Below are 51,185 nucleotides of genomic sequence, written 5' to 3'. Positions count from 1 at the left end.
GGTGGGCGGGGGTGTGCCGGACCGCCGCCGGGTCGTCTCCCTGGTGGGCGGGGGTGTGCCGGACCGCCGCCGGGTCGTCTCCCTGGTGGGCGAGGGTGTGCCGGACCGCCGCCTGGCCACCTCCCCGGTCTGCGATGGTGTGCTGAACTGCCGCCCCACCACCTCCCCGGTCTGCGAGGCCGGTCCCTCCGGCCGCAGCCCCCACGCCCAGATCGCCAGCAGGGCGGCCAGCCCCGCCGCCGCCCACCAGGCGACCTGCCACTGGCTCAGCACCAGCACCACCAGCCCGGACAGCGCGATCCCCGCCCCGACACCGCTCATGCCCCACCCCGGCCGGGCGTTCACCGCCGCCACGAACACCAGCGCGCTCGCCACCCCGGCCAGCAGCCGCAGCACGAACCACGCGGCCATGCCGTGCGTCAGCGGCATCCCGGCGAGGGTGGCCACGAGCAGCACGAGCGCGACACGGTTCGTGGTCCGTGACGGCGCGCGGACGATCGTGGCGAGCGCCCCGACGAAGTAGCCCAGGTAGTTGGCGGTGGCCAGCGACGCGGCCGACGCCGCTGACAGACCCGCCTGTGCGGTCATCAGCGGCAGGATCGGCGTGTAGACGAACCGTCCGATGCCCATGGCCGCCGCCAGTGCCGCGGCGGCCTGACGGGCGCTCACAGCCGGCCGGGGTCGTTCGGGTGTGGTTGCACGGCCGTGACGGTGAACGCCATCCACGGGCTCAGCGGCAGCGTGCCGAGCACATGAGCGTGGAGGTCGGCCTCGTCCTCGGCCCGCCACAGGCCGATGCTGCGCATCTCGCCGATCGGCCGCCACAGCCGGACGAGGTTGCCGCTCGTGGTGAGTTCCTTGGCCCGCACCGCTTCGGCCGCGCGGCGCGAGTCCACTTCGGACTGGGGTGTGCCGTCCGGGGTGGTGGTGGTGATCTCGACGATGAACTCTCTCATGACCTCATCGTGCGACCGGGGCGCGCGAGACGCCACGACCGGCTTTCTCCTGCGTGAGAGCCTGAGCCTCCTAGGATGCGGGGTGTGGAACTGCGTCAACTCCGGTACTTCCTCGCGGTCGCCGAAGAGCTGCACTTCGGCCGGGCGGCGGCACGGCTGCTGATCGCCGGGCCGTCGTTGTCGCAGCAGATCAAGGCGCTCGAACGGGACCTCGGCGTGCCGCTGTTCGCCCGCGACCGCCGCACCGTCGCGCTGACGTCCGCCGGTGCCGCGCTGGTCCCGGAGGTGCGGGCGCTGCTCGAACGGGCCGATGAGCTGCAACGGCACGCGCGGCAGCTGTCCGGGTCGCGGCCGGTGCGGATCGGGTACGTGAACTGGCTGCCGCCGGACCTCACCGCCCGCACGGCCGGGGTCGCGCAGCTCTACGTGGACGCGTGGGTCGTGCCGTCGCACCAGCAGGCGGCGCGGGTGGCGGACGGCAGCCTCGACCTGGCCGTGTGCTGGATCCGCAGGTCCGAGGCGGCCCAACTGGGCCTCCAAGCACAACTGCTCGGCGCGGACAGGCTCTACGCGGTGGCCGTGGGCACGGACACGAGTCCCGTGCAGGCCAAGGACATCGCGGTGCTGGTGGACGACGACGTGACGTCGTGGCAGTCCTGGAACGACTACGCCGAGGAGTTCGCGCGCGACACCGGCTGTGCCGTCCGGCGCATCCACAACGGCGCCATCACCGGGCCGGCGTTCTTCGACCACGTGCGGGTGTGCACGACGCCGGTGCTCAACTCGCCGAAGGGGCAGACCACGCCGTTGCCGCCGGATCTCGTGCAACGGCCCGTCGTCGATCCCGAGGTCGTGTGGACCTGGTCGCTGGTGCGCCGCGAGGACGAGGAGCGCGCGGACGTGATCGCCGCCGCCGACGCCATCGTGCGGAACGTGGGTGACCTCGGCCTGGACCGCGTCTGGCTGCCCTCGGACGACCCCTATCGTGCGTTGAGAGGCTGAGCCTCTCACGAAGGAGGAAACGGGTCGCAATTCGGCGAAATGAAGCCGGTGTGCGAGCCGTTGTGGCTGTCAGATCCGCTACTTCTCCTCCTTCGAAAGCGAGCAGGACAATGACCAGCAAGGTGGCAATCGTCACGGGAGCGTCGCAGGGAATTGGCGCGGCACTCGTTCCCGCCTATCGCAAGCTCGGCTATTCGGTTGTCGCGGTCTCGCGTTCCATCGACGCTTCCGACGACCCCGAGGTGCTCGCGATTCGCGCCGACCTCAGCCAGACCGGGGAGGGTGCGCGGGTCGTTCAGGAGACGCTCGCGCGGTTCGGCCGCGTCGACTCGCTCGTGAACAACGCCGGCATCTTCGTCGCCAAGCCGTTCACCGAGTACACCGACGAGGACTTCGCGGCCGTCACCGGCACCAACCTCGTCGGGTTCTTCGACATCACGCGTGCCGCTGTGGCGGCGATCGGCGACAACGGCGGCCACGTCGTGAACGTGTCCACGGCCCTGGTCGACCACGCGCTGTCCGCGGTCCCGTCCGCGCTCGCGTCGCTGACCAAGGGCGGTCTGAACGCCGTCACGAAGTCGCTCGCCATCGAGTACGCCGCGCGGAACATCCGCTTCAACACGGTCGCGCTCGGCATCATCAGCACGCCGATGCACGCCCCGGAGACCCACGAGGCGCTCGCCGGGTTGCACCCCGTCGGCAGGATCGGTGAGATCTCCGAGGTGGTCGAGGCGATCACCTTCCTGGAACAGGCCGGCTTCGTCACGGGCGAGATCCTGCACGTCGACGGCGGCCAGAGCGCGGGGCACTGACATGGTTCTCGAAGACGTCATGGACCGGTGGAAGGACGCCGTGGACGCGCACGATCCCGAGCGCGTGGCCGCGAACTTCACCGAGGACGCCATTTTCCAGGGGCTGCACCCCTACGGAGTCGGCCGGCGGGCAGTCGCGGCCTACTACGATTCGCAGCCCATCGGTCTCCAGGCCGACTACAAGATTCTGGAAACGCGAAGGCTGGCCGATGATCTGGTTCTCGGCTATTTGAGCGTCGATTTCTCGTTCGTCGACCGGCCGACCATCACCGTCAACCTGAGCGTGCTGGTGAGAGGAGACCTGATCGCGCATTACCAGGTCTCCAAGCTCGCCTAGTGCCTGCGAGGCTCCCGGCCGAACGGCGACGGAGGTCGCTCGAGGTCGGGAGCCTTCGGGATCGGCATGGTCACCGGGGCGTCCGCGGTGATCGTGATCAGCTCGCCGTGGTGCTTCGTGGTCAGCGATGTGCCGTCCACGATCCGGTACGTGGCCTCGCCCGCGCACACGTCCACGGAGATCCTCGTGCCCTGGAAGGACATCCGGAACGAGAAGCGGGTCAGCTCGTCCGGCATCCGCGGCGCGAACGTCAGCTCGCCGCCGTGGTCGCGCATGCCGCCGAACCCGGCCACCAGCGCCGTCCACGCACCCGCTAGCGACGCCATGTGCAGGCCGTTGGTGACGTTGCTGTGCAGGTCGTGCAGATCGGTGAACGCGGCCTCGACGAGGTAGTCGAACGCCAGCCCGAGGTGCCCGACCTCGGCCGCCAGCACCGCCTGCGTGCCCGCCGACAACGACGAGTCGCGCACCGTGCGGGCCTCGTAGTAGGCGAAGTTGCGGGCCTTCTCGTCGTCGGTGAACGCGTCACCGCGCACATGCATCGCGAGCACCAGGTCCGCCTGCTTCACCACCTGACGGCGGTACAGGTCGAAGTACGGGAAGTGCAGCAGCAGCGGGTACTTCTCCTCCGGGGTGTTCTCGAAGTCCCACTCGGCGTGCTTGGTGAAGTTGTCCGCCTGCGGATGCACCTCGAGCATCTCGTCGTACGGGATCGCCATCGCGTCCGCGGCCCTGCGCCAGGCCGCGATCTCCTCTTCCGTCGCGTCACAGGGGTTCCGCTCGGCGGCGTCGGCGGCCGCGCGCAGGTTCTGCTGGGCGATCAGGTTCGTGTAGACGTTGTTGTCGACGATCGCCGAGTACTCGTCCGGGCCCGTCACGCCGTCGATGCGGAACCCGTCGTGCCGGTCGTGGTGGCCCAACGAGGACCACAACCGTGCGGTCTCCACGAGGATCTCAGTGGCCTCGTCGCGATCGAAGTCCTTGTCACCAGTGGCGTTCAGGTACTGCTGGGTGGCGTAGGCGACGTCACCGGAGACGTGGAACGCGGCCGTGCCCGCAGGCCAGTACGCGGAACACTCGGCGCCGTTGATCGAACGCCACGGGAACGCGGCACCCTTGAGCCCCAGCACCTTCGCGCGGTCGCGGGCTTTGTCCAAAGTGGCGTGACGCCACCGCAGCGCGTCGCGGGCGGCGTCGGGCAGCGTGTAGGTGAGCACCGGGAGCACGAACATCTCGGTGTCCCAGAACGCGTGGCCGTCGTAGCCCGGTCCGGTGAGACCTTTTCCAGGAATGGCACGGGACTCACCGCGCGCCCCGGCCTGGAGGATGTGGAACAACGCGAACCTGATCGCCTGCTGCAACTGGTCGTCGCCGTCGATCTCGATGTCGGCGACCTCCCAGAAGTCGTCCAGGAACTCCTTCTGCTCCCCGACGAGCCCGTCCCAGCCGGTCTGGCACGCACCGGCCAAAGCCGCCTCGACCTGCGCTCGCAACGCCGGTGTCGACCGCTGCCCCGACCAGCCGTAGGCCAGGTACTTGGTCAGCTTCAGGCACCCGCCCGCCGGCACGTCGACGGCCGCGGTGAACCTGGCCAGGTCGTCCTCGGCGCGGATCTCGGTGCGGACGTCGACGCCGTCGACCTCGACCTCGTGGTCCATCGCGGCGGCCATGCGCAGACCGGACACCTTGGTGTGGTGGCACAGCACGGCCCGCGTCTTCTCCGCCATCTTGAAGTCGTTGACCAGCGGGGAGTCCAGCGCGGCGGCGACGCGGGGATCGTTGCTGCGGCTCACGGTCGGCTCGTTGGCCAGCAGGTCGGACTGGACGACGAGCTGAAGGTCGTCCATCGGCTCGATCTCGTAGCGGATGGCGACGACCGCGCGCTGCGTGAACGACACGAGCCGTTCGCTGCGCACGGTCACACGCCTGCCCGTCGGTGACTCCCAGACCGTGCGGCGGCGCAAAGTGCCGGAGCGGAAGTCGAGCGTGCGTTCGTGCTCGACGGCGTTGCCGTAGCGCATGTCCAGCGGCTCGTCCTCGACCAGCAGCCGGATGATCTTGCCGTCGGTGACGTTGACGACGGTCTGGCCCGCCTCCGGGTAGCCGTAGCCGCCCTCTCCGTACGGGAGCTGGTGCTCTTCGTAGAAGCCGTTGAGGTACGTGCCGGGCAGACCGCGCGGCTCGCCCTCGTCGAGCGTGCCGCGCAGGCCGATGTGGCCGTTGGCCAGCGCGAACGTCGACTCGGTCTGGTGCAGGTCGTCCACGGACAGGCCCTGCCAGCGCAGCTGCCACGGTTCGACGGCGTAGCTCATGAGAGCAGCTCGTCGAGCTCGTCGACGACCACGTCGGCGCCGTGGGACTTCAGCGCGTCACGCTGGTGGCCGCGGTCGACGCCCACGACGAACCCGAAGCCGCCGTCGTGCCCCGCCTGCACGCCCGCGAGCGCGTCCTCGAAGACCGCGGCGTTCTCCGGTGTCGTCTTCAGTCTTCTGGCGCCCTCGACGAACGAGTCCGGCGCCGGTTTGCCCCGCAGGTTCGACGCGGTGATCACGTTGCCGTCCACCAGCGCGTCGACGTAGTCGAGCAGGTTGCCGGAACGCAGCACGCGCATGGCGTTGGCCGAGGACGTGACGACACCGATGGGCAGGCCGGTCTCGCGCGCGGCCTTGAGATAGTTGACCGACGCGGGGTACGGCGTGATGCCCTGCTCGTCGATGATCGCGTTGACCAGGTCGTTCTTCTGGTCGCCGATGCGGCGGATCTCGTCCTCCGACGGCGTGAGGCCGCGCGAGGTCAGGAAGCTGCGGACGCCGTCGTAGCGCGGCTTTCCGTCCACGTAGGCGAGGTAGTCCTGCTCGCTGAACGACTGGCCCATGGCTTCGAACGTCTGCCGCCACGCCTGCCGGTGCAGCACGGCGGTGCTCGTGAGCACGCCGTCGAGGTCGAACAGCAGCGCTGTGATCTTCTCCGGGAGGCCGAGGCTCATGCTTCGATCATGCACCCGTCTCGCCGACATCGCCGCGCTCTTCTTTGAGGCGTTCGTCAAGCGGGCGCGGGTGCGCCTGTTCGTATTCGGTCGTCCCGTACCTGTCGGACTCGGCCCAGCCTTCCTCCGGATCTGTCTCCAGCGGGTCGTGACCGAGGTTGTCCTCGTCGAGGCCCTCGTCGTCGCTCTCCTGGATGTACGTGCCGCGTTCTTCGCTCATGTCCACGCAATACCCAGTTCGGCGTCATCCAATGCTCTGGCCCACCAGCGAACCGATCGCATAGGTGACGCTCATGGCGATCAGGCCGCCCACGACGTTGCGGACGACGGCTCGCCGCTTGTCGGCGCCGCTGAGCCTGGCGCTGACGAAGCCGGTGAGGGCCAGGGCGAGGATCGCGGCGACGATCGTGACCGGCACGCGCAGGGTGGTGCTCGTGAACGCGATCGCGGCGAGGGGCAGCAGGGCACCGATGGTGAACGCGATGAAGCTCGCGATGGCGGCGCCCCACGGGTTCGTCAGCTCGTCCGGGTCGATGTGCAGCTCGGCCTCGGCGTGGGCGCCCAGGGCGTCGTGCTTGGTGAGCTGCTTGGCGACCTCCTCGGCGGTGTCCGAGTCGAGGCCCTTGCTCTCGTAGATCTCCTTGAGCTCTTCGAGCTCCTGCTCCGGCATGTCCCGCAGTTCCGCGCGTTCCTGGGCGAGGAGGGCGCGTTCGGCGTCGCGCTGGCTGCTGACGGACACGTACTCGCCGCTGGCCATCGACATCGCGCCCGCGAAGAGGCCGGCGAGGCCCGCGACGAGGATCTGGGCGCGGTCCGTGGTGGCTCCGGCGACGCCCACCACGAGGCTGGCGGTCGAGACGATGCCGTCGTTCGCGCCGAGGACGCCCGCGCGCAGCCAGTTCATCCGGTCGCCGGTGACCTCGTCGTGGGGCTCGTGGTGGGTCATTTCCGCAGGTTAGCGCTGGGATCGCGCGGTGCCCGGCGACCACGCCGTCACCCCGGTCGGGCTCTGCTGAACGGGTGAGTTCTCCCAGGTCAGAGGCTGGAGGTTCATTTTTTGTCAGACCCCCGTGGCATCCTGTCGAACAGGTGTTCGTAAGGCGTGCTAGAGGAGGTCAGATTCCGATGCAGATCGAACCCCGTCGCTGGCCAGGCCGCGTGGTGCCGTCCACCGATGCCGACGTGGACGTCGCCGTCGAGTCCCTGTGCGTGCGCGCCTCGTGGCCGGACGCCGACCGCCGCTGGGTCCGGCGCCTGCTCGAACCGTGGTTCACGGCGGGCTGGAGCGTCGACGCCCTTCTCGTGGCCATCGACAAGAAGCCGGACGGCACCCGCCAGGGCCGCCCTCGTTCGCGGGCCCAGGTGGCCCACGAGTTCCTGCGCGCCCGCCTGCGCACCTGGACGGCGGACGGCGCGGGCCTCGCCAAGCCGCCGCTGTCCGGCGTCTCGCTCGGCGAGTGGTACCGCGTGAACCGCCGCAACACCGCCCTGCACGCCCCACGGCGCGCCACCGGCCTCACCTCGGACGGCGAGCGCGCACGGGCGGAGTCGCGCGCCCTGGCCCACCGCCGCGACCCGGTGGAGCGCAGCCGCGAGAAGGGGCGACGGCGCCAGGAGGTGCTCGACAGCCTGCTCACGCCAGGGCAGGAGGTGCCGTCGTTCGCCGACTCGTGGAAGCTCGTCGCCGAGCTCGTGCCGGTGCCGCGGGTGTGCTCGGCCTGCGGGCACGTGCGGAACGAGGTGCCGAGGCAGGCGCACCGCGTCGCGTGACGGGGTGCAACTGCCGGGGAGAAGTCTCGCGCCAGGCCTCGGTGGTGCCGGCGGCTTGGGTCGGGCGTCGGGAGCGGCACGGGTGACGGCGGCGGGGGCAGGCCGGGTGCCTTGGGCGGTGGCACTGCCAGTGCTCGCCGTGAGTGTCGGCGGCTCGGGCCGGGCGTCGGGAGCGGCAGCGGGGTCGGCCTGGTGCCCTGGGGGCGGCGCTGTCGGTGTTCGCCGCGAGCGCTCGGTTGGCGCGTCCCACCGACCGGCGGTGACGCCGTGCTCGCGGCGGGCCACGTCCCGTAGAACCGGCCTTTTACCTGGGACTTCCGTGAGCGGTGATTGAGAACGGCTCAGGTCGGGAACACGGAACGAGTTTCTTGTTTCCGATGTTAGGGGCCGACATGCTCGAAGTGACGCCGATGGCTGCCGAGGTCATCAACGAGCTGACCTCACAGTCCGATGGCACCACCGACGACACCGGCCTGCGCTTCGCCCTGGCCACCGAACAGAACAGCCAGGCCGCGCTCGAACTGTCGCTGAGCCAGCCCGTCGACGGGGACGAGGTGGTGGCGGCGCCCGCGGGAGCCAAGGTCATCATGGAGCCGGCCGCCGCCCAGTACCTGGAGGACAAGGTCCTCGACGTGCGCCAGGACGACGAGGGCAACCCGGCCTTCGCCATCGCGCGCCAGGACCAGCCAGGCTGATCCGGCAGAATTCTTGGTCAGGTGGAATCAGCGTGGATCCCGCCTGACATGCGAAACGGGCCGGATCCCTCGAGTGACGAGGGGTCCGGCCCGCTTCGTGACAGCCCCGGGCTCAGGGAATGGTCAGCACCTGACCGGGGTGGATGAGGTCCGGGTTCGAGATCCCGTTGGCGGACGCGATCTCGCCGTAGCGGTTGCCGTCACCGTAGAAGCGCTCGGCGATCGCCCACAGCGAGTCGCCGCCCTCGACGGTGTAGGTCTGCACGGCCGGAGCGGCGGGGGCGGCCGGGGCCTCCTCGACCGGGGCCGGAGCCGGAGCGGCCGCCTGCGGGGTGGGCTGCGGCGTGTTGGTGTTGGTGTTGGTGGCCCACTTCGCGCTGCCGTCGCCGGCGAACACGACCAGGTTCCTGTCGTCCTGGAGGACCAGGCGCGAGCCCTCGTTGCCCTGGGTGCCGGTGGACCACACGGCGTTCTCGTCGCTCGTGTAGAGCACGAAGTTGCCGTCGTCCTGGAGCGTGGCCCGGACGGCGCCCTTGCCGTCGGTGCCGCTGGCCCACACCGTGCCGGAGTCCTCCGAGAGCACCAGGTTCCCGTCGGACTGCAGGGTCAGCATGTACCCGTTGACGCTCGTCAACTGCTGGCCGCGGGTGATTTCCTGCCCGGCTTGCAAGGTGTCCACTACAACGCTCCACTTCGGACGACGACGGCCGCCCGAAACGGCGGCGCCCGAAGCGGAACCTAGTCAAGGCGCACCCGGTCCGCAGGGTCACGAAAGCCAGTGCACCCGAGGGAGTGAAAAACGCCCCCTGCCCGAAGGCAGGGGGCGTTCGACAAGAACTGGAGGTCAGCCCTCGACTCGGCGGATGACCGAGATCGGGCCGATCGAGTCGATGTCGGCGATCTTCACCGGCACACCCTCGGTCGACGCGTGCACGGCGCGAATGCCGTCCACCGCCATCGCCACGTGGGACTGGCTCGAGTAGTAGACGATGATGTCGCCGGCCTTGACCTCGCCACGGCCGACCGAGCGACCGGCGGCCGCCTGCGCGTAGCTGGTGCGGCCGATCGACACGCCCGCCGAGGCGTACGCCTTCTGGATCAGCGACGAGCAGTCCCACGAGTTCGGGCCGTTGGAGCCGTAGACGTAGGGCTTGCCGCGCTGGTCGAGTGCGAACTGCAGAGCCCGGCCCGCGGCACCGGCCGGGACCGAGATGTTCGACATGTCGCCGTTCTGCAGCATCTGGTTCTTGACGGTGGAGCTCAGGCCGTCGTAGACCTTCTTGGCGTCCGCGAGCTGCTTGTCGAGGTCAGCCTTCTTCTGGTCCATTTCGGCCAGCAGCTTCTTCGACGTCTCGGTCGCCTCGGTCGCCGTCTTCGTCGCGTTGTCGGCGGCGTTGACGGCGTCGGTCAGCTTCTGCAGCGCCTCGGCGTTGTCGGCCGCGAGGATGTTGATGGCCGACATGCGGTTGAGGAAGTCCTGCTGCGAGTCGCTCACCAGCAGCGCGGAGATCTGGCTGAAGTTCGCGCCGGAGTTGGTGGCCTCCGTGAGGAGGTCGACCTGACCGCGGAGAGTCTCCTCGGCCTTCTGGGCGTTGGCCAGGTCGCCCTTGGCCTTGTCCAGCTCACCCTGCTTGGCCTTGAGGTCGTCCTGGACCTTCAGGTGGTCCTGGTTGAGCTTGGACGCCTGCTCCTGCAGCTCGTTGTACTTCTTGAGCGCGTCCGCGGCGTTGGGCTGTGCGGTGGCCGGCGCCGTGGGGAGTGCCGCCGCGACGACTGCTGCCGTCGCTACGAGAGCTCCACGCACGATGCGGCGTGAGGGTTGCGACACCACGTCGCGGTTCCTCCTTTTTCCTGGCAGCCGCCCCGCGAGAACTACTCCGCGTAAGGCGACAACCTTGGCGTGTGCCCCGAGTGGGTTAACTGCTGGGCCGAAGGTCTCGGACAGGTTACGGAATGACCTTGCCCTCGTCTAGCACCGGATCCTCAGCAGTTCACCTGGAGGCACGCTCTCACAGTCGTCCACGTGGGTTTATCGCGGGGTGGGAGAGAAGCGTCACCCGACAACCCGGCGAATCACCGAAATGGGTCCGATCGAGTCGATGTTCGCGATCTTCACCGGCACGCCCTCGGTGGACGCGTGCACCGCGCGGGTGCCGTCCACGGCCATGGCCACATGCGACTGACCTGCGTAGTAGATGATGAGGTCGCCGGGCGCGACCTCGCCGCGACCCACGCCGCGGCCGACCTTCGCCTGGTCGTAGGTGACGCGCGGAATGGACACTCCCGCGGCGCGGTAGGCGGCCTGCATCAGCGACGAGCAGTCCCACGAGTTCGGTCCGTTCGAGCCGAACACGTACGGCTTGCCCTGCTCGCCCAGCGCGAAGTTCAGGGCGACCCCGGCCGCGCCCGCCGGCACGTTCACGGAGCCCACGGGCACCTTGGGACCGGGATTGGCCAGCGTCTGCCGCTGCGGCGCGGTCAGCGACTGGAGCTTGTTCCGCGCGACCGTCACCTGCTGGTCCATGGCGACCTTGCGGGTGGACACCTCGCCGGCGAGCTTGTCCGCCGCGGCGGCGGCGGTGGCGGCGTCGGTACGCGCCTTCGTGGCCGCGGCCAGCGTGGCGTTCATCCGCGACACCGCCTCGTTCTGGTCGGCGGCGATGATGTTCATCGCCTGCATGCGTTCCAGGAAGTCCTGCTGGGACGTCGAGGTCAGGAACGCCGACAGGTCGTTGAGCCGGGCGCCCTCGAACGTCGACTCGGTCAGCGTGTCGACCTGGCCGCGGAACTGCTCCGACTCGGCCAGCGCCTTCTTCTCCGCCTCGGTGGCGGCGACCACGATCCCGTTCGCCCTCGACAGGTCGCTCTGCGCCTTGAGGTGGTCCTGGCTGAGCGTCTCGGCCTCTCGCGTCAGGTCGTTGTAGACCTTCAGCGCGTCGTCGGCGGGTTGCGCGTGCGCCGAAGGCATCGACACCACCGTCGCGGCGATCACGGCGGCCAAAGCGGTAGTCCTTGCAGCACGGCCGGGCACGCGGCCTCCTCAGGAGTCGGAATCGGCTACTGAGGAGGCGTACGGCCGAACGGGCGCAGGGGTTCAGTCGAGGTCGACGAGCGGTCCGTCGACGACGAGCACGGGACCCTCGAACTCGACGTCCACGAACTCGCCGGCGAGCGCGGGAGACGCGGTCACGAGGGCTACCCCCGCGGTGGCGGCCAGAACGGTTGCGATGCGTGAAGAAATAGACACGAAGCGCAACATATTGGACTAAAGCGGCAATTCGGGCGGCATCACCCGATCAGGCGGCCCGGTGTGCCTCGATCGAGGCACGGCACGCGGCGAGCAGACGGGCGGTGGCGGCGCTGCCCCCGCGCCCACAGCGGGGGCAGCGCATCGCCACGGCGCCGGCGAGCTCGTCGACCACGACGCCCAGCGGCGAGTCGCAGCCACGGCACCAGCGGTGCCGCGTGACCGGGTTGACGTGCACGGGCGACGAGACGCACTGGTGGATCCACCTCCCGTGCACGTGGCAGGTCAGGCGGTCGTCGGGCGCCAGGACGCCGTCGTCCTCCGCGTGGTCTTCCTCGACCAGTGTTGCGATGAGCGTGGCGATCATGGCGACCCTCCGATCCGGAACCTTCCTTCTGCTAGGACGTCGAACCGGCGACCCGGGAATCGACACGCGCCGCCAAGTTCTTCAACGCCCACGCGCACCCGAGCCCCAGAGACGTGAGGACGAGCCACGGTACCCACGGCACACCGGCGCGCGCGGCGGCGTCGAACCCGACACCGGTGAGCAGGTTGCCCAGCAGGATCCCGACGCCGACGACCGTGTTGTAGAGGCCGTAGTGCGTCGCCACGAGGCGGTCGCCCGACAACGAGACGATCTTGTCCATCTCGAACGGGAACACCACCATCGTCCCCAGTGCGAGCAACGCCGCGCACAGCACCAGCCCGGTCCAGCCGCCCTGGATCGCGGGCAGGAACGCCAGGCCCAGCACCGCCATCCCGGCGACCAGCGACCGGTCAGGTCCGAGACGGGCGCGCGCCCACGCCGTCACCCGCAGCTGGCCTGCCACCGCCAGCACGCCCGACACCGCGAACAACACGGCCGTCAGCACCGCCGACCCCGAGGCCAGCGGCAGCGCCAGGTAGACCTGGAACGAGAGCACGTACGACCCGGTCATCGCCAGCGCGAACAGCACGAACCGCCGGTTCGAGAAGATCAGCCGCCAGTCCGCGAGCACCGAGTCCCCGGACGGCGAACCGGCCCGTGCGGGCAGCGACCGCCACTGCAACACCGTCAGCACGAGGAACACGAAGGCCGCGACCAGGCATGTCAGCCGGAAGTCCACGGCCGTCAACGCCAGCCCGATCAACGGTCCCACCAGGATTCCGGTCTGGTAGAAGACGTTGAACAGCGCGAACGCCTCCACGCGCCGTGGCCCGGCATCAGCGGCCACGTACGCCCGCACGGCAGGGTTGAACAACGCCCCCGCGAACCCGGTGGCCGCCGAGGCGATCACCAGCGCCGGCACCCCGTCCACGAGCCCGAGCAACGCGAACCCGCCGGTCCGCAACGCACAACCCGCCACGATCAACGGCTTGTACCCCAGGCGATCCGCCAGCGTCCCGCCGATCAGGAACATCCCCTGCTGCGCGAAGTTCCGCACCCCCAGGACGAGTCCAACGGCCCACCCGGCCAGCGCCAGCGTCACCGACAGGTGCGAGGCGAGGTACGGCATCAACATGTAGAAGCCCACGTTGATGCTGAACTGGTTGAGCAGCAACAACTGCACGCTGCGGTCGAACGAGCGGAACTGCGCGATCACACCGTCACCGCCAGAGGGTCCACAACGGACCGGCACATGCTCCACGACAGCACTTCGCGTTCTCCCAACGAGGAGATCTCGATCGGATCCGCGGCGGGAACCACGTCCATCAGACCGTGGGCAGCGCAGTACTCGTCGCTGAACACAGTGTCGAAGTAGCGCTGTGGCCCGTCCGGGAACACGGCGGCGATCCGCGTGCCGGGCGGGGAGGTCCGTGCCAGCCAGGACGCCACCAGGGCGACCGCGCCGACGCTCCAGCCGCCGCTCGCGTAGTGCCGCGAGGCCAGCGTCCGGCACGCCCACACCGCTTCGCCGGGGTTCACCCAGTGCACCTGGTCGAACGCGGGGTAGTCGACGTTGCGCGGGAAGATGCTCGACCCGAGCCCGCGCATCAGCCGGGTCCGCGCGGGCTGCCCGAAGATCGTCGAGCCGATCGTGTCGACGCCGACCAGCCGCAACGCCGGAAAGTGCTGACGCAGCACCGAGGCGACCCCGGCGGAGTGGCCGCCGGTGCCCACCGCGCACACCAGCACGTCGACGTGCTCCAGTTGCCCGGCGAGTTCGTGTGCGAGCGGCGCGTACCCGGCCACGTTGTCCGGGTTGTTGTACTGGTCGGGGCAGTAGGCGCCGGGCAGGTCCGAGAGCAACGCCGCCACGCGTTCGCGCCGTGCCTCCTGCCAGCCGCCGGTCGGATGCGGACTCTCCACGACGTCCACGGTCGCCCCGTAGGCGCGCAGCATCCGCCGGATGATCGGTTCCAGGCCGGGGTCGGTCACGAGCGTCACGGGAAGGCCGTGCACGACCCCGGCGAGTGCCAGGCCGAGACCGAGCGTGCCGCTGGTCGACTCCACGACGTGGCCGCCGGGCAGGAGATCACCGCGGTCCAGCGCGCGTCCGATCATGTGCAGGGCGGCGCGGTCCTTCATCCCTCCGCCGGGGTTGGCGCTCTCCAGCTTCGCCCAGAAGCCGGCGGCGGAGGTGCGGGAGAGTTCGTCGATCCAGAGCACCGGAGTGTTGCCGACGATGCCCGCCGGCGAGTTTTCGCGCAGCACGGGAACAGACATGGGGGTTCCTCGAAAGAGTGTGGTGACAGGCCGATGTCGGGGGCGGGAACCGGCCTAGGTTCGAGAGATCCCGAGGTCCAGCAACAAGGTGCGCCCCGAGCTCACGTGCTCGGAGCGCCGCGGACACGACCGCGCTCTGACGGCGGGACGCGCGGCGGGTTCGGCGTCCACGACCGGTACGACGGAGAAGAAGGGGCTCGCCTGGACGGCGGCCTGCGCGGGAGCGGCGGCCGACAGGTGGTGGGTGTCGCCGTGGTGGCAGAACTCCCCGGAGATGCCGGGAGTGAACGCGCCGTGGTGCGTGGGCTCCGGCGGGCAGGCCGGGTGGAGCACGAACACCGCGATCAACATCAGTGCGATGACGACGGCGAAACGACGCCCTGTCGTCAGTTGGTTCCGCACGGTGACCAACCTACCGCAAATTCCTGGTTCGCGAACTCTCTTGATAGGTTAGGCAAGCCTAATTCAGGAGGTGGACAGGTGCGCAGGACAGTCGCCGCGGTTCTGCTGCTCGGCCTAGTGGCCGGGTGCGGTGGAAACGCTCCCACGGAGCAGGGAAGTGGCCAGTGGTCCTTCAAGGACGATCGCGGTAAGGAGGCCACCGCGCCGAAACGACCGGAGCGCGTCGTCGCGCAGGTGTCCGCCGCGGGCGCCCTCAAGGACTACGGCATCAACGTCGTCGGCACGTTCGGCCCGCTCAAGCGCGCGGACGGCACGACCGACCCGGAGGCCGGCAGCATCGACCCGAGCCAGGTCACCGACATCACCGGCCCCGGCTACGGCGAGATCGACTTCGAGAAGTTCGCCGCGCTGAACGCCGACCTGGTCGTCGCCGGCTACTACCCCGAGGTCACCGGGCTCTGGCACCTCACCGCCGAGTTCGAGGAGAAGGTCTCCAAGATCGCCCCGACCGTCGGCATCGGCCAGTCGAAGATCCAGCTGCCCGACGGCGTGAAGCGCTTCAAGGAGCTCGCGAAGTCGCTCGGCGCCGACGTCGACTCGGCGAAGGTGAAGGCCGACGAGGAGGCGTTCACCAAGGCCGCCGACAGGCTCAAGGCCATCGGCACGAAGATGACGGCGGCGAAGCAGAGGATCCAGGTCATCGGCGCGGACCCGAAGCTCTTCTACGTCGCCGTGCCCGCCCGCAACCCGGACCTCGACTGGTACGTCAAGGAACTGGGCCTGCCGCTGCTCACGCCGGACAAGCCCGACACCGAGGGCGGCGGCTACTTCCAGTCGCTGTCGTGGGAGAACTCCGGCACGTACAAAGAGCACGTGATCATGTGGGACACCCGCCAGCACGTGCTCAACCCGGAGCAGATGAAGGAGGGCCACCCGGTCTTCCAGGGTCTGCCCGCCGTGCAGGCCGGCCGGTTCGTGGAGTGGAACGCGGTCGCCCCGCTGAGCTACTCCTCCTACGCCGGGATCATGAACAAATTGGCTGACCAGCTCGACCAGGTGTTGGCAAAGTAGCCATGTGCTGACGCTTCTTAAGGAGAACGGCCCGTTGCGCGTGCTCAGCACCGCACGGGTCGTTTCTGTTGTGGGGGACGCGCTCAGCCTCGTCACGCTGATGGTGCACGTGCAGTCCGTGCTGGGGAAAGCGATCGCGGTGGCGGCGCTGCTGCTCGTCGGCGACTTCGCGCCGTCACTGCTCAGTCCACTCACTGGGGTCATCAGCGACAGGTTCGACCGGCGCACCGTCATGATCGTCTGCGAGGTCGCGCAGGGCGTGCTGCTGGCGGTCATCGCGTTCACGCTGCCGCCGTTGCCGATCCTGCTCGCCCTGGTGGGGGTGCGCGCCGTGATCGGGCAGATCTTCGTCCCGGCGTCGCGGGCGGCGGTGCCGAGCCTGGTCGCGGAGAAGGACCTCGCGCAGGCGAACACCGCGCTGGGCCTGGGATCCAACAGCGCCGACGTCATCGGGCCGTTCCTCGCGGCCGTGCTGTTGCAGTTCATGGACACCCGTGGCGTGCTGCTCGTGGACGCGGTCTCGTTCGGGCTGTCGGCGTTGTTGTTGCTGCGCCTGCCGAAACTCGTCGTGCCGTCGGAACCGGGGGAGACGGTGTTCACCGACGTGAAGGCCGGGGTGAGCGAGATCTGGCGCAACCGGGCGTTGCGGATCGTCTTCCTGGGCTTCTGCGGTGTCGTCGCGTGCACCGCCATCGACGACGTGGCGGTGTTGCAGCTGACGATGGGGGTGTTCGGCGAGTCGGAGAGCGTGGCCGGTGTCGTCCTCGGCGCGGTCGGCATTGGTCTGCTGCTCGGCTATGCGTTGCTGGCCAGGGGATCCGCGCGGTGGAGCATGGTCACCCTGCTCGTCACCGGGTTCCTGATCAGCAGCGCCGGCAACCTGTTCACCGGTCTGGCGTGGGGCGTCGCGTCGGCGTTCGCGCTGCAAGCCGTGCGGGGACTGGGAATCGCGGCGATGGACGTCGCGCACAGCACGCTGATCCAGCGGCTCGTGCCCGGTGATCGAACGGGCAGGGTGTTCGGCAACTTCTACGGCGGAATCGGTGTGGCCGCGGCGGTTTCGTACGTCGCCGGTGGTCTGCTCATCGACGTTCTCGGCCCGCAGCTGATTCTCGTTCTGGCGGGTGGTGCCGGGGTTTTGGTGACGTTGTGGGTGGTTGCCGCTTCACGGGCAAGAGGTGTTGAGTGGGAATCAGCCTCTTGAGGGGAGAAGGCGATGTGGGGGAAACGCATTGTTGTTCTTGCTGTTTCGTTGCTGTTGACCGGATTGACCGCTTCCGTCGCACAGGCGGGCACCGGGGTCGTGCCCGCGTCGACGTCGTGGCCCGCCGCTGACCGCGGCTGGGTGCTGGGCCTCGACACCCTGTGCCAGACCGCGAACTGCCCGCAGCTCGTCCGCACGCTCGACGGCGGGGCGTCGTGGACGCGGGTGAAGACCCCGGCGCTGTCCGTGCCGGAGACCGACCGCCTGCGGGTGCTCTTCGCGAACGACGCGGCGGGCATGGTGACCGACGGCGAGCAGCTGTTCGTCACCAGCAACGGCGGCACGCGCTGGGAGCCGTCCGGCGTCAAGGGAACCGTTGGCGCGCTGGGCTTCGACAGCTCCGGGTTCCTCGCGGTGATCTACGACGGCACGTCGTCGCGGCTGTTCCACCGCGAGCTGTGGTTCGGCTCGTGGCAGCCGGTGCCGGGCGTCGAGGTCAAGGGCCAGGCGCGCGGGGAGATCGCCGCCGGCCAGGTCTCGCTGTCGACGATCGGCGTGGAGAGCCGGTACTGGACGCGGTCACCGGCGGGCTGGCTGGAGGAACCGGCGCCCTGCACGGAGTTCTCCGCCACCCGGCTCGGCACGGTCGGCGCCGACCGCTATGCGTTGTGCAGCTTCGATCCCGGCTTCGGGAACATGACGAAGGAACTGCGCCAGGCCACGGGTGGCGGGCCGTTCAAGACCGTCAGCGCCCCGCCGCGCGAGGGCATCACGACGGGCTTCGCGGTGTCACCGGAGGCGGCGCTCGTGGCCGCGACCGGACGCGACTGGTCGTTCGTGCATCGCGGTCTTGGCGCCAAGTGGGACACGCCGCTCACGCTGGGCGGACCGTCGTTCGAGGACCTGGCGTTCTCGGACTCGCGGCACGCCACGCTGGTGCGGGGCGGTCCCGGCCAGGAGTTCGCCGAGGTCTACCGGTCGGATGACGCCGGCCTGACCTGGAAGGCACTGTCGGTGTAGATCGGTACGCTCGAGGTCATGGAGCCCTACGAACACGGCATGCTCGACGTCGGTGCCGGCAACCAGGTCTACTGGGAGACCGTCGGCAATCCGGAAGGCAAGCCTGCCGTGTTCCTCCACGGCGGCCCCGGCGCTCCGTCGAAGGGCGCCAGGAAGTCCATGGATCCCGAGAAGTTCCGCATCGTGATCTTCCACCAGCGCGGGTGCGGCCAGAGCACGCCGCACGCCGCTGATCCGGCCGCGGACATGGGCGTCAACACCACGGACCACCTGATCGCGGACATGGAGAAGCTCCGCGAGCTCCTGGGCATCGAGAAGTGGCTGGTGTACGGCGGTTCCTGGGGCACGACGCTCGCGGTCGCCTACGCGCAACGGCATCCTGAGCGGGTCTCCGAGATGATCCTCATCGCGGTGACGATGTCGTCCGACCGTGAGCTGGAATGGCTGTACAAGGGCGTTTCGCGGTTCTTCCCCGAGGCGTGGGCCCGGTACAGCGCGCACGTCGGCGATCCGGAGGACGTCGTGCGGGCGTACGCCGGTCTGATGGAGAGCCCCGATCGCGAGGTGCGGGAGAAGGCGGCGATCGCGTGGTCGGAGTGGGAGGACACCGTGCTCTCGCTGGAGAGCTTCGGGACTCCGAACCTGTTCCTGGACAAGGCATCCGACGACATGATCGCGTTCGTGCGGATCTGCGCGCACTACTGCGCGAACCGCGGTTTCGTCGGCGACCTGCTGGGAGACGCCGGCAAGCTGGCCGGCATTCCGGCGGCGTTGATCCACGGACGCCGTGACATGAGCTGTCCGGCGGACACGGCCTACGCGCTGGCGCGCGCGTGGCCGGACGCCGAACTGACCCTCGTGGACGACAGTGGCCACAAGGGCAGCCCCGCCTTCCGAGAGGCGATCGGGACCGCGGTCAGGAGGTTCTCCCCATGACACAACGGAAACCGCCCGGGATGGGCTTCGAGTCGTGGATCGACAAGCAGATCCGCGAGGCCCAGGAACGCGGTGAGTTCGACGACCTGCCGAGCGCCGGCAAACCGTTGCCCGGCATGGGAGAGGCGCTCGAAGAGGACTGGTGGATCAAGAAGAAGGTCCGGGAGGAAGAGGGCACTGCAGGGTTGCCCCCTTCCCTCGTGCTGCGCAAGCAGGCCGAGACCGCCAGGGCCCGCGCCCTGGCGGCCACGACCGACGAGGAAGCGCGCTCGATCATCGAGCAGATGAACGCGGAGATCCTCGACGCGCTGCGGAAACCGTTGTCCGGTCCGCCGTTGAACCTGATGCCGTTCGACGTCGACGCACTGCTGCGTGAGAGGAAGGGGACCTCACGCGGTCAGTGATCAGCTCGCGTTGATGTCGATGCAGGAGTAGAACGCCATCGCGGTGTCGCCGATGTTCCAGACAGCGAGGACCTTGTGGCGGCCGGCCGAGCCGACGTTGACGGTGTGCTGCACGGTCGCGGGCGGCTGCTGGTTGTTGCCGCTGAACGTCGCGACCTTGCGGCCGTCGACGAAGTAGTCGTAGTCGCGCGTGCGGTGGCGGGCGGTGAACGTCCAGTTGAACGTCACCGAACGCCCGGTGTTGGTGACCCTCCACCCCTTGTTGTCGTTGCTCAGCTCGGAGAACTGCGACAGGTTGGCGTGGCAGCTCTGCAGGCCCTTGGGGCCCTCGACCGACTGCGGTTCGTACTGGATGGCGCCACAGGAGATCGTGCGGGCGGCGCACTGCGCCTGACGGCTCGGCGGGGAGTTGATGTAGCCATGTGCGAACGCCGTGCCGGAGGGGAGTGCCACGACGATCAACGGTGCAGCGAGAACGCCGGCCATGGCGGCCGTAACCTTGCGTCCAATCTTCATGTGTCTTCCTTTGCCTTGATGTGTGCGTACTCCCGTTACATCGCGGCGGCGATTGAAGGTCTAGACCATACCGCGCGTAATCGCGGCACCACAAGGTGTGTCTGATAGATCAGTCAGGTAAGCGTCCTGTCCGGCTGAAGTTGTCGGTGTCCTGAGGTGCTTGTCGGGGCCGGTGAGGCGGTGCTCGCGCCGCCTCGGAGAATGCGGCCGTGCCGACGCTCACCTCGGTCAGCGCGACGCGCTGACCGAGGCCTGTTCCGTGCCGTTTGCGGACTGTGTGCCGGTACGCGGGTTCCCTTCGTGCAAGGGGCAACGGCACCTCGACGGCCGTTGGTGGACGGCCACGACGGGCACGCTGGTCGGTTACGAGTCCTGGTGGGAGCGCGACCGGCTGGTGCTGCTCGCCTTCGATCCGGACGTCGCCGGCATCGCTTCGCAGCCGTTCTGGCTGTTCGGGACGAAGGCGGAAGGCAAGGCGCGCTCGCACGATCCGGACTACTTCGCGCGCCTGGCGGACCGGTCCGCGCTCGTGCTCGACGTCCGTGCGGCGGACCGGATCAAGCCGCGCGACCAGGTCGCGTTCGATGCGACGGCCGAGGCCCGCAAGGCGCTGGGCCGGCGCTACGAGGTGGTCGGGGCACCGCCGGAGGCGCTGCCGGCGAACGTGCGATCGCTGAACGCCCTGCTGCTCAGCGAATACCTCCGGCCCAACCCCGCCGGAGACCTGACCTGCTTCGACACCGCCACCGAACCCGCGCCCTGGGGCGACCAGGACAAACCACGCCCCTCACGAGCAGGTCAGCCCTGGTTCCCCGGCTCCTGAACCACCGGCTCCGCCGACGCGGACACCTTCCCGGCCCCGGCCTGGAACGGCCGCGCTCACGAACGATCCGGCAGAGTTCGCAACCTGACTCCGGACGGAACAGTCGGCCACGTCCGGACGATTTCTCTGCCGCATGTCCGCACCTAATGGCGGCCCGGTCCGCTGACGAGTTCACCGTCGAGTGAATGGGCTTAGCTCAGAACTTGTGTTCCGATGGTGCTCAGCAAAGCGAACTGGTCGGCTGTGGCGGTGCCTGCTGGTGGGGAGCACACCGCGATGCGCAGGTCGTTGCCGGGAACGGTGAGCGTGTCGCAGTCGACGACGACCGGCCCGAGGTCGGGGTGGTGGACGGTTTTGCTGTCGGTGGTGTGAAAGCCCACCGCGTGGGACGCCCAGAGGTCACCGAAGCGGTCACTGACGCCGCGCAGGTTGTTGATCAGTGCTGTGAGCTGCGCGTCCTTGGGGTAGCGGGCGGCTGAGGAGCGCAGGTCGGAGACGAGAGCGGTCTCGAAGCGGTCCTGCTGCTCGGGTGTGTGGGTGACGCGGGTGGGCTGGTGGGTGAAGTGCCGCCAGGCGATGTTGCGGTCGTTGCCGCGCCAGGGTGAGGGGTCACCCATGAGGGCTGCCCACAGAGGGTTGAACGAGATCAAATTCCAGGCGGCGTCGTGGACGCTGAGCGGGCTGGCCTGGAGTTGATCGAGAAGGCGCTGGACGCTGGGCGGCACGTGCGGAGAGACGAATCCGGTGGCGGGCGGGGCCTGGCCGGCCACCAGGTACAGGTGATCGCGTTCGGTCTCGGTCAGGCGCAGAGCGCGCGCAAGAGAGGCCAGAACCTGCGGGGACGGCGAAGTGGCGCGGCCGCGCTCCAGGCGGATGACGTAGTCCACGGACAGGCCCGCGAGCTGGGCCAGCTCCTCGCGGCGCAGTCCGGGAGCGCGGCGCACCCCTCCGTGAGGAAGGCCGAGGTCTGCGGGGCTGGTGCGGTCGCGCCAGTGGCGCAGGGCCTGACCGAGAGCCACTGGATCGTCGTTCACGCTCCCATTATCGGTCGCTGCTCATCGAACAGCCTGGTACTGGCCGACCCCCCGCCAAGGAGAGCTCTCCCTGTCTCCTGCGGCGGCGCGCAGGCTCATGGCATGACAAAAGCCACCGTGGTCACCAGGGCCGACACGGGCTCGGGATCCGCCGCCCGCGTCGGTGCCACCGGTTCCACGCCGTGGTAGTCGCTCACCCCTCCATCCCGCAGCTGTATCGCACCACTACGAAGGAATGATCATGAACAACGTTCACCAGAAGTCCCTGCAGACCGCTCAGGCGTTCATCGCCGCGTTCGAAAGCCGTGACCCGGCCGCCGTCGCGTCCCTGCTCGCCGACGACGCGACCTTCGTCATCCCGCTGTCCATCGCGGGCACCCCGGAGCCCTGGTACGTCTTCGACAGCCCGGCCGCGGTCCGTTCCTACATCGAGGCGGTCGCGGCGAAGTTCGACCACGTCGCCTTCGTGGACCAGGTCTGGACCGTCAGCGAGGACGCCCGCTCGGTGTTCCTGCAGGCCAACGGCGACATCCTGTCCAGCACGGAGAAGCTCGTCTACAACAACGTCTACATCTTCCGCATCGACGTCGCGGACGGCCACATCGTCAAGGTCTGGGAGTACGCCAACCCGGTCGCCTACGCCAACCTCGGCATCACCGACTCCGAAGCCGAGGCCGCCGCGCAGGCCGCCAACTGACCGGAAACCAGCGCTTCCTCGGGGAGGGTCGTTCCGGCCCTCCCCAACGAAGCCTCTGCCCCGCCACCCACCGGTCGACCGCATGACCGCGTGCTCCGGTGTCGCACATGCCTTCGACCACACGTCGGCAGCGGATCAGCCACCGCCGGCCGATTCCGCCAAGCAGGTGCGGACAAGTCCGAGTCAAAGGTGAGGGAAGTCGCCGGGTTCTGTTGTCCTGTCCAGCCGAACATTGCGGTGTCCAGGGCAAGTTTGCGGGCCGCCACACGTTCTGCCTGAAGTTGGCGCATTCTCAACAACCGCGTTGGTTCCTTGCCAACGGCCTGTAGCGCCTGTACGCAGCCTCAAGGTCAGGGCAAGCATGCCGCGACCTTGCGGCCACCCATGTGCCACGCCGTAGTCAGGCGGCCTCCAGGACGAAGAACATGAAGCTCAGGAAGGCCCCGGAGGGGAACCTCGCCATCTCGTCGGGAAAGAGTTCGTGGGCTTCCGGCGCCGGAGGCGGCTCGCTGATGACGGCGGTGCGGAAGCCTGCTGCGGTGAAGGCATCGGTCATCGCGTGCAGCGGCCGGTGCCAGTAGGTGAGCACGGCCTTCTGGCCGTTGAAGTTGTACTCGTCGGACCACTTGGTGGTCGCGAAGTAGTCAGTCTCGCGATGCACCATCTTGAGGAGGATGGGGTGGTTGACGACCACGATCAGCCGGCCACCGGGCTTCAGCACCCGCCGCAGCTCAGCCAGAGGTGCGGTCCAGTCCTCCAGGTAGTGCAGCACCAAAGCGGCGACGGCGTCGTCGAACGCGCCGTCGGGGTACGGCAGCGGGCCCGTTATGTCGGCGACCCGCAGGTCCACGTCGTCGCCGAGCCGCTGCCGGGCCAGCTCCACCATCTTGGCGCTGCGGTCGAAGCCGCTCACGACGGCTCCCCGATCACGTAGCGCCGCGGACACAGGACCAGCACCGCAGCCGGCGTCGAGAATTCGTCGACCGGCCACGTCGCCGGCCAGGTCCACGATCGCGGGCCGGACGTAGTAGGCGTTGAGGAGGCTGGTCTCGTTCTCGGCCGTGTACGCCTCGGCGAAGCCGTCGTAGTCGTTCTCCACGGCCACATCGGCGATGACGGCGGAGCTCTCGGGAATGGCAGGCATGTTTCCCATACTGCCCAGTGATCAATCAGGGCGCCAGGAGATCATCTTCCTCGCCAATCGCCCGCTTGGGCAGCGCGCTCCCATCAGCCGAGGTCAACGCCGATTCCACTGGATACCCTGTGGATTGTCCAGGAGCCGTGTCGGTGTGCTGGAAACCTGCCGGGACAATGCCACGATGCCGAACTTCGATCTTGTCCCCGGAGGCGCTCCACCGACGCTGAATTCGGAGTTCGAGGTCGCGTTTGCGACCGAGGCCGGCGAGCAGCGGTTGTCCCTGACCGAGGCGTGGTCGGTGCCGTTCGAGTCTTGCCTGCCGGTGCGACGCTTCCCCTCTTACAAGGGGCAATGCCACTACATCGGCCAGTGGTGGACCGCGACGACCGGCACCTTGGTCGGCTTCGAGTCCTGGTTGGAACGGGATCGGCTGGACAACAGCCGTCCGCATCCGTCCGCGCTACCTTGCGGGCCGCAGCTCACAGATCTGCACCACCGCAAACTTCAGCTGGACGAGACACTGTGCGACTTCACGCTCGGTCTGGGTGCTTCGCGCGTGCGCTCGTGGGCTTGTGCGGGTTCCCGGTTCGCGCGGTTTGGATCGGGACGCGGACCGGAGTCTCGGCGAGGGCTCGACGGAGCGTGAAGTCGCCGTCTCAGCACGCGGCAGAGCCCGGCCGGTGTTCCCGCAGTTCACGGCGGCTTTGTGAGTGATACCGCAATTGTTGAGCGTCATTTCTTCTCACTGCATTCGCTTCTAGAATCGCGCTCATGTGGTGGTCGGTGAACTCGCGAACTCGTCTGGTGGGACGGGAACGGGAGCTGACCACCGTGCGACGGCTGCTGCGGCGGCACCGGCTGGTGACGCTCTCCGGGCCTGGTGGCGCGGGGAAGTCGCGGCTGGCGGCCGAGCTGTGCCCGTCCGGACCCGTCGTCGAGCTGGAGTCCGTGCACCGGCCCGACCTGCTGTGGCACGTGATCGCGTTCTCACTGAACGTGTGGGAGGAGCCGGGCTCGCCGCTGCACGCGACCGTCGTCCGCGCGCTGGCCGAGCATCGGTTGCTGGTGCTGGACAACTGCGAGCACCTGATCCGCGAGGCCGCCTCGGCGGTGGCCGAGCTGCTGGCCGGGTGTCCGCGCCTGCGCGTGCTGGTGACCAGCCGCGAACCCCTCGACCTGGCCGGTGAGATGTGCGTCGAGGTCGGCCCGCTCACTCCCGCGGACGCCCGGCAGATGTTCGTGGAGTGCGGCGGTGCCCCGGAACTCGCCGACGCGGTGCACGACCACCTGCCGCTGGCGATCGAACTGGCGGCCGCCCGGACCGACGTGCCCGCGCGGCACCGCACGCTCGACGCCGTGATCGGGTGGAGCTACGACCTGCTGGCACCGGCCGAGCAGTCGGCGTTGCGCAGGCTCTCCTGCCTGATCGGCGACTTCGACCTCGACCTGGCCGCCGCGGTGTGCGGTGACCCGGCGGAGGTCGTGCAGCTGATGGCTTCCTTGCGCGCCAAGTCCTTGGTGGTGCGCACCCCGTCGTCCTCGGGCGCGCGGTTCCGGATGCTCGAGTCGATCCGCCTGTTCGGCCTGGCGCGGCTGGAGGAGAGCGGCGAGGCCCCGGTGACGTTCGAGCGGCTCGTCGACCACCTGATCCGGGCGATCGGCGACATCGCGGCGGCACCGATGATCGAGAACAACACGAACACGTGGCTGGCGAGCCAGGAACACCAGCTGTTGCAAGCCGTGGAACGCGTTCCGCGCACCGACCCGCGGCACACGTGGCTCGTCGCGGGCGTCGTGCACGTCTGGTACCTGCGCGGCTCCTACAGCGAGGCGATGCGCATGGCGTGCGCTGCCCTGACACACGGTCCGTTGACGTCGCACGCCGAGATGTTGCTCTTCCGCGCGGCGTGGCTGGCCGGCTTCACCGGGGACGAGGTGGCCGCGCTGCGGTTCGCGGAGGCTCTGGTGGCGCACCCGGCCATGAGCCGGCCGGTGTGGGAGGCGCGGGGGTGGAACACCCTGGGGTACGCGCGGGGGATCAACTCCGATCTCGCGGGTGCGCGCGCGGCCAACGAACGGTCGGTGGCCGCGGCGCGGAGCCTCGGTGATCCGTGCCTGCTGATGACCTTCCTCAACAACCACGCCTGGCACCTGATGCGGGTGGGCGATCTGCCCGGCGCGCTCGCCGCCGCCCTGGAATCGCTCTCGCTGGGCGTCCCGGACGGCTTTCGCCTGATGGCCTCCCGGCACACCGCCGGGGTGATCGCGCTGGCGGCGAACGACGTCGACCAGGCCGAGCACCACTTCGCGATCGCCCTGCGGGTGGGCGCTCCCGAGTCCCTGGCACAGGCCGGAGTGCTGGAGGGACTGGGCGTCGTGGCGGCTCGCAGAGGTGACGCCGACCGCGCCGTGGTGCTGATGGCCGCCGCGGCCGCCACCCGCAGGTCCGGTGGTTCCCGGCAGGAGGAACCCTGGAACCACATGGTGTCGGACGCTCGCGAGCTCGCGCTGTCGTCAGCGGGACCCCGGCGGGCGTCGCAGGCCTGGCGGCTGGGGGAGCGGCTCGACCACGCGGGGCTGACGGCGTACGTGAACTCGGGGCAGCGGGACGAGCCGCTCACCGTGCGGCAGCAGCAGATCGCCGACCTGGTGGTGGAGGGGCTGACCAACCCGGAGATCGCGGTGCGGCTGGGGATCTCGACCGGGACCGTGCGGTCGCACGTGACGCAGATGTTGTCGCGGCTGGGACTGAGCTCGCGGACCCAGCTGGCGGCGCGGACGGCGCGGGCGCGGTGACCCGTGACGTGTGAGGTCTGCGGAGCCGCGCTCACCACCTCCGCCAAGTACTGCTCCAGCGCCTGCCGGCAGCGCGCCTACCGCCGCCGCGCCGCCCGCGACGTCGTCCCGGCCTCGCCGCGCCTGGACACCTTCGTCGGCCGCGCCACGGAACTGACCGAGCTCACCAAACTCCTGGCACGCAACAGGATTGTCACCGTCACCGGGCCGCCTGGCGTCGGCAAGTCCCGGCTCGTGCACGAGGCGGTCGCGAACCGGCGGCACGTCCTGGTGATCGAGCTCGCGGACGTCACCAGGGTCCCGGACCTGCTCGCGCTCGCCCCCGAACCCGGTCTGCTGGTGCTCGACGGCTGCGAGCCCGTGCTGGCCGACTGCGCGAGCCTCATCACCCGGCATCCCGCGCTCCGCGTCCTCGCCACGAGCCGCGAGTCGCTGAACGTGCCGGGCGAACAGACGTACCGGCTCAGGCCGCTCGGTCAGCACGACGCGAAGCGACTGTTCAGCGATCGGGCGACGGCACTCGACAGCGAGTTCGACGAGAACGCCGCACTGCTGGAGACCGTGTGCGAGCGGCTGGATCGGTTGCCGCTGGCGCTCGAACTCGCGGCACGGCTGGTGCGCGTGCTGACGCTGGACGAGATCGTGGCCCGGCTGGACGACCGGTTCGCCGTCCTCACCACCGGACCGCGCGACGCCCCGGCGCACCACCGGTCGTTGCACGCGGCGATCGACCGCAGCTACGAGTTGCTGACCTCGGCCGAGAAGATCGCGCTGCACACGTTCGCGCTGAGCCCCGGCACCGTCGATCCCGAGATGGCGCAACGACTTCAGGCGCGGTCACTGCTCGAAGCCGACTTCACCATGCTCGAGTCGGTGCGGCAGTTCGCCCTGCCGGGAGTGCGGATCACCACGCCACCCCCGCGAGCCGAACCGGAGGACGCCGCGCCGTCGTGGCGCGACGAACGGCTGCTGCGCGTCGCGGCGATGGTCGCGGAAGGGTTGACGAACAAGCAGATCGCGGACGGGCTGCACGTGTCGCTGCGGACCGTGGAGGCGGACGTGCGCGACCTCAAGTCCGTGCTGGGCGTGCGATCGCGCGCCCAGATCGCCGCGTGGACTACACAGGCGTGACTTCTTCTTTCTCAACGACGTTCTCGGCTGCTTTCGCGAGCCTGCGCTTCACGATGAAAACACCCGCGACGCCGAACACCACGGCGATCGCGAGGCCCGCGTAGGAGAAGCCCTTCAACCACTTCTCGGCCACCACGCCGAGGTAGTAGACGGCCGCCGCCGTGCCGCCCGCCCACACGACGCCGCCCAAAGCGTTCGCCACCAGGAACTTGCCGTAGTTCATGTGCAACGAACCGGCCAGCGGCCCGGCGAGAATGCGCAGCAGTGCCACGAACCGGCCGAAGAACACGGCCCACGCACCACGTTTCTGGAACATCCCGCGGGCGTGTTCGAGCTGCGTTTCCCCGAAGTGCTTGGGGAATTTCCGGCCCATCCACGCGAACAGCCGCGGTCCGCCGCGCCGCCCGATGAGGTAACCGAAGTTGTCACCGATGATGGCGCCCGCGCTCGCCCACACACCGATCCACAGCGGGCTCAGGTGGTCGTGCTGCGACGCCATCAGCGAGGCCGTGACCAGCACGATCTCACCTGGCAACGGGATGCCGAGCGATTCGAAGCCGATCACCAGGCCGACGATCACGTACACGAGCAGAGGAGGGATGGCTTCGAGCCACTGTTCGATCGGCACTCCACGACTCTAGCCTCAGGCCCGTGAACGAGCTCGCACTCGCGGTCGTCGCGGGAATGGTGGCCACGGTCAACCCGTGTGGATTCGCGATGCTGCCCGCCTATTTGGCGTTGGTGGCGCGGGACAGCCCAGCACGAGCCTTTATGTCCGGTTTGGTGATGACAGCCGGATTCGTCACGTTCTTCGGTGCCTTCGGAATTCTGGTCAGCCCGGTGGCCGCGACCCTCAAGCGCTACCTGCCGTTCGTGACGGTCGTGATCGGGCTCGTGATGGTCGTCGTCGGTGTGCTTCTGCTGCTCGGCAAGGACCTCTACGTCCGATTGCCGAAACTCCAAGCAGCACCCAAGAGCCTCTGGTCCATGTACGGCTACGGCATCGCGTTCGCCATCGCCTCTCTCTCGTGCGCGATCGGCCCGTTCCTCGCCTTGGTGGGCGCATCGCTGCAGACGGGCATCGCGGCGTTCCTCGCCTACGCGCTCGGCATGGGCCTCATCGTCACCGTGCTGGCGGTCGCGGGTTCGGCGCTCGCACCGCACATCAGGAAAGTGCTGCCCCATGTCGGGCGCATCGGCGGTGCGGTGCTGGTGGTGGTCGGTGCGTACGTGACCTACTACGGCGTCTACGAACTGCGGTTGTTCCTGGCCGGCGGCAGCGCGATCGACCCCGTTGTGCGGGGCGCCGGACGATTCCAGAACACGCTCGTGCAGATCGTGGCGGCGCTCGGGCCGTGGCCGTTCGTGGTCGTGCTGGCGATCACCGGTGCCTGGTGGCTGAACCGGAGGAGGCGCAAGGCCGTACGCCCAGACAGGAGGTGAGGAGCCGAATGCGCATCCTCGGACTGCTGCTAGGGATCCTTCTGCTCACCGGCTGCGCGGAGAAGGCGCCGCCGCCGGAGAAGTTCCAGTTCACCGCCCAGACGCTGGACGGCGCCGAGTTCCGCGGCGACAAGCTCGTCGGCCAGCCCGCCGTGCTGTGGTTCTGGACGCCGTGGTGCCCGTCCTGCAACGCCGAGGCGGAGACGGTCGAGGCGATCAGCAAGCGGCACACCAAGGTTCAGTTCGTCGGCGTCGCGGCCGAGGACCAGCTCGACGCGATGAAGAAGTTCGTGAGCGACCACCGGATGACCGGGTTCCCGCACCTGGCCGATCTGGACGGCTCGGTGTGGAAGCGGTTCGGCGTCACCGCGCAGCCGACGTTCGCGTTCGTGGGCACCGACGGCTCCGTGGAACTGCTCACCGGATCGCCCACCGAGGAGCAGCTCGACCAGCGAGTTTCTGCTTTGATGCCAAAGGTTTGATCGAGTGACATCACTAGGTCCGGCAGCCGCACCATTCTCTCAGTAGAAAGACCCTGCGCTGTCGGGACCAACGCCTGGTTCGGCGTTGCGATCGGATTCGTATCGTCGAACTGGCCTCGTGGCGGTGCCGCGCGGCCTTGAGGAGGCAGGTGTCGATGGACTACATCCAGGTCTCGCTCGCGGAGGCCATTCCCGAGCAGGCCAGGGACTACGCGTCCGCGCGAATCGGCTCGCTGGACCGCTACGCGCCGGACCGGGTCGACTTCGCGTGGGTCAACCTGACCTCGGACAAGTCCGTGATCCACGCGCACGCCCGGCTCGACCTGAAGTGGGTCGAGGTGCAGGCGTACGCGGAGGGCCACACGGTCACCGAGGTGATCGACCTGGTGCGGGAACGCATGCGGCGTCAGCTCGTCTCGATGCACGGCGTACCCGCGCACAACTGACCTCACCGAACAGAACCCACCACTCGGCGGCGGACGGGTGGTGGGTTCACCGCACCTTCGTCACGGTTCCCCTGGCGCCGTCGACCCGGACGACGTCCCCGGTGGCGATGCGGGTCGTCGCGTTGCCACAGCCCACCACCGCCGGAATTCCCAGTTCCCGCGCCACGATCGCGGCATGCGACAAGGGTGCGCCGACGTCGGTCACCACGGCGGCGGCGCGGGTGAAGAGCGGCGTCCAGCCGATGTTGGTCACCGTGGTCACGAGGATCTCGCCCTGCCGCAACGCATCCCCGTCCTCGACGCGCGCCAGCACCCGCGCGACCCCCTCGACCACACCTGCGGAACCTGGGAATCCGGTGACGTCCGACGGCATCGGCACGTCCGTCGAAGCGTCGTGAAGATCAGCACGCCGATCCGGTGAGGCCGCCCAGGACTCCGGATCGAACCGGCCGCGGATCACCGCCGGGTAGGCAGGCAGCGCGCGATAACGCTCGTACGCCTGCCGTTGCGCCGGAACCCGGTCCAGCAACGACGTGTCGCCGTCCAGCACGCGCAGCACGTCGTCGATCGGCAGGAAGAACAGGTCGTCGCCGGACGAGGTGAGCTCCCCGGCCCGCAGCACGAACGCGCGCATCACCCAGAACGCCCGCACCATCTCCGATCGGGCCTGTTCCCGGGCCCGCGCGCCCTCGCCGATGCGGTCGAGCCGTTTGCGGATCTTCGCCGCTTCGCCGGGATGCGCGGCCGACAGTCGATCCCACGCCTGAGAGCGGGCCGAAGCCTGGCGCGCGAGCAACGCCTCGGGGTCGGCGAGCGTCTCCAGTTGCCGGGTGATCCACTCCGGGTCCTCTGCCGGGCGCGGCGCGGAGATCTCGAACTCGCCCGCGCACCGGTGGCCCCAGGTCTGCGCGAAGGTGTCGCGGTCGATCTGTCCCGACCGCAGCTTCGCCAGGCCGACCAGCGGCCCCATGCTCGCGAGCCCCGCGCCGTCGTGGAACCCGGTCAGCAGCGTGGCCGCGTCCTGCTCGCCGACCAGCGCGGCCAGCCTGCGCCGGAACGCCGCCGGCCCGCCCGCGATCATGCGCGCACCGGCGTCCAGCACCGGGCACACGACCCGCAGCAACTGGTCGAGATCGCGGCGCCACAGCTCCAGCAACGCGGCGGGCGTCGCGCAGGCCGCGATCGCCTTGTGCGCGGCCGAGCACCGGCCCGGGTTGTCCCGGACCAGTCGCGGCAGCCGCGTCCGGTAGAGGATCTGCTGTGTGAGAGGCCCTCCCGCACCCCGCAGCACCGCGCCGAGGATCGCCGCCCGGGACATCGGCAGCGGCGGCACGGTCACACCGGCCGGGATGCGCCCGAACGTCTCCTCGCCTGAGCGCCGCATCTCGTCGGCCTTGCCGATGGCCGAGCCGAGGGCGGTGTAGGTGCTGATGTTGAGGTAGAAGCGGCCGCCGATGTTGCCGGAGATCCGGTGCGGCCCGATCGTCATGCTCGACAGCACCTTCACCAGCGACCACGTCACCGGCGTCATCACCTCGGGGACGGCCTCGCCGACGTTGCCGTTGGACCACAGGTAGTCGCCGTCGAGGCTGTCGTTCCACTCGACCCGCAGGGCCGTGATCGGCCGCGCCTGGAGGATCTGGAACTCGCTGCCGGTCAACGCCCACTCGACGTCCATCGGCGTCCCGTACAGCGCCTCGATCCGCCGGCCCAGCGAGAGCAGCGCGGCCCTCTGGTCGCCGGACAACAGGTCGGCCGGGTTCTCCTCTCCGCTGACCAGGGCCTCGCCGAGCCCGCGCACGGCGTTGACGACCGGCTCGGGCCGTCCGGTCACCGGGTCCGCCGTGAACAGCACGCCGGACACCTCCGCGGGCACCATCCGTTGCACGACGACCGCCATCTCGGCCGAGGAGATCCCGTTGCGCTCGCGGTAGGCGACGGCCCGTTCGGAACGCAGCGAGTCCCAGCACCGCAGGACCGCGTCGAACAGCCCGTCCTCGGACACGTTCAGCACGGTGTCGTGCTGCCCGGCGAACGACAGGCCCGGCAGGTCCTCCGCGGTGGCCGACGACCGCACCGCCACCGGCCCGCCCAGCTCCCGGAACGCCTCCAGCACGCCCTCCATCGACCGCTCGCGGTAGGCGCGCGTCGTGAGGTGGAACCCGGCCGGCACCGGCAGGCCCGCCCGGACGAGCCTCGCCAGCGACTCACCCTTGCCGCCGACCGCGGCCAGCGCCGCTCGCGAGTCGTCGAGCGGGAGGATCAACGGGATCATGTCGCCATAGTTGTCGAAACGGGCCCTCCGCGTTCGTACAAGGGTGAAAGGAGACCGCGATGACGCAGAAGTACCTGCTCAGCATCTATCAGCCCGACGGTGAGACCCCGCCGCCCGAGGTGCTGGAGCCGATCATGGCGAACCTGAACGCGCTGAACGAGGAGATGCGGGCGAAGGGCGCGTGGGTGTTCGCCGTCGGCCTGCATCCGGCGTCGACCGCGACCGTGCTCAGGGCGAAGGACGACGGCGTGCTCATGACGGACGGGCCGTTCACCGAGGGCAAGGAGCACATCGGCGGGTTCACGATCATCCAGGCCGCCGACCTCGACGAGGCGCTCGACTGGGGCCGTCGGCTCGCGGGCGTGCTCAGCCCGTTGTCGATCGAGGTCAGGCCGATCGCGTTCTGATGATCGAGGAGATCTTCCGGGCCGAGTACGGCCGGGCGGTGTCGGTGCTGACCCGCGTCCTCGGGGACATCGACCTCGCCGAGGAGGCGGTGCAGGACGCCTTCACCACGGCCGTGCGGCGGTGGCCGGTCGACGGAGTCCCACCGGCTCCCGCGGGCTGGATCATCACGACCGCCCGCAACCGCGCGATCGACCGGCTGCGCCGCGAGGCCAAGGGCCGGGAGAAGCACGCGCAGGCGGAACTGCTCGACCACGAACCGGAAGTGCGGGAGGTGGGGGACGTGGCCGACGACCAGCTGCGGCTGATCTTCACCTGCTGCCACCCGTCGCTGGCGTCGCAGGCCCAGGCCGCGCTGACGCTGAAGCTGCTCGGCGGCCTGACGACGGCGGAGATCGCCAGGGCGTTCCTGGTGCCCGAACCCACGATGGCGCAACGGATCGTGCGCGCGAAGGGCAAGATCCGCGCGGCCCGCATCCCGTACCGGGTACCGCGCGACGCCGACCTGCCCGGCCGCCTCGACGCCGTGCTCGCCGTCGTCTACCTGATCTTCAACGAGGGCTACCTCGACAAGCCTGAGCTCGCGGACGAGGCGATCCGGCTCGGCAGGGTGCTCGCGGGGCTCATGCCGGACGAGCCCGAGGTGTGGGGGCTGCTCGCGTTGATGCTGCTCGTCGCGTCACGCCGGGAGGCACGGCTGCGCGACGGCGAGATCGTCCTGCTCGAAGACCAGGACAGGGCGTTGTGGAACGCGGACCTCGTGGCGGAGGGACAGGACGTCGTCCGCCGCTGCCTGCGCTGGAACCGGCCGGGCCGGTACCAGATCCAGGCCGCGATCAACGCCGTGCACAGCGACCCGCCGACCGACTGGCACCAGGTCGTCGCGCTCTACGACCAGCTGATGGCGATCGCCCCGAGCCCTGTCGTGGCACTGCATCGCGCCGTGGCGGTCGCCGAAACGCAAGGCCCCGCGGCAGCGTTGCTGGAAGTCGAAGCCCTCGACCTGGACCGCTACCACCTGTTCCACGCCGTGCGCGCGGACCTGTTGCAACGGCTCGGCGAAGACCCGGCCGAGGCGCTGGAGGCCGCGCTGGACCGGGCCGAACACCCGGCCGAACGCGAGCTCCTGCGCAAGCGGCTACTCCTTGCGGCGGCGGACCAGCAGGATCGCGCCGACAACGACCACTAGCCCGACCAGGAGCCACACCCAGATCGGCACGCCACCGGAGTCCTGCGTGGTCGAGGTCGGCGGGGGAGCGTTCGACACCGTCGCGCTCGCCGTCACCGACGACGGCGGGGCGGCGGACGAGGAGGACTGCGCCGCGACGGTCATCGTGAAGGCGAACGTGCCGGACACGGTGTCGCCGTCGTCGGACTTGGCCGACCAGGCGACCGTGTGCGCGCCGGACTTGGCCGCGGAGGCGTCGACCGTCGCCGTGATCGTGTTGTCGACGGCGTGCACCTGGGTGACCGGCACCTTGGCGCCGTCCGGCCCCGTGATGGTGACCGCGTCGCTGTCCGGCAGACCGATCGCCTCGCTGAACACCAGCTCGACGTGCTTGGGCGGGGCTTCGAGGGCCGCGCCGGATGCCGGATTGCTGCTCTTGAGCTCGGCGTGGGCCTGTGCGGGGACGACCATGGCCGTCGCGGCGAACAGTGCCAGCACGAGCGCGCTGAAGTAACGCGTCACGTGCGCAGCGTAATGGCTCTGTCGATCAGCGCGGCAGGCTCAGTTCGCACCGGAGACGGTCATCGAACCGCGCGAGATGGTGGGGAGCAGTGACACTCCTGTCGCGACCGCGGCGGCCGCCCCGGCGGCGATCACCGGCGCGATCGGCGCCATGTCGTACAACAGCGCGCTCAGCATCGGTCCCACGACGAACGTCATCCCGCCCGTGGCGGTGACCAGCCCGGCGATCAGGCCCTGGCGTGCGGTGCCGACGCCGAGCGAGGCCCTCGCGGCGAACCCGGTGACCGCGAAGCCGACTCCCGCGGCCACCACCGCGAACACCGAGTTGATCTGCGACGGCGCGACCGCGATGACCGCGTAACCGGCCAGCGCCATCGGCGCGCCGATTCTCATCAACCGCACCGCGGGCCACTTCTGCAACGGCACGATCATTCCCTGCGCCACGGCGAGCCCGATGGCGGACGCCATCAGCGTGGCGTCGAGTGCGCCCGCCTCGACCCGCTCTCCGTCCGCGGTGAGGAACACGGCCACGGTCTGCACCAGCACGAACGACAGGTACATCAGGAACCCGGCGACGAAGGCGGGCACCAGTTCCCACGGCCGGGACGGCACCACGTCCCGCGGACCTTCGGCGGGCTTGAAGAAGATGAGGACTCCGAGCGCGAGCGCCACCGCGATCACGGGTGAGAGGTAGAGAGGCACCTGCAGTGACGCCAGCGCGAGCGCGCCGCCGGCCATCGGGCCGATCGCGGAGGCGAGTCCCTGCATCGCACCGACCAGGCCGATGGCGGTGGTGCGTTCGTGGTGGGTCGAGGTACCCGCGACGGCGAGCGCCGCGACGGACAGCGCGGCGAGCCCCAGGCTGAACAGGAAGCTGCGGAACAGCAGCACCATCACGAACGCCAGGTCGGGCGTCAGCGTCTCGTCGATGCCGAACGCCACCGCGACGGCGAAACCGGCGGGCCCGGCCACACAAAGGCCCAGGCCGGCGAACAGCACGGGGCGCGGACCGGTGGCGTCGAGCAGCAGCCCCCACAGCGGGCTCGACAGCGCGATCGTCACGGAGGCGACCGTGAACACCAGTCCCAGCTGCGCCGGTGTGAGGCCGAGCTCGACGGAGAGCGGGGCGATGACGGAGATGAGCATCTGGTGCAGCGAGTAGATGACCAGCAGTGCGACCAGCAGCGGCGGCAAGGATCTGGGCACGCGGTTCCCCCTGGAGTTGCGGCGGCGCAGTGAGAGTAGTTCAAGTAGATGAACGGTTGGTTTGGCCGCCGATGCAGTCGGGTATCCGGCGCTCTAACTGATCAACTGACCGAGGAGCGGTTTGGCGCGCGACCAGGCAGCGAGGACGGGCGAGGCGGCCAACCTGCCGTTGGGCAGGCAGCGGCCTTCACTCGCGGCCGTCCGGCGCTGGGTGCGGCTGGAACTGATGGGCGAGGACGCCGACGCCGTCGCCGACGTGCTGCTGGTGGTGAACGAGCTGGTCAGCAACGCGTACCGGTACACGTCGGAGCCGTCGTTCTTGCGCGTCGTCGTGGAAGAGCACAGGATCCGAGTGGAGATCGAGCACAACGCCAACGCCCATCCGCCGTTGCGCAAGGTGTCCCGTCCGCAGCGGGGGTACGGCCTGGTCCTGGTGGCTCGGCTGTCCGATCGCTGGGGCGTGGACAGGGCTCTCGGCGGCACGGTGGTCTGGGCTGACCTGCCGAGAACGTCATGAGTGAAGTTCGATGGGTTTCGATGTACGCGCTCTGGGGTATGGAACCCCCTGCCTTGAACGAACAGGGCGCGGGGAGATGCTGATGGGTATCGCAGGACGGTCCAGCGAACGACTGGACCTCGTCCTACCGGAAGGTGTTCTGCCGCTCGCGGACGTGCGGGCGGAGGTGCGTCGCCTCCTGAAGGGAATGCACGAGAACGTCGTGGTCGACGTGATGGTCGTGGCGACTGAGCTCGTGAGCAACGCCTACCACCACGCCGCACCGCTGCGGCGGGCCCGCATTCTGAGCCTGCCGGAGCGTGAGGTGGTGCGGGTCGAGGTCGACGACGGCACGCCCGGCCGCTTCCCGCAGCTCGGGCGGATGGGGTTCATCGGGCGTCGGCAGCGGGGTTTGTTGCTGGTCAACGGCTTGGCTCAGGTGTGGGGGCACAACCGGTTCCCCGACTCCAAGACCGTGTGGGCGGACGTGTCGACCGTCAGGTGAGGGTTTTCAGGACGTAGGCGGCGGCCTCGGCGACGAGGGCCTCGTCGTACTTCGCGTCCGCCGCGGACTTGCTGGACATGATCGCGATCAGGACCGGCTCCCGGTTCGGCGGCCACACGACGGCGATGTCGTTGACGGTGCCGTACTCGCCGGTGCCGGTCTTGTTCGCGACCCGGCAGCCCTGCGGCACTCCCGCCCGGACGCGCTTCGCCCCGGTGGTCGACCGTTCCAGCAGGTCCCTCAGGAAGTCGCGCTTCTCCGGTTCGAGGGCGTCGCCCAGCACGATCCGCTGGTAGTCCGTGCCGAGCGAGCGCGGGGTGGCGGTGTCACGCGGGTCGCCGGGGACGGCCGAGGTGAGGCCGGGCTCGATCCGGTCCATTCTGGTCTCGGTGTCGTCGAGCCCGCGCAGGTACTTCGTGAGCTCCGCGGGGCCGCCGGCGTCGCGCAGCAGCAGGTTGCCCGCCGTGCCGTCGCTGTAGCGGACCGCGGCGTCGCACAGGTCGCGCAGTTTCATGCCTGTCCGGACGTGCTGCCTCGTGATGGTGGAGCTCTTCATCAGGTCGGCTTCGGTGTAGGTGACCACGGTGTCCAGATGCGACATCGGGTTGCGGTGCAGGACCGCCGCCGCGGCAAGGCCCTTGAACGTCGAGCAGAACGCGAACCGCTCGTCCGCCCGGTGCTCGATCGTGCTGCCGTTGTCGCTCATCGCGTAGACGCCCAGTCGTGCGTCGAACTTCTTCTCCAACTCGAACAACGCGTCGTGCCGCACGGGCGCCGTGCTCGTGGTCGTCGTGGTGGGCTGGACCGCAGGGGTGGCGGCGCAGCCGGCGAGCGGGAGAAGAGCGAGCGTTTTCAGGACTGTGCGTCGATCGGTCACCCACCGACACTATTTGATCTCGGAGACGCGCAGCGACGGGTCCTCGATGACGGCTCGGAGAACGTCCTCGAACTTCGTGAGCAGCTGTTCTGCTTGCTGCCGGGTGAACAGCAGCGAGTTGTACACGACGTGCCCGCCCGAGTCGTGCAGGTGGAACGTCACCTCGGACTTCACGATGACCGGCCCGCGTTGCCGTGCCTCGAAAGTCGTTGCTTCCACGCCGGGCAGGCGCAGTTCGGGCACCGGCGGCACCAGTGCGAACGTGAGCCGCAGCGGAATTCCTTCCACCACCTCGTGAAACGGCACCTCCTGGTGTTCGTGCGCCGCCGCCGTGGTCTCCCTGACCCGCCGCAGCACCTCGCGGAAGTCCGGATCGCCGGACAGGTCGGTGCGCAGCGCCACGACCTTCGCGAAGAGACCGATCACCTGCTCCAGCTCGGGCCGGACGCGGTTCGCCATCGGCGTGCCGACCACGACGTCCGTCGCCTTTGTCGTGTGCGACAGCAGGACCTTGAACGCGGCCAGCAGCACCTCGTACGGCGTGGCCTGCTCCTGACCGGCCAATGTGGAGACTCGGGAGAGCAGGTCCTTCGACGGTGACCACGGCAGCAGCTCGCCGGGGCCGAGGGGGTTGACGTCCCGGTCGGCCTTCGTCGGCAGCTCGATCGGGCGCATGCCGTCCAGGTGCCGCTGCCAGTACTTCGCGTGCTCGGGGGACAGCGTGTCCTGCTCCCACAACGTGAAGTCGGCGTACTGCACACCCGGCGCGGCCGCGGTGCCGTTCAGTTCCTCGATCAGCAGGGCCTGCGACCACCCGTCGCTGACGAGGTGGTGCATGGTCAGCAGCAGCACGTGGTCCTCGTCCGCCAGTCGCAGAACCCGTGCCCGCAACAACATTCCGCTCGCGAGGTCGAACGGCACGGTCATCTCGTCACCGGCGATGAACGCCGCTTCCTCCACGGAGGACACGTCGACGACCTTGAGCGGAACGGCCTGAGCCGGCCGGACCTCTTGCAGCACAACGCCATCGCGTTCGACGAACGCCGTGCGCAACGCCTCGTGCCTGCGGACCACGCGGTCCAGTCCGGACTGGAGGTGGCCGAGGTCGAACGGCCCGTGCAGGCGCGCCGCCAGCGGCACCGTCCAGAAGCCCGCCGCCAGCACCGAGCCGAACCACCGGTTGCCCTGGTTCTGCGCGATCGACAACGGCACCGGGCCGTGCGCACGTGGCGTGATCGGCTTGGTCCACGACCGTTCGCCGGACAGGATCCGCGCGAGCCGTTGGGGTGTGCGGTGGTGGAACAACGCGGGCAACGGGAGTTCGGCGCCCAGTTCCGCGCGGACGCGGGTGATCACGCGGGTGGCGAGCAGGGAATGCCCGCCCAGCGCGAAGAAGTCGTCGGTCGCGCCGACGTCCTCGATGCCGAGCACGTCCGCGAACACCTGGCACAGCGCGGCTTCCTCGGTGGTGCGCGGCCGGACGTGCGGCGAGCGAGGAGACGGCACCGGCAGCGCGCGGCGGTCGATCTTGCCGTTCGCCAGAAGCGGGAACGCGGCCAGAGGGATCGTGCTCAGCGGAAGGAAGTCCGACGGCACCAGCTGGACCGGCAGCAGTGCCGCGCAATGCTCCAGCAGGTCGTCGGCCTCACCGGTGTAGTAGGCGATGAGCTGCTTGTCCCGCAGCACGACGACGGCCCGCGTCACCTTCGGATGAGCGTGGAGCACGGCCTCGATCTCGCCCGGCTCGACCCGCACGCCACGGATCTTCACCTGGTCGTCCACGCGGCCGTGGAACTCCAGTTGGCCGGCGTCGTTCCACGACGCGAGGTCGCCCGTCAGGTACATCAGCTCGCCGTCTTTCGTGACGAACTTCCGTTCGCTCAGCTCAGGACGGCCGTGATAGCCCGAGGCGAGCCCGGCGCCCGACACGCACAGCTGGCCCGCGACGCCGACGCCGACCGGCAGCAGGGTGGCGTCGAGCAGGTGGATCCGGGTGTTGTCGATCGGCCGGCCAATCGGGGCCGTGGCGGGCCAGTCCACGACGTCGGCGGGCACCGACCACGACGTGATCACGTGCGACTCGGCCGGGCCGTAGTGGTTGTGCACGCGCAGCCAGGGCCTCGACGCGCAGAAGTTGCGCAGCTTCACGTCCAGCGTCAGTGGTTCGCCTGCCTGCGAGACGTGCCGCATCGAGGCGAACGACGGTTCCTCGTCCAGCAACGCCCGCAGCACCGAGTCCGGCACGAACAGCCGCGTGATCCGTTCGGCGTCCAGCCAGGCGGCGAACGCGGCGGGGTCGCGGCGGACCTCGTCGGACGGGATGACGAGCGTGCCGCCGAACAGTAGCGTCGAGAAGATCTCCTGCACCGCCACGTCGAAAGTGGCGGTGGTGAACTGAGCGGTGCGGCTCTGCTCTTCCCGTTCGAGTGCCTTCTCCTGCCAGCGCACGAGGTTCACCACACAGCGGCCGGGCATGAGCACGCCCTTGGGCCGCCCGGTCGAGCCGGACGTGTAGATCATGTAAGCCGGAGCGTCCTGGCTCGTGCGCGGCGGCGCGGAGTCCGGGTGGGAGTCCATTTCGGAGGGTGCCAGCGGCTGGTGGAACAGCACGCGGTTCCGGCTCACCACAACGGACAGCCGGGCGTCGTCGACCAGGAACTGGATGCGGTCCAGCGGGTGTTCGGGATCGATCGGCACGTACGCCGCGCCGGCCTTGAGCACTCCCAGGATCGCGACGATCATCTCCGGGCCCCGGTCCAGGCACAGCCCGACCCGGTCGCCGGTCCCGATTCCCCTCGACCGCACCAGATTTGCCATCCGGTTGGACCGGCGGTCCAGCTCGGCGTACGTCATCGTCCCGGACCCGTGCTCGACGGCGACGGCGTCCGGCGTGGTCAGCACCTGCTCGGCGAACAGTTCGGGAATGCTCACGTCCGGCAGGTACTCGGTGGTGGAGTTCCACTTCGCCAGCAGCGCGGCCTCGTCCTGGCCGATCAGCGAGATCCGCGAGAGGCGCTCGTCGGTCGGCGCGTCCAGCACCTTGGCGAGGTGGGCCAGCAGCCGGGAGATCCGCGGCTTGTCGAACAGTGCCCGGTTGTAGAGCACGCGGCCGTTCTGGATCTCGACGTCGAAGCTGGTGAACGCGACGTCGGGGTCGTAGAGGTCCCGTCGCGGCCGCAGGTCGACCTGCACCTGCACGAGCGGATGCCGCGACAGATCGCGTTCCGGCGCAAGCAGATCCACGACCTGGTCGAACGGGACGAGCTGCGATGCCGCCGTGGTCAGCTGCTCGGCCGTCAGCCCGCACAGCTCGCCGAACGTCGGATCGCCGGACAGATCTCCGCGCAGCACAACGAGTTCGTCCGCGACGACGACACCGATGGGCACGTCGACGGACCGCGTGTAGCGACCGAGCACCACCTGCAACGCCGCGAGCAACGCGTCGGAGTCGACGTCGGCCGACCACGGCACCACACCGGCTTCCGGCCGGTGCAACGGCGGCCGCGGCCGATCGGCCGGCAGCTCCAGCACCGGCAGGTCGCGCAACTGCTCCAGCCAGAAGCCGGGAGAACCCTGGGCGGCCGGGGGAGTCGGTCCGCCGAGCACCGTCTCCAGGACGCGGATGTCGCCGAGAATCCCGTGCATCGTCAGGACGAGCAACGACGAGTTGAGCTCCAGAGCGCGCACCAGCGGGCCTTCGCGCAGGTCGAACGGCTGAGTGAGCTCCGCGCGCACGGCCGCCCGCACGTCGGGGACCTGGGCCGACCGCACGACGACGGGTGGCCCGCCGGGGACGGGCCGCCCGTCGTCGTCGAACCGGACCAGGAGGGTGTCCGGCACGCGGACGGCGGCGGGTGTGGTGATCAGCGTGACGTGGTGGCTGGGGTTGCCGGGGTCGAGCTGGTCGAGGAACCACATGCGGCGCCGGGTGTGGTCGGTCACGGTGCCTCCCGCTGCGAGTCGGCTTCGACGCTAACTCGCGTGGAACTGGGCAGATCCCTCGAATCGGCCGGCGTGATCGGCCCGCGGCAGGTGCATCGTGAGGTGCGCTCGATCGCCCCGCAGGACGACCCACGACCGTTCGACCGGCACACCGCGGAAGTCGTGGCCGAGCCAGGCGATCGACAGCACCGGCGTGGCCGGGCGGACGTCGAGCAGCCCGGCGACGCGCGGTGTGGCGAGAGCGGTGGTGCACCACGGGTGCAGCTCGCCGAACCGGATCTCGTAGGCGTCGGAGAGGAACTTCCGCAGCGGTGTGGTGCGGTCGTAGCGCGCGGCGAAGCCGGGGAACCGGGAGGCGCGCAGGTACGTCGAGCGCACGCCGATCGGTTCGTCGCCGCGGACGAGGACCGACTCGACGCCGAGCACGTCCCCGGTGATCCTCACGGCCACCTGCTCGCGGGTGGCGAGGTCCTGGACCACCGCGTCGAGGCTGAGGCGGTGAACGTGCTGGGGCGGGGCGACGGTCGTGCCCTGGCGGCCCGTTCCGCGGATGAGCCTGCCCTCCAGCACGAGTTCGTTCATCGCCTTGCGGATCGTGGTGCGGGACATGCCGAACACGTCCGAGAGCTCGCGTTCCGGTGGGAACGGGGTGTTGCCGGGCAGCTCGCCCAGCAGGTCGAGCAGGCGGGCCTTGGCCTGGTAGTAGCGGGGGATCGCGGGCACCACCCGGACGTTATTCCCGGTCGATAACCAGCGACTCATCGTCGGCGTCCGGCCTCGACCCGATCTCCCGGTAGATCCGGCGGGCTTCCTGCCTGTCACCGCTGAGGAACGCGACGGCGGCGTCCTTCCAGCGAGACCAGGACACCTCGGCGAGGCACTCGGGGCCGTGACCGGCGGCGGCGAGGACGATCGGCAGGCTGACGCCGATCGTGCCGGTGATCTGGCGGCAGACAAGCAGGTCGTCGACCTTCACCGGTTCGCCGCGCAGCAACGCGAGGTGGGCCTTGAGGGTCAGCGGGTGTTGCAGGTCGCCGGGACGGCCTTGGTGCCTGGCGAGTTCGAGTGCCCGGTCCGTGTCCTCGCCCGCGCCGACGAGATCACCGGTCAGCAGCCGGACGCGGCCGCGGAGAGCGAGGACGTGAGCCTGGCTCGGCTCGTCCAGGGCGGCCAGCGCCTCGGCGTACCTGCCGTCCCAGAACAACTCCAGGTACCTGGACGCGTCGAGCCAGGCGATCGTGTCGTTGTCGCCGTGCCGTTGGGCGGCCGCTCGTGCCTCCGCTCGCACCGCGAGCCGTGCCTTGGCGTCGCCGATCACCGTGTAGGCGGTGCTCAGGTTGAACAGGCACAGTCCGGGCGAGATCCCGGCCGTCGTGCGTTCGGTCGCGGCCTGGCGCATGTCGCCGATGCCGCCGGGGTCGCCCTGCTTGACCCTCGCGAGGCCCAGTGCCTCCAGCGCGATGGCCCGTTCGATGCCGGTGGCGCCGGTCAACGCCGTCTTCGCCGCGCTGATCGCCTCGGGCAGCCTGTCCGCAAGTGTCAGGGAGTGCGCGACGTACGCCTGCACGCCGTACGCGCGCTCGGTCAGGGCGAGGAACTCGATCGTGCGGTCGAGGTGTCGTCCGGCGGCCGCGTGGTCGTCCTGGTGCCAGCTGGCGCGCCAGGAGGCTCGGGTGGCCTCCGCCGCACCCGCGAAGTTCCCGGCGTCGCGGTGGAGGTCGGCCGCCTCGGTCAGTTCTGCGAGCCCTTCACCGCTCAGGGCCAGGCTCGATCCCAGCAACGTCAGCAGCTCGGCCCGGTCGGGGTGGCCGGGCGGGCAGACCGCCAAAGCGGCGCGGTAGCAGCGGATCGCGGTGTCCCTCGCGGCCAGGGCGGTCGCTCTGCGGCCTGCGTCCGTGAGGGCTGCTCTTGCCTTTCGGCCCATGATGTCGCACGGCCTTCCGGAGGCTTCCGCGATCCACACCGCTTCCTGGAAGTGGTACGCCAGCAGCGGTACGTGCTCCAGCGGCAACGCCCGCACCCACTCGGCCGCGTGGTAGTGCTTCATCGCCTTGGTGCCGCGCGGAACCCGGTCGTAGGCGGCGTCGCGGACCAGCACGTGGCTGAAGGCGTACTCGATCTCGCCCACGACGTTGCTGGTGCTGTGGCGCTTCAGGAAGTCCCGCTGCCGCAGCACCTCCAGGCAGCGCGCGACCTCGGCGGCATCGCGTTCCGAGACCACCGCGACCGCGCCGGGCCAGACCGTCGGTCCGATGACCGCCGCGTCCTGCAGCACCGACTTCTCCAGCTGGGGCAACGAATCGAGTCTCGCGCCGATGACGTTCTGCACCGTCTCGGGGAGGGCGTCCGGGGCGCCGTCGCGAAGCATGCGGACGTACTCGCCGGCGAAGAGCGGGTTGCCGGCCGAGCGGTGCAGGAGCGGCGGCAGCTCGGCGGTCACGTCGTGGCGGGCCATCAGGGCCTCGAGCAGCAGCGTCGTGTCCTCTTCGGACAGTGCGCCCAGCGTGATCGCCTCACCCCGGACCCGTGCCTCCCGCCGTGCGGTGAGAAGCACCAGCAAAGGCACGTCGTCCGCGGTGTCGGCGAGTCCGTGCAGGAAGCCGAGCAGCAGGTCGTCGGCCCAGTGCACGTCCTCGATGATCACCACCAGTGGTTCCTCCGCGAGGTGCTCGACCAGCCGGCGCCACGCCATCAGCACGTCGCTTCCCTGCGGGCTGACCCCCACGAGCGCGGAGAGTTGCGTGACGAGCCACGGGTCGTCGCTGATCACCCGGATCTTGGCGGCGACCGTGGCGGCGTCGTCGGTGTCGAAGATGCCCGCGTGGCTCCGCACCGTCTCCGCCAGCGGGGCGAAGACGTCGTCGCGCGCGAACGGCGGCGTGCGCCCGGTGAGCGTCCGGCGGCCCCTGGCGAACTCCCGCACGAGCCTGCTCTTGCCCGCGCCGGGCTCGCCGGCCACCGTGATCACCCTCGGCCGGTTCGTCGCCTTGACCTGCTCGTAGGTCTCGGCGAGCAGCGCCATCTCGGCCGACCTGCCGACGAACGGCGTGTCGTCCCCGGCCGGCGTGAGCGTCCTGTCGGTCACCGGGCACGTCCTGACCTCGCCTGGTGAGGCCTGGGCGAGCAACCGCAGGCAGGCGTCGAGCACCGTGCCGCTGACCTCGACGCGATCGCCGGACGTGACGAGCGCGGGCCCGGTGGACACCGCGGCCGCGGCCGGATGCTCGCCGGTGATCTCGAACGCGGCGCGCACCGCCCGTGCGGCGTCGTCCTCGCGGTTGACCGGGGCACCGAAAGCCGCGCAGACCGTCGAACCGAGCGTCGTCACCGTGACGCCACCGAGGTCTTCGATGTGCCGCCGTACCCGGGTCACTGATGTTTCGAGCCGTTCGTCGGCCGCCTCGTCCGCTCCCGGCAGCTCCAGCCGGACGACGAGCACGCTGACCTTCTTGCGTTCCAGCATGGTCGGCGCCTGTGCAGTGCTCGTCCCGAGCGCCGGGTCCTGCGTGAGGATCGCCTGCTCCAGCCTGACCAGATCAGGCCCCGGATCGATGCCGAGCTCGGCGGCGAACCGCGCGCGTGCCGTGCGGAAGACCGCGAGCGCGTCGGCCTGCCTGCCGGACCGGTAGAGCGCGAGCATCAGCTGCCCCTGCAACCGTTCGCGCAACGGGTGATCGCTGGCCAGCGCCTCGATCTCCGCGATCACCTCGCGATGACGCCCGCACGCCAGTTCGGCGTCGAACCTGTCCTCCACCGCCACGTCGCGCAGGTGCGTGATCTCCACCAGCGCCGGCCACGTGACGCCGTCCGCCACCAGATCCGCGAGAACGGGCCCGCGCCACAACGCCAGCGCGTCCCGCAGAACGCGCGCTACCTGCTCCGGCCCCGGCGCCGTGGACGCTCTGGCGAGGGCGGCGCGGAACCGGTGCAGGTCAACGCGATCCGGCTCCACCCGCAGCAGGTAGCCGGGCTTGCGGGTGACGATGTCGAGCCCGGCCTTGCGCAGCGCCGACACGACGTTGAGCAGGATCCCGCGCGCCGTAGGCGGATGCCCGTCCGGCCACAACGCGCCGGTGAGCTCGCTGATCGACACCACCCGGCCCGCGTTGAGCAGCAGGAAACCCAGCGTCGCCCGGCGGGTGAACCCGCCGACCCGGTGCTCCCTGCCGTCCACGCGGACCTGCAGGGGACCGAGAACGGCGAACTCGACAGACATCGCCCGGGACCATACCGCCGATCAGGGCACCAGACGGATCCCTTCGTGGCGTGCCCGTTCGAACAGCCTGGTGCCCCGGTGCTTCAGGTGCAGGTCGAAGAACGCCGCCACGTAGTCGTGCTGGGCCCTCAACGCGTCCGCGGGGTCGATCGTCCCAATGAGACTCTCCCGGCGTTCCCTTGGCACAGCGGCGATCTGCGGCACCGACCACTGCATGTCGCTGAACCCGAGGTGCGCGCCGTCGTCCAGGTGCACGTCCCGCTTCCAGCCGCGCTGGTTCGGCCAGAAGTCGGCCCACGTCCTGGTCAGGCTCGTGTCGACGTGGCTCAGTTCGCGCTCGCCCAGGTCACCGCCGAACAGCAGGAACGGCCGGTCCAGCCCCTGGGTGACCGCCCTGCCCGGCGCGTAGGGGCCGTCCTCGCCGGTGTGCTCCATCGCGCCGTCGATGTTGATGCCCGCGTCGAACCTGCGGTCGTTCGCCATCGTCTCGGCCGCCGTGTAGCCGCCGTACGAATGCCCGGCGACACCGACGCGGGTGGTGTCCGCGTCCTTGTGCAAGCTCGGACGCTTGTCCAGCACGAACCGCATGTCGGCGACGCGCGCGTCGATGGCCTTCTTCATCGTCGCCTGGGAGGCGTCCTGCATCAGGCCCCACTCGATGCGGTCGCCGGGGAACTCCACGGCCACCGTCTCGTGCGTGTGATCGTGCGCTGATGGCCGACTGGAACGGGCCGCTGAACCGCGGCCCGTTCCTGATCCGAAGCGGCTGGAAGCACCGCGATCAACCGCTGCATAGTTGATCAACCGTTACTTGGAAGTCGACAGACTTGCGTCCGTGCTTTCAAGCAGCCGTCGCCTTACGGCGCGGCGTTGGCCCAGCTGACAAGCCTGGGTCTTCCCGTGGCAGTACCCGCCGCCAGCGAATGCTGGTCTTACATAGGTTTCCATCGGGCCGTCACGACGCAACTCGCCGCCACCCGGCTGATGCCGGTAAGCAGGTCTCCGGTGAACTGCTTGGTTCTCGCTGCCACCGGTTTCCTTCGGTCCAAACGATAGCACATACGTTCGAGCACTCCGGCTGCGGGTGCTCGTGCCGTTTGATCAACCCCCTTCGCGCGCCAGCCTCGCAGCCGTGCACTGAGAGGGTGCTGAGAGCTTGTGGCCGTCGTGATCCAGTGCCATGTTGGACCGATGGGGCGAACAAAGACGTTCGGGCTGGTGGCGGTGTGCGGGCTGCTGGCGGGCTGCCTGGGACAGACGCAGAGCGGTGATCAGGCGCGCAACGCCGACGCCAAGGAGATCACGCTGACGATCGTCGCCAACTCGGCGGTCGGCGGGAAGAACGCCCGCGGGGCGAACTGGATCCAGAACTGGGTGATCCCCAGGTTCACCGAACTGCAGAAGGCCAAGGGCGTCACCGCGACGATCAAGTTCGAGCAGAACGGCGCGGGCGACGAGGACTTCAAGACCAAGGTCGCGCTGGACCTGAAGACCGGCGGTGGCGGCGACATCATCGAGATCGACGGCATCTGGCTCGGCGAGTTCGCGCAGGCCGGGCAGATCAAGCCCCTCGGCGATGTCGTCGGCGACACCGACTGGGACGGCTGGAACCAGATTCCCAAGGCCGTGCAGGGGCTCGGCGAGTTCGACGGCAAGCGGTACGGCGTGCCGATGGGCACGGACGGGCGCGTGCTGTTCTTCAACAAGAACCTCTTCGCGCGGGCCGGGCTGCCCGCGGACTGGCAGCCGAGGTCGTGGCAGGAGGTGCTCGACGCGGGGGCCAAGCTCAAGGCCCTGCCCGGCGTGACGCCGATCCAGCTCAACGCCGGCAGCGCGATGGGCGAGGCGACGACCATGCAGGGCGTGCTGCCCGCGCTCGCCGGCACCGGCAAGCCCGTCTACGAGAACGGGAAGTGGCAAGGGGATTCGGCCCAGCTGAAGGACGTTCTGGGGCTGTACCAGAAGGTCTACGGCGGCGGACTCGGCGATCCCGTGCTGCAACAGGAGGCCAAGGGACGCGACCGGTCGTTCCAGCTGTTCGGCGAGAACAAGATCGGCATCCTGCTGGAGAGCGACTACTTCTGGCGTTCGGTCGTGGAACCCAAGAACGGCGTGGCGAAGATGGCCGATCGCGACACGGCTGTGGGCTGGGCGCTGGTGCCCGCCAAGCAGGCGAAAGCCGGTGTGGGCGGGCAGGACTTCGTCAGCATGTCGGGCGGTGGCGTGCGGGTGATCAACCCGAACACCCAGTACCCCAGGCAGGCGTGGGAGTTCATGCAGTTCCTCAACTCCGCGGAGGCCGTGAAGGAGTCGCTGGCGGGTACGGCGCAGCTCACGCAACGGCAGGACGTCAACGACGAGGTGCTCAAGGGCGACCCGATGCTGATGTTCATCGCGGAGAAGGTCCTGCCGATCACCCGGTACCGGCCGGGGCTCGCCGACTACCCCAAGGTGTCGGCGGCGCTCCAGCAGGCGACCGCGGACGTGGTGGCGGGCAAGAGTCCGGACGAGGTGGCCACGGCCTACCGCGCGGCACTCGTCAAAGCCGTCGGAGAGGCCAACGTTGGATAGCTCCGGGCTGGGCGTCCGGCGCGCTCTGGGGTTCGTCACGCCCGCGCTGGTGCTGATCGGGGTCTTCCTCGTCTTCCCGGCGCTGTGGACGCTCTACATCGGCGTCACGAACTACCAGCTCACCGGGCCCGCGGCGGCCAACCCGCAGGTCGTCGGCCTGGACAACGTCGTCGAGGCCGTGCGCGACCCGTTGTTCACGAACTCGCTGTGGCTCACGGCGTTGTTCGTGCTCGGGTCGGCGGTGATCGGGCAGAACGTGCTCGGGTTCGCGCTGGCGTGGCTGCTGCGGATGGTGCGGCCAGGGCTGCGGCGGACCGTCGAGGGGCTCGTGCTGCTCGCGTGGATCCTGCCGGGCACGGTGGTGGCGTACCTGTGGTTCGCGGTGCTCAGCCGCGACACCGGCACGCTCGGTCTGCTGCTCGGCTCGCCGCAGACGGCCTGGCTGGTGCAGTACCCGATGACGAGCCTGATCATCTTCAACATCTGGCGCGGCACGGCGTTCTCGATGCTGCTCTACACCTCGGCGCTGGCCGCGGTGCCGCCGTCGCAACTGGAGACCGCGCGGCTGATGGGCGCGTCCGGCCGGCAGACCGTGCGGGACGTGGTGTTCCCGCACATCCGCGGCCACGTGCTGACGAACACCCTGCTGATCAGCCTGTGGACGGCCAACGACTTCACGCCGTTCCTGCTGACCGCCGGCGGGCCGAACCACCAGTCCGAGGTGCTGCCGGTGCTGATCTACCGGCAGGCGCTGGAGGGCGGTCAGCTCGGGTACGCGTCCGCGATGTCGATGCTGCTGCTGGTGGGAAATCTGGTTGTGGCCCTGGTTTACCTGCGGTTGCTGCGGAGGCGTGCATGAGTCCTCTGTGGATCGTGCGGCGGATCGGCTTCTACGTGCTGATCACGCTGGTGCTGGCGTTCTTCGCGGTGCCGATGCTGTGGCTGGCGTCCGCGCCGTTCGACGCGAAGCCCGGCCTGGGATTGCGGTGGCCGGACTGGACGCTGCGCAACGTCGTGGCGACCTTCGACCACCCGTACGCGCTGACGTCGTTGCTCAACTCGTTGGTGCTGTGCGTGGTCGCGACCGTGGTGACGACGGTGCTCGCGGCGCTGGCGGCCTACGCGTTGTCACGAGTGCGGATTCCGGGCCGGGATCTGCTGCTGTACCTGCTGCTGTTGTTGTCTTCAGTGGTCACGGGGACGGCCGCGATGGTGCCGATCTTCGTGATGATGCTCCAGCTCGGCCTGATCAACTCGCAGTTCGGCACGGCACTGGTGATCGCGGGCGGCATGCTGCCCGCGGCCATCTTCATCCTCAAGGACTTCATGGACGCCGTGCCGCGCTCGTACGAGGAGTCGGCGCGGGTGTTCGGCGCCTCTCCCCGGCAGGTTCTCAGTCACGTCGTGCTGCCCGTCGCGCGGCCCGGTGTCGCGACGATCTTCGTGTGGGCGTTCGTCAACGCCTGGGGCAACTTCCTGCTGCCGTTCCTGCTGCTGCGCGACGTCGGTCAGCAGCCGGCGGCGGTGCTGCTGCGCACCCTGTACGACGAGGGCGGCAGCGCCAACCTGACGGTGATCCCGGTGTTCTCGCTGCTGTACTCGATCCCGGTGGTCGTGCTGTACCTGTTCGTGAACAAGCGGTACGGGTTCCGATTCCACGGAGGCATCAAGAGCTGATGGCGGGTATCACTGTCGAGGGTCTGTCCACCGTGTACCCCAACGGGGTGCGGGCGGTGGACGAGCTGGACCTCGAGATCGCCGACGGCGAGCTGTTCGCCCTGCTCGGCCCGTCCGGGTGCGGCAAGACCACGTTGCTGCGCACGATCGCAGGTCTGGAAGGCGCCACCGACGGGGCCGTGGCGATCGGCGACCGGGACGTCACGCGGCTACAGCCCGGAGACCGCCGGGTTGCGATGGTGTTCCAGGACTACGCGCTGTTCCCGCACATGACGGTGGCGGAGAACATCGCCTACCCGCTGCGGGTGCGGGGCGTCGCGAAGTCCGTGCAGCAGGAGACCGCCGCGCGGACCGCTCGAGGGCTGAGCCTGGGGGAGTTGCTGGACCGCCGGCCCGGCCAGCTATCGGGTGGCCAGCAGCAACGGGCGGCGCTCGCCCGCGCCGTCGCCGCGTCGGCCGAGGTGCTGCTGCTCGACGAACCTCTGTCCAATCTGGACGCACGGCTGCGGCTGGAAGCCCGCACGTTCCTCAAGAAACTGCAACGAGAGCTCGCGTTGACGACGGTGTTCGTCACGCACGACCAGGCCGAGGCGCTGGCGCTGGCCGATCGGATCGCGGTGATGGACGCGGGCCGGATCCGGCAGCTCGGCACGCCGCGCGAGGTGTTCCAGCGGCCCGCGGACACGTTCGTGGCCAACTTCATCGGCTCGACGCCCATGAACCTCGTACCGCGCGGCTCGGAGATCATCGGCGTGCGCCCCGAGTACCTGTCGCCCGCGGCCGACGGCCTGTTCGGCGGCGAGGTGTCCATTGTGGAGAACCTCGGCGTGACGTCGCTGGTGACACTGGACTGCGGCGAGGAGCAGATCGGCTACATCGTGCCCGAGGACGACGAGCCCGCCATCGGCACGACGGTGACCGTGGACGCCCCGCCCGCACGCGTTCTGCGCTATGACAAGGAGACCGGCCTACTCGTGAGGTGACGATGTTCGAGAAGGATGGCTACGAGACGCACGCGAGCGTGCTGGCACCGGCGAGGTTCGAGGCACTGGCCGCGCACTTCGAGGCCAAGCTGGCGGCGCTGCCGGAGGGGCAGCGTCCCGAGCACATGGACGTGCCGCACCTGACCGACCCGGCGCTGTTCGAGTGGCTGCTGGACCCCGACGTGCTGGACCTCGTCGAGTCGCTGATCGGCCCGGACATCGCGTTGTTCTCGTCGCACTTCATCTGCAAGCCCGCCGGCGACGGCAAACCCGTGCCGTGGCACCAGGACGCGCACTTCTGGCGCGACAGCATCGACCCCGCGGGCGACGCGATCACGGTGTGGCTG

The 51,185-nt window shown here is 69.4% G+C and carries 52 protein-coding genes (1 of these 52 running past the window's edge); 27 read left to right on the top strand and 25 right to left on the bottom strand.

All coding sequences use genetic code 11. The features are described 5' to 3' along the window. The coding region (locus tag BM417_RS43830; protein ID WP_245822783.1) for a YbfB/YjiJ family MFS transporter at nucleotides 1–669 on the bottom strand (669 nt) is incomplete at its 3' end. Next, nucleotides 666–956 carry a muconolactone Delta-isomerase family protein gene (locus BM417_RS43825; RefSeq protein WP_093606026.1) on the bottom strand — a complete coding sequence of 97 codons (291 nt, stop codon included), beginning with the start codon at nucleotides 954–956 and terminating at the stop codon, nucleotides 666–668. The genes BM417_RS43830 and BM417_RS43825, both read right to left, overlap by 4 nt. 75 nt (nucleotides 957–1,031) lie before the next feature. Here BM417_RS43825 and BM417_RS43820 point away from each other — a divergent pair, with 75 nt between their 5' ends. From BM417_RS43820 to BM417_RS43810, 3 genes are all read left to right on the top strand, one after another. Then, nucleotides 1,032–1,958 carry a LysR family transcriptional regulator gene (locus tag BM417_RS43820; RefSeq protein WP_407656220.1) on the top strand — a complete coding sequence of 309 codons (927 nt, stop codon included), beginning with the start codon at nucleotides 1,032–1,034 and terminating at the stop codon, nucleotides 1,956–1,958. 110 nt (nucleotides 1,959–2,068) lie between these two features. After that, entirely contained in the window at nucleotides 2,069–2,770 is a 702-nt protein-coding gene (locus tag BM417_RS43815) for an SDR family NAD(P)-dependent oxidoreductase (protein ID WP_093606025.1), read from the top strand. A gap of 1 nt (nucleotide 2,771) precedes the next feature. Beyond that, entirely contained in the window at nucleotides 2,772–3,107 is a 336-nt protein-coding gene (locus tag BM417_RS43810) for a YybH family protein (RefSeq protein ID WP_093606024.1), read from the top strand. On the opposite strand, the gene BM417_RS43805 is transcribed toward BM417_RS43810, so the two are convergent. Genes BM417_RS43805 through BM417_RS43790 form a run of 4 tightly spaced genes read right to left on the bottom strand, consistent with a single transcriptional unit; the run spans nucleotide 3,104 to nucleotide 7,039 of the window. After that, nucleotides 3,104–5,419, bottom strand: a complete 2,316-nt coding sequence (locus tag BM417_RS43805; RefSeq protein WP_093606023.1) for a glycoside hydrolase family 65 protein — start codon at nucleotides 5,417–5,419, stop codon at nucleotides 3,104–3,106. The two genes, BM417_RS43810 and BM417_RS43805, sit on opposite strands and share 4 nt — an antisense overlap. Next, nucleotides 5,416–6,093, bottom strand: a complete 678-nt coding sequence (locus tag BM417_RS43800) for an HAD family hydrolase (protein ID WP_093606022.1) — start codon at nucleotides 6,091–6,093, stop codon at nucleotides 5,416–5,418. Before BM417_RS43800 ends, BM417_RS43805 begins: the two co-directional genes overlap by 4 nt. A 7-nt stretch (nucleotides 6,094–6,100) precedes the next feature. After that, nucleotides 6,101–6,313: a hypothetical protein gene (locus BM417_RS43795; protein WP_093606021.1), complete on the bottom strand. Its 213-nt coding sequence runs from the start codon at nucleotides 6,311–6,313 to the stop codon at nucleotides 6,101–6,103. Nucleotides 6,314–6,337: 24 nt separating this feature from the next. Beyond that, nucleotides 6,338–7,039, bottom strand: coding sequence for a VIT1/CCC1 transporter family protein (locus tag BM417_RS43790; RefSeq protein WP_093606020.1), 702 nt, complete (start codon nucleotides 7,037–7,039; stop codon nucleotides 6,338–6,340). A 179-nt stretch (nucleotides 7,040–7,218) separates the two neighbouring features. Between BM417_RS43790 and BM417_RS43785 the strand changes: the two genes are divergently transcribed. Both BM417_RS43785 and BM417_RS43780 read left to right on the top strand, forming a co-directional pair. Continuing rightward, a complete protein-coding gene (locus BM417_RS43785; RefSeq protein ID WP_177320951.1) occupies nucleotides 7,219–7,863 on the top strand; it encodes a hypothetical protein in 645 nt (214 codons plus the stop codon). Between the two features lie 392 nt (nucleotides 7,864–8,255). After that, nucleotides 8,256–8,558, top strand: coding sequence for a hypothetical protein (locus BM417_RS43780; RefSeq protein ID WP_093606019.1), 303 nt, complete (start codon nucleotides 8,256–8,258; stop codon nucleotides 8,556–8,558). A 112-nt stretch (nucleotides 8,559–8,670) separates the two neighbouring features. Here BM417_RS43780 and BM417_RS43775 read toward each other — a convergent pair whose 3' ends face one another. The 7 genes from BM417_RS43775 to BM417_RS48310 all read right to left on the bottom strand — a co-directional run bounded on the left by BM417_RS43775 (nucleotide 8,671) and on the right by BM417_RS48310 (nucleotide 14,854). Next, the gene (locus BM417_RS43775; RefSeq protein WP_093606018.1) at nucleotides 8,671–9,237 is read right to left on the bottom strand and encodes a LysM peptidoglycan-binding domain-containing protein; all 567 of its coding nucleotides are present in this window, start codon (nucleotides 9,235–9,237) and stop codon (nucleotides 8,671–8,673) included. 165 nt (nucleotides 9,238–9,402) lie between these two features. Next, a complete protein-coding gene (locus tag BM417_RS43770) occupies nucleotides 9,403–10,389 on the bottom strand; it encodes a C40 family peptidase (RefSeq protein ID WP_093606017.1) in 987 nt (328 codons plus the stop codon). A 222-nt stretch (nucleotides 10,390–10,611) separates the two neighbouring features. Further along, nucleotides 10,612–11,589 (bottom strand): C40 family peptidase, encoded by a 978-nt coding sequence (locus tag BM417_RS43765; RefSeq protein WP_245822781.1) that lies wholly within the window; start codon nucleotides 11,587–11,589, stop codon nucleotides 10,612–10,614. Nucleotides 11,590–11,854: 265 nt separating this feature from the next. Further along, nucleotides 11,855–12,172, bottom strand: a complete 318-nt coding sequence (locus BM417_RS43760; protein WP_093606016.1) for a hypothetical protein — start codon at nucleotides 12,170–12,172, stop codon at nucleotides 11,855–11,857. A gap of 31 nt (nucleotides 12,173–12,203) precedes the next feature. Then, a complete protein-coding gene (locus BM417_RS43755; protein ID WP_245822780.1) occupies nucleotides 12,204–13,388 on the bottom strand; it encodes an MFS transporter in 1,185 nt (394 codons plus the stop codon). Continuing rightward, nucleotides 13,385–14,452 carry a PLP-dependent cysteine synthase family protein gene (locus BM417_RS43750; protein ID WP_093606015.1) on the bottom strand — a complete coding sequence of 356 codons (1,068 nt, stop codon included), beginning with the start codon at nucleotides 14,450–14,452 and terminating at the stop codon, nucleotides 13,385–13,387. Before BM417_RS43750 ends, BM417_RS43755 begins: the two co-directional genes overlap by 4 nt. Before the next feature lie 54 nt (nucleotides 14,453–14,506). Further along, the gene (locus BM417_RS48310; RefSeq protein ID WP_177320950.1) at nucleotides 14,507–14,854 is read right to left on the bottom strand and encodes a hypothetical protein; all 348 of its coding nucleotides are present in this window, start codon (nucleotides 14,852–14,854) and stop codon (nucleotides 14,507–14,509) included. 78 nt (nucleotides 14,855–14,932) lie between these two features. Here BM417_RS48310 and BM417_RS43745 point away from each other — a divergent pair, with 78 nt between their 5' ends. From BM417_RS43745 to BM417_RS43725, 5 genes are read left to right on the top strand one after another with little or no spacing between them, the layout of a single operon-like run. Next, nucleotides 14,933–15,925, top strand: a complete 993-nt coding sequence (locus BM417_RS43745; protein WP_177320949.1) for an ABC transporter substrate-binding protein — start codon at nucleotides 14,933–14,935, stop codon at nucleotides 15,923–15,925. A 4-nt stretch (nucleotides 15,926–15,929) separates the two neighbouring features. Beyond that, on the top strand, nucleotides 15,930–17,129 hold the full coding sequence (locus tag BM417_RS43740) for an MFS transporter (protein WP_218164754.1): 1,200 nt from the start codon (nucleotides 15,930–15,932) through the stop codon (nucleotides 17,127–17,129). A gap of 12 nt (nucleotides 17,130–17,141) precedes the next feature. Beyond that, on the top strand, nucleotides 17,142–18,149 hold the full coding sequence (locus BM417_RS43735) for a hypothetical protein (protein WP_143139076.1): 1,008 nt from the start codon (nucleotides 17,142–17,144) through the stop codon (nucleotides 18,147–18,149). A gap of 18 nt (nucleotides 18,150–18,167) precedes the next feature. Beyond that, nucleotides 18,168–19,085, top strand: a complete 918-nt coding sequence (gene pip, locus BM417_RS43730; RefSeq protein ID WP_093606012.1) for a prolyl aminopeptidase — start codon at nucleotides 18,168–18,170, stop codon at nucleotides 19,083–19,085. Next, complete coding sequence (locus BM417_RS43725) at nucleotides 19,082–19,489, top strand: DnaJ family domain-containing protein (RefSeq protein WP_093606011.1); 408 nt, start codon at nucleotides 19,082–19,084, stop codon at nucleotides 19,487–19,489. Before pip ends, BM417_RS43725 begins: the two co-directional genes overlap by 4 nt. Here BM417_RS43725 and BM417_RS43720 read toward each other — a convergent pair whose 3' ends face one another. Further along, nucleotides 19,490–20,005, bottom strand: coding sequence for a lytic polysaccharide monooxygenase auxiliary activity family 9 protein (locus BM417_RS43720; protein ID WP_093606010.1), 516 nt, complete (start codon nucleotides 20,003–20,005; stop codon nucleotides 19,490–19,492). Between the two features lie 172 nt (nucleotides 20,006–20,177). Here BM417_RS43720 and BM417_RS43715 point away from each other — a divergent pair, with 172 nt between their 5' ends. Continuing rightward, nucleotides 20,178–20,828: a TnsA-like heteromeric transposase endonuclease subunit gene (locus tag BM417_RS43715; RefSeq protein WP_245822777.1), complete on the top strand. Its 651-nt coding sequence runs from the start codon at nucleotides 20,178–20,180 to the stop codon at nucleotides 20,826–20,828. A 191-nt stretch (nucleotides 20,829–21,019) separates the two neighbouring features. On the opposite strand, the gene BM417_RS43710 is transcribed toward BM417_RS43715, so the two are convergent. After that, on the bottom strand, nucleotides 21,020–21,862 hold the full coding sequence (locus tag BM417_RS43710; RefSeq protein ID WP_093606009.1) for a helix-turn-helix transcriptional regulator: 843 nt from the start codon (nucleotides 21,860–21,862) through the stop codon (nucleotides 21,020–21,022). 241 nt (nucleotides 21,863–22,103) lie between these two features. On the opposite strand from BM417_RS43710, the gene BM417_RS43705 reads away from it, so the two are divergent. Beyond that, nucleotides 22,104–22,559, top strand: a complete 456-nt coding sequence (locus BM417_RS43705; protein ID WP_177320948.1) for a nuclear transport factor 2 family protein — start codon at nucleotides 22,104–22,106, stop codon at nucleotides 22,557–22,559. A 400-nt stretch (nucleotides 22,560–22,959) separates the two neighbouring features. Here the strand turns inward: BM417_RS43705 and BM417_RS43700 are convergent, their stop codons facing one another. After that, entirely contained in the window at nucleotides 22,960–23,703 is a 744-nt protein-coding gene (locus BM417_RS43700; protein ID WP_093606067.1) for a class I SAM-dependent methyltransferase, read from the bottom strand. A 145-nt stretch (nucleotides 23,704–23,848) separates the two neighbouring features. On the opposite strand from BM417_RS43700, the gene BM417_RS48305 reads away from it, so the two are divergent. From BM417_RS48305 to BM417_RS43685, 3 genes are all read left to right on the top strand, one after another. Continuing rightward, the gene (locus BM417_RS48305; protein ID WP_177320947.1) at nucleotides 23,849–24,343 is read left to right on the top strand and encodes a hypothetical protein; all 495 of its coding nucleotides are present in this window, start codon (nucleotides 23,849–23,851) and stop codon (nucleotides 24,341–24,343) included. Between the two features lie 125 nt (nucleotides 24,344–24,468). Next, nucleotides 24,469–26,493 (top strand): ATP-binding protein, encoded by a 2,025-nt coding sequence (locus tag BM417_RS43690; RefSeq protein WP_093606007.1) that lies wholly within the window; start codon nucleotides 24,469–24,471, stop codon nucleotides 26,491–26,493. Nucleotides 26,494–26,496: 3 nt separating this feature from the next. Continuing rightward, a complete protein-coding gene (locus BM417_RS43685; protein WP_093606006.1) occupies nucleotides 26,497–27,624 on the top strand; it encodes a helix-turn-helix transcriptional regulator in 1,128 nt (375 codons plus the stop codon). Here BM417_RS43685 and BM417_RS43680 read toward each other — a convergent pair. Further along, the gene (locus BM417_RS43680; RefSeq protein ID WP_093606005.1) at nucleotides 27,611–28,252 is read right to left on the bottom strand and encodes a DedA family protein; all 642 of its coding nucleotides are present in this window, start codon (nucleotides 28,250–28,252) and stop codon (nucleotides 27,611–27,613) included. The genes BM417_RS43685 and BM417_RS43680 overlap by 14 nt on opposite strands. A 23-nt stretch (nucleotides 28,253–28,275) precedes the next feature. On the opposite strand from BM417_RS43680, the gene BM417_RS43675 reads away from it, so the two are divergent. The 3 genes from BM417_RS43675 to BM417_RS43665 all read left to right on the top strand — a co-directional run bounded on the left by BM417_RS43675 (nucleotide 28,276) and on the right by BM417_RS43665 (nucleotide 29,995). After that, nucleotides 28,276–29,067, top strand: a complete 792-nt coding sequence (locus BM417_RS43675; protein WP_218164753.1) for a cytochrome c biogenesis CcdA family protein — start codon at nucleotides 28,276–28,278, stop codon at nucleotides 29,065–29,067. Between the two features lie 8 nt (nucleotides 29,068–29,075). Beyond that, the gene (locus tag BM417_RS43670) at nucleotides 29,076–29,549 is read left to right on the top strand and encodes a redoxin domain-containing protein (RefSeq protein WP_093606004.1); all 474 of its coding nucleotides are present in this window, start codon (nucleotides 29,076–29,078) and stop codon (nucleotides 29,547–29,549) included. Nucleotides 29,550–29,704: 155 nt separating this feature from the next. Then, nucleotides 29,705–29,995, top strand: coding sequence for an HPF/RaiA family ribosome-associated protein (locus tag BM417_RS43665; RefSeq protein WP_093606003.1), 291 nt, complete (start codon nucleotides 29,705–29,707; stop codon nucleotides 29,993–29,995). Between the two features lie 46 nt (nucleotides 29,996–30,041). Here the strand turns inward: BM417_RS43665 and BM417_RS43660 are convergent, their stop codons facing one another. Next, entirely contained in the window at nucleotides 30,042–32,270 is a 2,229-nt protein-coding gene (locus BM417_RS43660; protein WP_093606002.1) for a PEP/pyruvate-binding domain-containing protein, read from the bottom strand. Nucleotides 32,271–32,329: 59 nt separating this feature from the next. Here BM417_RS43660 and BM417_RS43655 point away from each other — a divergent pair, with 59 nt between their 5' ends. Both BM417_RS43655 and BM417_RS43650 read left to right on the top strand, forming a co-directional pair. Next, a complete protein-coding gene (locus BM417_RS43655; protein WP_093606001.1) occupies nucleotides 32,330–32,677 on the top strand; it encodes a YciI family protein in 348 nt (115 codons plus the stop codon). Then, the gene (locus BM417_RS43650; protein ID WP_093606000.1) at nucleotides 32,677–33,864 is read left to right on the top strand and encodes an RNA polymerase sigma factor; all 1,188 of its coding nucleotides are present in this window, start codon (nucleotides 32,677–32,679) and stop codon (nucleotides 33,862–33,864) included. Before BM417_RS43655 ends, BM417_RS43650 begins: the two co-directional genes overlap by 1 nt. On the opposite strand, the gene BM417_RS43645 is transcribed toward BM417_RS43650, so the two are convergent. Together BM417_RS43645 and BM417_RS43640 are read right to left on the bottom strand one after the other, a co-directional pair. Then, complete coding sequence (locus BM417_RS43645) at nucleotides 33,814–34,365, bottom strand: copper resistance CopC family protein (protein ID WP_093605999.1); 552 nt, start codon at nucleotides 34,363–34,365, stop codon at nucleotides 33,814–33,816. The genes BM417_RS43650 and BM417_RS43645 overlap by 51 nt on opposite strands. Before the next feature lie 39 nt (nucleotides 34,366–34,404). Beyond that, entirely contained in the window at nucleotides 34,405–35,571 is a 1,167-nt protein-coding gene (locus BM417_RS43640; RefSeq protein WP_143139075.1) for an MFS transporter, read from the bottom strand. Nucleotides 35,572–35,692: 121 nt separating this feature from the next. Here BM417_RS43640 and BM417_RS43635 point away from each other — a divergent pair, with 121 nt between their 5' ends. After that, a complete protein-coding gene (locus tag BM417_RS43635; RefSeq protein WP_093605997.1) occupies nucleotides 35,693–36,088 on the top strand; it encodes an ATP-binding protein in 396 nt (131 codons plus the stop codon). Nucleotides 36,089–36,170: 82 nt separating this feature from the next. After that, nucleotides 36,171–36,572 (top strand): ATP-binding protein, encoded by a 402-nt coding sequence (locus BM417_RS43630; protein ID WP_143139074.1) that lies wholly within the window; start codon nucleotides 36,171–36,173, stop codon nucleotides 36,570–36,572. Here BM417_RS43630 and bla read toward each other — a convergent pair. Genes bla through BM417_RS43605 form a run of 5 tightly spaced genes read right to left on the bottom strand, consistent with a single transcriptional unit; the run spans nucleotide 36,565 to nucleotide 46,411 of the window. After that, nucleotides 36,565–37,449, bottom strand: a complete 885-nt coding sequence (gene bla, locus BM417_RS43625; RefSeq protein WP_093605995.1) for a class A beta-lactamase — start codon at nucleotides 37,447–37,449, stop codon at nucleotides 36,565–36,567. The genes BM417_RS43630 and bla overlap by 8 nt on opposite strands. Before the next feature lie 9 nt (nucleotides 37,450–37,458). Next, nucleotides 37,459–41,391, bottom strand: a complete 3,933-nt coding sequence (locus BM417_RS43620) for a non-ribosomal peptide synthetase (RefSeq protein WP_143139073.1) — start codon at nucleotides 41,389–41,391, stop codon at nucleotides 37,459–37,461. 30 nt (nucleotides 41,392–41,421) lie between these two features. Continuing rightward, entirely contained in the window at nucleotides 41,422–42,114 is a 693-nt protein-coding gene (locus tag BM417_RS43615) for a GntR family transcriptional regulator (RefSeq protein WP_177320946.1), read from the bottom strand. A gap of 10 nt (nucleotides 42,115–42,124) precedes the next feature. Continuing rightward, nucleotides 42,125–45,607, bottom strand: a complete 3,483-nt coding sequence (locus BM417_RS43610; protein ID WP_093605992.1) for a BTAD domain-containing putative transcriptional regulator — start codon at nucleotides 45,605–45,607, stop codon at nucleotides 42,125–42,127. A gap of 21 nt (nucleotides 45,608–45,628) precedes the next feature. Further along, on the bottom strand, nucleotides 45,629–46,411 hold the full coding sequence (locus tag BM417_RS43605; protein ID WP_407656219.1) for an alpha/beta fold hydrolase: 783 nt from the start codon (nucleotides 46,409–46,411) through the stop codon (nucleotides 45,629–45,631). Nucleotides 46,412–46,798: 387 nt separating this feature from the next. On the opposite strand from BM417_RS43605, the gene BM417_RS43600 reads away from it, so the two are divergent. The 5 genes in view from BM417_RS43600 to BM417_RS43580 are tightly spaced (at most 2 nt apart) and all read left to right on the top strand, a layout consistent with a single transcriptional unit that may run on beyond the window. Then, on the top strand, nucleotides 46,799–48,178 hold the full coding sequence (locus BM417_RS43600) for an extracellular solute-binding protein (protein ID WP_093605990.1): 1,380 nt from the start codon (nucleotides 46,799–46,801) through the stop codon (nucleotides 48,176–48,178). After that, a complete protein-coding gene (locus BM417_RS43595; protein WP_093605989.1) occupies nucleotides 48,171–49,037 on the top strand; it encodes a carbohydrate ABC transporter permease in 867 nt (288 codons plus the stop codon). The genes BM417_RS43600 and BM417_RS43595 overlap by 8 nt, the downstream gene beginning before the upstream one ends. Next, nucleotides 49,034–49,855 (top strand): carbohydrate ABC transporter permease, encoded by an 822-nt coding sequence (locus tag BM417_RS43590; protein ID WP_093605988.1) that lies wholly within the window; start codon nucleotides 49,034–49,036, stop codon nucleotides 49,853–49,855. The genes BM417_RS43595 and BM417_RS43590 overlap by 4 nt, the downstream gene beginning before the upstream one ends. Continuing rightward, entirely contained in the window at nucleotides 49,855–50,838 is a 984-nt protein-coding gene (locus BM417_RS43585) for an ABC transporter ATP-binding protein (protein WP_093605987.1), read from the top strand. Before BM417_RS43590 ends, BM417_RS43585 begins: the two co-directional genes overlap by 1 nt. A 2-nt stretch (nucleotides 50,839–50,840) precedes the next feature. Beyond that, a protein-coding gene (locus tag BM417_RS43580) for a phytanoyl-CoA dioxygenase family protein (RefSeq protein WP_143139072.1) crosses the window boundary here: on the top strand, nucleotides 50,841–51,185 show its 5' portion. 333 nt of this gene lie beyond the right edge of the window; only the first 345 of its 678 coding nucleotides appear in the window; it begins with the start codon at nucleotides 50,841–50,843; its stop codon lies beyond the right edge, outside the window.

It is taken from the genome of Lentzea waywayandensis (assembly GCF_900115955.1).
GTDB classification, from domain to species: Bacteria; Actinomycetota; Actinomycetes; order Mycobacteriales; family Pseudonocardiaceae; genus Lentzea; species Lentzea waywayandensis.
This window is presented reverse-complemented; position numbering and strand designations above follow the sequence as displayed.

Coding starts and splice junctions, on each gene's coding strand:
- BM417_RS43655 (WP_093606001.1), top strand. CDS start 32,330: ATGACGCAGAAGTACCTGCTCAGCATCTATCAGCCCGACGGTGAGACC.
- BM417_RS43780 (WP_093606019.1), top strand. CDS start 8,256: ATGCTCGAAGTGACGCCGATGGCTGCCGAGGTCATCAACGAGCTGACC.
- BM417_RS43600 (WP_093605990.1), top strand. CDS start 46,799: ATGGGGCGAACAAAGACGTTCGGGCTGGTGGCGGTGTGCGGGCTGCTG.
- BM417_RS43750 (WP_093606015.1), bottom strand. CDS start 14,452: ATGTCTGTTCCCGTGCTGCGCGAAAACTCGCCGGCGGGCATCGTCGGC.
- BM417_RS43820 (WP_407656220.1), top strand. CDS start 1,032: ATGCGGGGTGTGGAACTGCGTCAACTCCGGTACTTCCTCGCGGTCGCC.
- pip (WP_093606012.1), top strand. CDS start 18,168: ATGGAGCCCTACGAACACGGCATGCTCGACGTCGGTGCCGGCAACCAG.
- BM417_RS43800 (WP_093606022.1), bottom strand. CDS start 6,093: ATGAGCCTCGGCCTCCCGGAGAAGATCACAGCGCTGCTGTTCGACCTC.
- BM417_RS43665 (WP_093606003.1), top strand. CDS start 29,705: ATGGACTACATCCAGGTCTCGCTCGCGGAGGCCATTCCCGAGCAGGCC.
- BM417_RS43815 (WP_093606025.1), top strand. CDS start 2,069: ATGACCAGCAAGGTGGCAATCGTCACGGGAGCGTCGCAGGGAATTGGC.
- BM417_RS43660 (WP_093606002.1), bottom strand. CDS start 32,270: ATGATCCCGTTGATCCTCCCGCTCGACGACTCGCGAGCGGCGCTGGCC.
- BM417_RS43670 (WP_093606004.1), top strand. CDS start 29,076: ATGCGCATCCTCGGACTGCTGCTAGGGATCCTTCTGCTCACCGGCTGC.
- BM417_RS43720 (WP_093606010.1), bottom strand. CDS start 20,005: ATGAAGATTGGACGCAAGGTTACGGCCGCCATGGCCGGCGTTCTCGCT.
- BM417_RS43690 (WP_093606007.1), top strand. CDS start 24,469: ATGTGGTGGTCGGTGAACTCGCGAACTCGTCTGGTGGGACGGGAACGG.
- BM417_RS43810 (WP_093606024.1), top strand. CDS start 2,772: ATGGTTCTCGAAGACGTCATGGACCGGTGGAAGGACGCCGTGGACGCG.
- BM417_RS43795 (WP_093606021.1), bottom strand. CDS start 6,313: ATGAGCGAAGAACGCGGCACGTACATCCAGGAGAGCGACGACGAGGGC.
- BM417_RS43630 (WP_143139074.1), top strand. CDS start 36,171: ATGGGTATCGCAGGACGGTCCAGCGAACGACTGGACCTCGTCCTACCG.
- BM417_RS43585 (WP_093605987.1), top strand. CDS start 49,855: ATGGCGGGTATCACTGTCGAGGGTCTGTCCACCGTGTACCCCAACGGG.
- BM417_RS43650 (WP_093606000.1), top strand. CDS start 32,677: ATGATCGAGGAGATCTTCCGGGCCGAGTACGGCCGGGCGGTGTCGGTG.
- BM417_RS43705 (WP_177320948.1), top strand. CDS start 22,104: ATGAACAACGTTCACCAGAAGTCCCTGCAGACCGCTCAGGCGTTCATC.
- BM417_RS43735 (WP_143139076.1), top strand. CDS start 17,142: ATGTGGGGGAAACGCATTGTTGTTCTTGCTGTTTCGTTGCTGTTGACC.
- BM417_RS43785 (WP_177320951.1), top strand. CDS start 7,219: ATGCAGATCGAACCCCGTCGCTGGCCAGGCCGCGTGGTGCCGTCCACC.
- BM417_RS43790 (WP_093606020.1), bottom strand. CDS start 7,039: ATGACCCACCACGAGCCCCACGACGAGGTCACCGGCGACCGGATGAAC.
- BM417_RS43590 (WP_093605988.1), top strand. CDS start 49,034: ATGAGTCCTCTGTGGATCGTGCGGCGGATCGGCTTCTACGTGCTGATC.
- BM417_RS43760 (WP_093606016.1), bottom strand. CDS start 12,172: ATGATCGCCACGCTCATCGCAACACTGGTCGAGGAAGACCACGCGGAG.
- BM417_RS43805 (WP_093606023.1), bottom strand. CDS start 5,419: ATGAGCTACGCCGTCGAACCGTGGCAGCTGCGCTGGCAGGGCCTGTCC.
- BM417_RS43700 (WP_093606067.1), bottom strand. CDS start 23,703: ATGCCTGCCATTCCCGAGAGCTCCGCCGTCATCGCCGATGTGGCCGTG.
- BM417_RS43725 (WP_093606011.1), top strand. CDS start 19,082: ATGACACAACGGAAACCGCCCGGGATGGGCTTCGAGTCGTGGATCGAC.
- BM417_RS43825 (WP_093606026.1), bottom strand. CDS start 956: ATGAGAGAGTTCATCGTCGAGATCACCACCACCACCCCGGACGGCACA.
- BM417_RS43610 (WP_093605992.1), bottom strand. CDS start 45,607: ATGTCTGTCGAGTTCGCCGTTCTCGGTCCCCTGCAGGTCCGCGTGGAC.